This window comes from Streptomyces pimonensis, assembly GCF_041380215.1.
Taxonomy (GTDB): Bacteria; Actinomycetota; Actinomycetes; order Streptomycetales; family Streptomycetaceae; genus Streptomyces; species Streptomyces pimonensis.
Window position 1 is genome coordinate 1 of record NZ_JAHWZY010000014.1, and the last position, 57,671, is coordinate 57,671.

The following is a 57,671-nucleotide window of genomic DNA, read 5'->3' on the forward strand; positions in this document are numbered from 1 at the left end:
TTCGTGTCCGATATGCCATCGCTTGGCCATCGCTCGTGAGATTTGGCCACGAAATCTGAGCCCCTACAAGGAACGGATCAGGTCTGTGCCATGTCAACGAAGCGTGAGTAGTGGCCCTGGAAGGCGACCGTGATCGTGGCCGTCGGACCGTTTCGGTGCTTCGCCACGATCAGGTCCGCCTCGCCCGCGCGTGGGGACTCCTTCTCGTAGGCGTCCTCGCGGTGCAGCAGGATGACCATGTCGGCGTCCTGCTCGATGGACCCGGACTCACGCAGGTCGGAGACCATCGGTTTCTTGTCCGTGCGCTGCTCGGGGCCACGGTTGAGCTGGGAGAGCGCGATGACCGGGATCTCCAGCTCCTTGGCGAGCAGCTTGAGGTTACGGGACATGTCCGAGACCTCCTGCTGACGGCTCTCGGCCCGTTTGGAACCGCCAGACTGCATCAGCTGCAGGTAGTCGATGACGACCAGTTTCAGGTCGTTGCGCTGCTTCAGACGACGGCACTTGGCGCGGATCTCCATCATCGACAGGTTCGGGGAGTCGTCGATGTAGAGCGGCGCTGCCGAGACGTCCGGCATCCGGCGGGCCAGGCGGGTCCAGTCCTCGTCGGTCATCGTGCCGGAGCGCATGTGGTGCAGGGCGACCCGGGCCTCGGCGGACAGCAGACGCATCGCGATCTCGTTGCGCCCCATCTCGAGCGAGAAGATGACGCTCGGCAGGTTGTTCTTGATAGAGGCCGCCCGCGCGAAGTCCAGGGCGAGCGTCGACTTGCCCATCGCGGGGCGCGCGGCGATGACGATCATCTGCCCCGGGTGCAGGCCGTTGGTGAGCGAGTCGAAGTCGGTGAACCCGGTGGGCACCCCGGTCATCTCGCCGCTGCGCGATCCGATCGCCTCGATCTCGTCGAGCGCGCCCTCCATGATGTCGCCGAGCGGCAGGTAGTCCTCGCTGGTGCGCTGCTCGGTGACCGCGTAGATCTCCGCCTGCGCGCGGTTGACGATCTCGTCCACGTCGTCGTCGGCCGCGTATCCCATCTGCGTGATGCGCGTGCCCGCCTCGACCAGGCGGCGCAGCACGGCGCGCTCGTGCACGATCTCCGCGTAGTAGGCCGCGTTGGCCGCCGTGGGGACCGTCTGGACGAGGGTGTGCAGATACGAGGCCCCGCCGACCTTGTTGATCTCACCGCGCTTGGTCAGCTCCGCGGCGATGGTGATGGGGTCGGCCGGCTCGCCCTTGGCGTAGACGTCGAGGATGGCCGTGTAGATGGTCTCGTGGGCCGGCTTGTAGAAGTCGTGCCCCTTGAGGATCTCGACGACGTCGGCGATGGCGTCCTTGGACAGCAGCATGCCGCCCAGCACGGACTGCTCCGCCTCGAGGTCCTGCGGCGGCACCCTCTCGAACGCGGAGCCTCCGCCGTCCCATACGTCGTTGTCCCGGCCGCGGTCATGCTGCTCGCCGCGGCCCCCGTCCGCACGGCGACGGGACGCAGGCAGACGATCACTGGGTCCGCTCTCGGCCCACGGGTCGTCCAAGGGCTCGGAAATGCTCACCGAGCCACCTCCTCCCGTCCGCCGGAACGGACCTCGCCGTGCCTCTCTGTTCTACGGCACGGCACTGACAAATAAGAGGCCCAACTCCAGTTGTCGCGTGCCGGATTTGTGGTGTTTCTGAAACCGGTGGACAGAGCGAGCGCCGGACCACCGTAGGCCTGTCGGCAGCGTCAGCCAATCTGGTTATCCACAGACCATGTGGACGACCGGCCCAATGCTGTGGAGAACTCCGCGAAACCTGTGCACGAGCCGGTGGACAGCCCTGTGAACAAGCCCGCACCTTTGGCGCCAGCAAGGCTTTGACCTGCAAGTTCATCGTCCACTGGCTGTGCAGAAGAAAAAGTTGCCCAGTCGGATCAAGATTGCTTCATACGGTGTACGCAAGCCCACACCCAGAGCCACCCAGTAAGGGTCTCAAAAGCTTTGCATCTCTTACCTGTGGATGATTAGATTGGTGCACATGACACAGGCCCCCGCGCGGCCCGGAGCCGCTCGACGGCGGCATGACCGCGAGATCGTCATGCTGGCAGTCCCCGCCTTCGGCTCCCTCGTCGCCGAGCCGCTCTTCGTCATGGCGGACAGCGCCATCATCGGCCATCTGGGCACGGCACAGCTCGCCGGTCTCGGCGTCGCCTCGGCCCTCCTGATGACCGCCGTAAGCGTCTTCGTCTTCCTGGCCTACGCCACCACGGCCGCCGTCGCCCGGCGCGTCGGAGCCGGCGACCTCCCGTCAGCCATCCGTCAGGGCATGGACGGCATCTGGCTGGCGCTGTTCCTCGGCGCCACCGTCATGGCCGTCGTCCTGCCCACCGCGCCCGTCCTCGTGGACCTCTTCGGCGCCTCCGACACAGCGGCCCCCTACGCGACCACCTACCTACGGATCTCCATACTCGGCATACCGGCCATGCTGGTCGTGCTCGCCGCGACCGGTGTCCTCCGCGGGCTGCAGAACACCAGGACACCGCTCTACGTCGCCATCGCCGGCTTCGTCGCCAACGGTGTACTCAACGCCGTGCTGGTCTACGGTGCCGACCTCGACATCGCGGGCTCCGCCTGGGGCACCGTCATCGCACAATGCGGCATGGCCGCGGTCTATCTCGTCGTGGTGCTGCGCGGGGCGCGCAGGCACGGGGCGTCACTGCACCCGGACGCCGCCGGCATCAGGGCCTCCGCCCAGGCGGGCGTCCCCCTGCTGGTCCGAACCCTCTCGCTCCGGGCGATCCTGATGATCGCGACAGCCGTCGCCGCCCGTCTCGGCGACTCCGACATCGCGGCCCACCAGATCATCCTTTCCCTGTGGAGCCTGCTCGCCTTCGCACTGGATGCCATCGCCATCGCCGGTCAAGCCATCATCGGGCGCTATCTGGGTGCCGGCGACGACCGGGGTGCTCGTGAGGCATGCCGCCGCATGGTCGAGTGGGGCATCGCGGTCGGTGCCGTCCTCGGCGTCCTGGTGATCCTCGCCCGGCCGGTGTTCCTCCCCCTGTTCACCAGTGACTCCACGGTCACGGACGCCGCCCTGCCTGCCCTGGTGCTGGTGGCGCTGTCCCAGCCGATCTGCGGCATCGTCTTCGTCCTGGACGGGGTCCTGATGGGCGCGGGCGACGGACCGTACCTGGCCTGGGCGATGCTGCTGACTCTCGCGGTGTTCGCTCCCGCCGCCTTGCTGGTTCCCGCAGTCGGGGGCGGGCTCACCGCACTGTGGGCCACGATGACCCTCATGATGATCGTGCGGATGCTGACCCTGTGGCTCCGTACCCGCTCCGGACGCTGGATCATCACAGGTGCCGCACGCTGACCGTTTCACGTGAAACACAGCGATGGGGGCCGCGCCCCGAAGGGTGCGGCCCCCATGCTCACTGCTTCAGCGAGCGCGGCACTCAGCCGGCGACGACCTCGATGTCGACCTTGGCGGCCACCTCGGGGTGCAGACGCACGGACGTCTCGTGAGCGCCCAGCGTCTTGATCGGCGAGCCCAGCTCGATGCGGCGCTTGTCGACCTCGGGACCACCGGCGGCCTTGATCGCCGAAGCGATGTCGGCCGGGGTGACGGAACCGAAGAGACGACCGGCGTCGCCGGAGCGGACGGCCAGACGGACCTTGACGCCCTCGAGCTGGGCCTTCACCTGGTTGGCCTGCTCGATGGTCTGGATCTCGTGGATCTTGCGAGCACGACGGATCTGCTCGACGTCCTTCTCGCCACCCTTGGTCCAGCGGATCGCGAGCTTCCGCGGAACCAGGTAGTTGCGAGCGTAACCGTCCTTGACGTCGACGACGTCGCCCGCGGCACCGAGGCCGGAGACCTCGTGGGTGAGGATGATCTTCATGATTTGGTCACCCTTCCCTTATCGCGCGGTGGAGGTGTAGGGCAGCAGCGCCATCTCACGGCTGTTCTTGACGGCCGTGGCGACGTCACGCTGGTGCTGCGTGCAGTTGCCGGTCACGCGGCGGGCACGGATCTTGCCGCGGTCGGAAATGAACTTCCGCAGCATGTTCGTGTCCTTGTAGTCCACGTACGTGACCTTGTCCTTGCAGAATGCGCAGACCTTCTTCTTAGGCTTGCGCACAGGCGGCTTCGCCATGGTGTTTCTCCTGTGTGATCAAGAAGTGTGGGTACGGCCCGCCTAGAAGGGGGGCTCGTCCGAGTAGCCACCGCCGCCGCTGCCGCCGCTGCCGCCGGAGCCACCGCCCCAGCCGCCGCCACCTTGCTGGCCACCGGCGGGAGCGCCGGTCGCCCACGGGTCGTCGGCAGGAGCGCCGCCGCCCTGCTGGCCGCCGCCGGAGCCACCGCCCCAGCCGCCGCCACCCTGGCCGCCCTGGCCACCGCCGCCGTAACCGCCCTGGCCACCGCGGCCGGTGGTCTTGGTGACCTTGGCCGTGGCGTTGCGCAGGCTGGCGCCGACTTCCTCGACGTCCAGTTCGTAGACCGTGCGCTTGACGCCCTCACGGTCCTCGTAGGACCGCTGCTTCAACCGGCCCTGCACGATGACGCGCATGCCTCGCTGGAGCGACTCGGCGACGTTCTCCGCCGCCTGACGCCAGACCGAGCAGGTCAGGAAAAGGCTCTCGCCGTCCTTCCACTCGTTCGTCTGACGGTCGAAGGTGCGGGGAGTCGACGCGACGCGGAACTTCGCGACGGCCGCACCGGACGGGGTGAAGCGCAGCTCGGGGTCGTCGACAAGATTGCCGACGACCGTGATGACGGTCTCGCCTGCCATGGGGAACCTCTCGGCGGGTTTGCTGCTGGCTGCTTGTGCTGCTACTCGAATCCCGGGAACAGCTGAGCGGAAGGGCTCAGTGGGTCTCGGGACGGAGGACCTTGGTCCGGAGGACCGACTCGTTCAGGTTCATCTGGCGGTCGAGCTCCTTGACGACCGCAGGCTCGGCCTGCAGGTCGATGACCGAGTAGATGCCCTCGGGCTTCTTCTTGATCTCGTACGAGAGACGACGACGGCCCCAGGTGTCGACCTTCTCGACCTTTCCGCCGCCGTCACGGACGACGGAGAGGAAGTTCTCGATCAGCGGGGAGACAGCGCGCTCCTCGGTGTCGGGGTCGAGGATGACCATCACCTCGTAGTGACGCATGTGGAACCCACCTCCTTTGGACTCAGCGGCCACGGTCGTTCCGTGGCAGGAGGGTCGTGATGCGTTGCCGCACCGATGCCTGTCAGTAAAACAGCCGCCACTGACAATCGAAGCCGGGCGGCGATCTCCCAGGCCGACCGGGAGGGACCGTGGCCCTTCCTCGACTCGCCTGGCTCTGTCCGGGCAGACACCGGTGCGGACGGTACAGAGTACCCGCACAGCGGCTTCCGGTTGAAATCCGGCCGTGAGGACAGTCACTCTGTACACATCGGGTGTGTACGGCGCTACGATCCGACGCCCTTCGCAGGAGGTGCCCCATGGCACAGGCATTGCGACCCAACACCGCCGGAGGCCTTTTCGCCACGGACGGCAAACCCCACCCGCTCCAGGACGCCCTGCTGGCGGTGACCCTGGTACTGGGCATCACGTCCTTTGTCACGGCGATGTTCCACCATCTGTACCTGCTCAGTTCCTGGACCGGCCTGGTGGGAGTCCTCACCGGCGCGTACGGCCAGTGGATCTCGGTGACGACCCGCGAGCGCTTCGGCCTCGTCCTGGGCCTCGGCGCCTCGGCGGTCGGGTTCTTCCTGGGTATGGCGCACGGGGGTCTCTTCGGCGGGCTCTTCGACTGACGTCGAGCACCCCCTTTCTCGAACATCGTCGAACGCCCCGGCCGGCGACGGGCCGGGGCGAAGGCCCGGTGCGCCCAACCGGGGCCCCGAGGCGCAGTAGGCTTCGCGCGAGAGCCGGAGCCCCTGAACCCATGGGGACACACCAGCCCGAGGAGCGCCCCGAATGAGCCTGACCCTGAGGACCATCAGTCGAGAGCAGCATCTGGCCTACATCCAGAGCCTGCCGTCGGCGAGTCACATGCAGGTCCCGGCCTGGGCTGACGTCAAGGCGGAATGGCGCTCGGAGAACCTCGGCTGGTTCGACGACCGGACCGGCGAGATGGTCGGCGCCGGGCTCGTCCTCTACCGGCAGCTGCCCAAGATCAAACGCTACCTCGCCTACCTGCCCGAGGGCCCGGTCATCAACTGGTTCGCACCGAATCTCCAGGAGTGGATCGAGCCGATGCTCGCCCACCTGAAGCAGCAGGGCGCGTTCTCGGTGAAGATGGGCCCGCCGGTGATCATCCGACGCTGGGAGGCCTCGACCATCAAGAGGGGCATCCAGGACCAGGACGTGAAGCGTCTGCGCGACTTGGAGGCCGATTTCATCGAGCCCCGCGCCTTCGAGGTCGCCGACAAGCTGCGTCGCATGGGCTGGCAGCAGGGCGAGGACGGCGGCGCCGGCTTCGGCGACGTCCAGCCCCGCTACGTCTACCAGGTGCCGCTGGCCAACCGCGCCCTGGAAGACGTCCACAGAAACTTCAACCAGCTGTGGCGCCGCAACATCAAGAAGGCGGAGAAGGCCGGCGTCGAGGTCGTCCAGGGCGGTTACAACGATCTGCCCGAGTGGCAGCGGCTGTACGAGATCACGGCTGTGCGCGACCACTTCCGGCCCCGCCCGCTGTCGTACTTCCAGCGCATGTGGACGGCCCTCAACACCGAGGACCCCAACCGCATGCGGCTGTACTTCGCCCGGCACAACGGCGTGAACCTGTCCGCGGCGACGATGCTGATCGTCGGCGGGCACGTCTGGTACTCCTACGGCGCCTCCGACAACATCGGCCGCGAGGTCCGGCCCTCGAACGCGATGCAGTGGCGGATGCTGCGCGACGCCTACGCGCTCGGCGCGACCGTCTACGACCTGCGCGGCATCTCCGACTCGCTGGACGAGACCGACCACCTCTTCGGTCTGATCCAGTTCAAGGTGGGCACCGGCGGCCAGGCCGCAGAGTACCTCGGCGAGTGGGACTTCCCGCTGAACAAGCTGCTCCACAAGGCGCTCGACATCTACATGTCGCGCCGCTGAACCCCGTTTCGCCGCTCCGGCGGCTCCCGTCGTTCCCCTCCCTCCGACACACCGCAGCCACGAGAAAGGTTCCAGGTCCGGCCATGGCGCTCACGCTCTACGTCGACACCGCGCGCTGGCGGGCGCATCACAAGCACGTACAGGAGCAGTTCCCCGGACTGGTCCCGGTCTGCAAGGGCAACGGCTACGGCTTCGGCCACGACCGGCTGGCCGAGGAGGCCACCCGGCTGGGCTCTGACGTCCTCGCGGTCGGCACGACGTACGAGGCCGCCCGGATCAAGGACTGGTTCGGCGGTGACCTGCTGGTGCTGACGCCGTACCGGCGTGGCGAGGAGCCGGTGCCGCTGCCCGACCGGGTCATCCGCTCGGTGTCCTCCGTCGACGGAGTCTACGGACTGGTGGGCGCCCGGGTGGTCATCGAGGTGATGTCCTCGATGAAGCGGCACGGCGTCAGCGAGCAGGACCTGCCTCAGCTGCACTCGGCGATAGAGAACGTCCGGCTGGAGGGCTTCGCCATTCACCTGCCGCTGGACCGCACGGACGGCTCGGACGCCGTCGAGGAGGTCATCGGCTGGATGGACCGTCTGCGGGCGGCCCGCCTCCCGCTGCACACGATGTTCGTGAGCCACCTCAAGGCCGACGAGCTCGCCCGGCTGCAGCAGCAGTTCCCGCAGACCCGCTTCCGCGCCCGGATCGGCACCCGGCTCTGGCTGGGGGACCACGAGGCCACCGAGTACCGGGGCGCGGTCCTGGACGTCACGCGCGTCGCCAAGGGGGACCGGTTCGGCTACCGGCAGCAGAAGGCCGCCTCCGACGGCTATCTGGTGGTCGTGGCGGGTGGCACGTCGCACGGAGTGGGTCTGGAGGCTCCCAAGGCCCTGCACGGCGTCATGCCGCGCGCCAAGGGCGTCGCCCGCGCCGGCCTCGCCACGGTCAACCGGAACCTTTCACCGTTCGTCTGGGGCGGTAAGCAGCGCTGGTTCGCCGAGCCGCCGCACATGCAGGTGTCGATCCTGTTCGTGCCCGCGGACGCGCCGGAACCGAAGGTGGGCGAGGAACTGGTGGCTCATCTCCGGCACACCACCACGCAGTTCGACCGGCTCCTCGACCGCTGACGGTGAGAAGGCCGTACACGGTTCTCCCGTGTACGGCCGTTTCGGTGCCCTGAGCAGACGCCGCCCTCCGAATTGTTCGCTCAGAGCGAACCCCCGGCGGCTTCCTTCCTGCCCCATTCGACCGGGGGTCCCTCGAAGTGGACCGCGTGTCGCACGGGGTGAGCCGCGGGACCGAGCACGAACACGTCCTCCGCCTCGTCCAGCACCCCGCCCGAGGGGTCGTCGTCACCGGACCGGCGCACCGGGTCCCGCTCGGGCATCAGGATGTCGCGCAGGATCATGGCACACAGGTAGAGCGTCCCCAGCAGATGCACCCCGATCGCCCAGTGGTAGCCGTCGGCGGGCAGTCCCTTGTGAGCGTCCCCGCTCGTCGTATAGGCGAGGTACATCCAGATGCCCAGGAAGTACGCCACCTCGCAGGCCTGCCAGACGAGGAAGTCCCGCCACTTCGGCCGGGCGAGGGCCGCCAGCGGCACCAGCCACAGGACGTACTGCGGCGAGTAGACCTTGTTGGTGAGGATGAACGCCGCGACGACCAGGAAGGCGAGCTGGGCGAAACGCGGTCGGCGGGGAGCCGTGAGCGTGAGCGCCGCGACACCCGCGCAGCACAGCAGCATCAACACCATGGCGAGCGTGTTGACCGTGTCGGTGCTCAGCGGGTCGTCCGAGTTCTGCGCCAGGATCAGCCAGAAGGACCCGAAGTCGACGCCCCTCTCCTGGCTGAACGTGTAGAACTTCGACCAGCCGTCGAAGGCGAAGAGCATCACGGGCCCGTTCACGACGAGCCAGGCGCCGGCCGCACCGCCGAGAGCCGTACCGTACTCCCGCCATCGTCCCGCGCGCCAGCACAGCACCAGCAGTGGTCCGAGCAGCAGCACGGGATAGAGCTTGGCGGCCGTGGCGAGCCCGAGGAGGACGCCGAAGGCGAGGGAACGCCCCCGCGACCACATCAGCATCGCGGCAGCCGTCAGAGCGACCGCCAGCAGGTCCCAGTTGATGGTCGCGGTCAACGCGAAGGCCGGTGCCAGCGCGACCAGCAGACCGTCCCAGGGTCGCCGCGCGTGCGTGCGGGTCACACAGACGACGATGACGGCCGCGCAGACCATGAGCATCCCGGCGTTGACCATCCAGTACCACTGTTCCTGGTCCTGGATGCTGCCGCTGCCGGGGGTGAGCCAGGCGGCGACCTCCATGAACAGGCCGGTCAGCACCGGGTACTCGAGGTACTCCATGTCCCCGGGGAGCCTGTCGAAGTACGGCACCAGCCCGTCGGCGAAGCCGCGCCCCTGGTAGAGGTGCGGGATGTCCGAGTAGCACGCATGCGTGTACTGGGAGCCGGCGCCGAAGAACCAGGCACCGTTGTAGCAGGGCGCCTTCTGCACCAGGCCGAGGGCGAAGATGCCGATCGCCACGAGCGCGATCACCCGCACCGGGGACCACCAGGAGGTCCCGGTCAGAGCGCGCCGCCCGAGCGGGCCGCCGATCAGCTCGCTGCCGGCTGCGGCGACCCGGTCCTCCTCGGTCGGCCGCACCGGCTCCGGCTCGTGGACGCTCGCTTGCATCGATTCTCCACTGGGCATGCCGCACATCCTGCCGTACACGACGGGGGATACGCCGCGGGCCGCCGCACCCGAAGGTGCGGCGGCCCGCGTTTCACGTGAAACACCCAAGCCGGGCGACAAGCCGACCAAAGGGTCAGTTTCCGAAGAGACCGCCGTCTTCGTTACCGGTGCCTCTGCTGTTTCCGGTGTCGCTGCTTGCCGTGGGATCCGGCGAGCTGGTCGCCCCTCCGTCCATACCGCCGTTGTCCGTGCCGGCGTTGTCCGTGCCGCCCGTTTCCTCCTCACCGTCGCCTTCACAGTTGAGGCCCAACGGTCCGCACGTGGGGGTGCTGGTCGGCGCCGACGGCGTGACCTCGGTCTGCGTGGACGGCGGAGGCGCCGACGGCGTCTCCTTCTCCTCTTCTTCCTCGGTCTCCGTGGCGGTCGGAGTGGGAGACGGCGCTCCGATCCCGTCCGCGATCTCACCGATCTCCTCGGCCTTGGGGAATCCGGGGTCGTCCTCGCCCTCCAACGCGGCCTTCATGTACTCGGTCCAGATCTGCGTGGGGACGTCACCACCGTGGATGGACTTCTCACCCGCCGTGCCGTTCATGGAGAGCAGTTTGTGGTCCTTGGGATCCTCGCGGAACATCGCGACCGAAGTCGCGAGCTGCTGGGTGTAGCCGACCCACCACGCGGACTTGTTCTCGTCGGTCGTACCCGTCTTGCCGGCTGCCGTACGCCCCAGCCCCTGCGCCTTGTAACCGGTACCGTTCGCGATCACGTTCTCGAGGACCTTGGTGACGTTGTGCGCCACGTTCTCCGGCATCGCCCGCTTGACGCGCGGCTTCTCGAAGTCGGGCAGCTCCGACCCCTTGTGCTTGACGGCGGTCACCGAATACGGGTCGGCCTGCTTGCCGGATGCCGCGAAGGTCGCGTAGGCGTCGGCCATGCGGATCGCGCTGGGGGTCGACGTACCGAGGGCGAACGACGCGTTGCGGGTGGCGAAACTGTCCTTCAGGATGCCGGACTTCTCGGCGACGTCCGCCACCGTCTCCATCCCCACGTCCATGCCGAGCTGTACGAAGGGAGTGTTGACTGACTGCTCCATCGCCTTGTGCAGGGTGATGTAACCCCATTTGTAGTCGGTTTCGTTCTTCTGGTAGAAAGGCGTGTTGTCCTTCTTGAGGACGAGGGAACCGTCGTTGTTCCTGATCTGCAGGCGGTCGTTGCCGTTGTACTTGCTGAGCGGCGAGATGCCTTCGCCGTTCGTCTTGTACGTACCGTGCTGCATCGCGGCGGCCAGCACGAACGGCTTCCATGTCGAACCGACGGGGACACCCGAGGTGTCCGCGTTGTTGTTGAAGTGGCCGTTCTCGAAGCCGGCACCGCCGTAGAGCGCGACGATCGCGCCGTCGTTGGGTTTCACCGACGCCGCGCCGAACTGGACGTGCTGGTCCTTCTCGTTCTTCTCCGGGTCGAGCTGCTCCTCCTCGACCTTCCTCACGGCCTTGGCCAGCGCATCGACCTTGTCCTTCTCGAAAGTCGTGTAGATCTGGTAGCCGCCCTGGTCGAACTGCGCCTCCGTGATGTCGGAGTTCTTCAGGACGTAGCGCTTCGCCGTGTCGACGAGGTAGCTGACCTGGCCGGTCATCCCCTTGACCGCCTTGCGGCCCTGGGGCTCGGGGTACTTCTTGATCGCCTCTTGGTACTTGGCGTCCGAGAGGTGCTCGTCCGCGTGCATCTGCTCGAGGATCCACCTCCAGCGCTTCTCGGAGCGCTCACGGTTGGCCTCGGCGGTGGCGGAGGAGTCGAGGTTCACGTTGCCCGCGGGATCGTAGTACGTCGGGCCCTTGAGCAGGGCGGCCAGGAAGGCGCACTCGCTGGGCGTGAGCTTGACCGCGTCCTTGCCGTAGTAGGTCTGGGCGGCGGCCTGGATGCCGTAGGCGCCACGGCCGTAGTACGAGGTGTTCAAGTAGCCCTGGAGGATCTCTTCCTTGGTGAGTTTGGTGCCCACCTTGATCGAGATGAACATCTCCTTGAACTTCCGGGAGATCGTCTGTTCCTGGCTCAGGTAGGTGTTCTTCACGAACTGCTGGGTGATCGTCGAGCCACCCTGGGTGTCACCGCCCGTCGCCATGTTGCCGAGCGCCCGGGCGATCCCCATGGGGTCGATGCCCGAGTCGTCGTAGAAGCTCTTGTTCTCGGCCGAGATCACCGCCCACTGCATGGCCTCGGGGATCCGGTCGAACGTGACGTTCTGCCGGTTCTGGCCGCTGCCGGTGGCGACCATCTGGGTTCCGTCCGCCCAGTAGTAGACGTTGTTCTCGGACCGCGCCGCGGCGTTCTCCTCGCTGGGCACGTTCACCATGGCGTACCCGAGCCCCGCCACGGCGACCATGCTGCCGAAGAACGCGAGGCACAGCCCGGACACGAACTTCCACGACGGCGTCCAGCGGCGCCAGCCGTCCTTGTCGTGGCGCGGATAGTCGATGATCCGCTTCTTTCCGGGCGGGGTCGCGCGCCCGCCGCCCCGGCCGGGGCCTGTGGCGCCGGCGCGGCGGCCCCCGCCTCTCTGTGCCGCGCGCCGCGCCTCGGCGCGGCTGCCGTACGTGCGTTCCCCACCCCCCGAGCCGCGTGAGCCCGACCCATAGGAATCGGACGGAGACCCGGTGGCGCCTCGCGGTGCCGCGCGGCGGCCGGAGGACGAGCCGGACTGGCCGCGTCGGGCCGCGGCACGTCCGCCTCCCTGCGGCTGCGGCGGTTTGCGACGGTGCTCGCTCATCGAACGACTACTCCTCGGGCAGGCGCACCCTTGCGCGCCTGGAAACGGCGGCTGGTTTCCGGTCCCCCCGAAGCACGGGTGCGGCGCTTCGCGCATTCACCCGTACCGCACCGGGGACCAAGACGTCCCCGGGCGTCACTCGGTTCCCGGTGGTCTGCATGGCGCACAGACTACGCACCGCCGAAACCCGCCGAGCACAGAAGTTCACCTCAAATCAGGCAACTTGCTTCTGATCAAGCATTGATGTGACCCCGTTCACTTTTCTCCCCCTTGTCGCATCCGGGAGGCCGTTCTATCGTCGTGATGTATCGAGTCGATACATCAGCTCGGCATAAGGGCGGCGATGAGCCGCACACGAGTCCGTCACGGCACGACCGCGGCAGAGGGGAGGCGACGATGAGCCGGCGCTCCGGGATCCTCGAGTTCGCCGTGCTCGGCCTGCTCCGCGAGTCCCCGATGCACGGCTACGAGCTGCGCAAACGACTCAACACGTCACTGGGTGTGTTCCGTGCGTTCAGCTACGGGACGCTTTACCCCTGCCTCAAGACGCTGCTCGCAAACGGCTGGTTGATCGAGGAACCGGGAAACACCAGCGAGGACGCCCTCGCCGCTCCGCTCACGGGACGACGCGCCAAGATCGTCTACCGGTTGACGGCGGAGGGTAAGGAGCACTTCGAGCAGTTGCTCTCCCAGACGGGCCCGGACGCGTACGAGGACGAGACCTTCGCCGCGCGGTTCGCCTTCTTCGGGCAGACGTCGCGCGACGTGCGCATGCGCGTGCTCGAGGGCCGCCGCAGCCGGCTGGAGGAGCGCCTCGAGAAGATGCGCGCCTCCCTGGCCCGGACCCGGGAGCGCCTCGACGACTACACGCTTGAGCTCCAGCGCCACGGGATGGAGTCCGTGGAGCGCGAAGTGCGCTGGCTGAACGAGCTCATCGAGAGCGAGCGGGCCGGGCGGGACCTGAAGGGATCCGCCACCGGAGGACCCGCTCAGCAGGACACCACATCTGGAGCGACGGGCGGCCTGCCCCGGGCCGGGGACGACCCCCGACCGGATACGCCCGACGACACCGCCACGTGAGACCCGCCCAAGGGCCTCACTCGTACACACAGGGAGCAACCGGAATGGGTTCGGTTCGCGTAGCCATCGTCGGCGTGGGCAACTGCGCCGCATCGCTGGTGCAGGGCGTCGAGTACTACAAGGACGCCGACCCGGCGTCCAAGGTCCCGGGCCTGATGCACGTCCAGTTCGGCGACTACCACGTCCGTGACATCGAGTTTGTCGCCGCCTTCGACGTGGACGCCAAGAAGGTCGGCCTGGACCTCGCGGACGCCATCGGCGCCTCCGAGAACAACACCATCAAGATCTGCGACGTGCCGAACAGCGGCGTCCAGGTCCAGCGCGGCCACACCCTCGACGGTCTCGGAAAGTACTACCGGGAGACCATCGAGGAGTCCGCCGAGGAGCCGGTCGACGTCGTCCAGGTCCTCAAGGACAAGCAGGTCGACGTCCTCGTCTGCTACCTGCCCGTCGGTTCCGAGGACGCGGCGAAGTTCTACGCCCAGTGCGCCATCGACGCCAAGGTCGCCTTCGTCAACGCCCTCCCGGTCTTCATCGCCGGCACCAAGGAGTGGGCGGACAAGTTCACCGAGGCGGGCGTCCCGATCGTCGGCGACGACATCAAGTCCCAGGTCGGCGCCACCATCACGCACCGCGTCATGGCGAAGCTGTTCGAGGACCGCGGCGTCGTCCTGGACCGCACGATGCAGCTGAACGTCGGCGGCAACATGGACTTCAAGAACATGCTCGAGCGTGACCGCCTCGAGTCCAAGAAGATCTCCAAGACGCAGGCCGTCACCTCGCAGATCCCCGACCGGGAACTCGGCGAGAGGAACGTCCACATCGGCCCGTCCGACTACGTCGCCTGGCTGGACGACCGCAAGTGGGCCTACGTCCGCCTGGAGGGCCGCGCGTTCGGTGACGTCCCGCTGAACCTGGAGTACAAGCTCGAGGTCTGGGACTCCCCGAACTCCGCCGGTGTCATCATCGACGCCCTGCGCGCCGCGAAGATCGCCAAGGACCGGGGCATCGGCGGCCCGATCCTCTCGGCGTCCTCTTACTTCATGAAGTCCCCGCCGGTGCAGTACTTCGACGACGAGGCCCGCGAGAACGTCGAGAAGTTCATCCAGGGCGAGGTCGAGCGCTGAGACCCTCCCCGTATGTGAGGCTGTGACCCATGGCCGTCGTCCGTGACCTGCGCGTTCTGCTGCGCCTCCAGGGATTCAGACGTCTGCTCACCGTCCGGCTGCTCTCCCAGGGCGCCGACGGCGTCTTCCAGGTCGCGCTCGCCGCCTACGTGGTCTTCTCCCCCGAGAAGCAGACCTCGGCCACGGCGATCGCCTCCGCGATGGCGGTTCTCCTCCTCCCGTACTCCGTGGTCGGCCCCTTCGCGGGAGTTCTCCTGGACCGCTGGAGCCGCCGCCAGGTCTTCCTGTACGGCAACCTGCTGCGCGCCCTGATGGCCTCGGTGACCGCCCTCCTGATCCTCGGCCAGGTGCCCGACCGGCTCCTCTTCGTCGCCGCCCTGTGCGTCACGGGCGTCAACCGCTTCGTTCTCGCCGGACTGTCCGCCGCGCTGCCCCGCGTGGTGGACAGCGAGCGGCTGGTCGTCGCCAACTCCCTGTCCCCGACCGCCGGAACGCTCGCCGCGACCGCGGGCGGTGGTCTCGCCTTCCTCGTCCGTCTGGTCATCGCCGACTCGGACGCGGCCGTGGTGCTCGTGAGCGCCGCGCTGTATCTGTGCGCGGCCATGGCCTCACTGCGCATGGCGAGGGAACTGCTCGGTCCCGAACGTGCGTTGGCACACCCCCGGCTGGCCACGGCACTCACCGGGACGGCGCGCGATCTGCTGGCAGGCGTACGGCACCTCGCCGCTCCCCGGCGCAGGAAGGCCGCCTGGGCGCTCACGGCGATGTCGCTCATGCGGTTCTGCTACGGCGCGATGCTCGTCATGCTGCTGATGCTCTGCCGGTACGCCCTGACGTCGACCACCGACGAGGGGCTCGCCCTGCTGGGGCTGGCGTTGGGCGTGTCCGGGGCCGGCTTCTTCGCCGCGGCCCTCCTCACGCCCTGGGCCGCGGGGCGACTCGGCCCCGGCCCCTGGATCACGGTGTGCGCTGCGGCGGCTGCCGTGCTGGAGCCACTACTCGGCCTGCCCTTCGCCTCCGGCCCTCTGCTGGCCGGGGCGTTCGTCCTGGGTCTGACCACCCAGGGCGCGAAGATCGCCACGGACACCCTCGTCCAGGCCTGTGTCGACGACGACTTCCGTGGCCGGATCTTCTCCGTGTACGACGTCCTGTTCAACGTGGCCTTCGTCGGCGCCGCGGGAGTGGCCGCCCTGATGCTCCCGCCGGACGGCCGATCGGCCCCGCTGGTGGTGGCGATCGCCGTCGTCTACGGAGCGGTAGCTGTGTCCATGGCCCGCTGTGAGCGCCGGTAAGTGTCACATCACTGCCACAGAGCCTCATGGGCTACGGAGGTGCCAGTGCGGGCCGATAGTTTGTGTGCGTCTCCTCAGCACGTCTTTCGCGTCGCACATCCATGCTCCAGGGGGACTCTCAAGCAACCACTCCGCCGCCCCAGGGCAACCCGTTCGCACAGGGCCGGCGGCAGCCCTACGGCCAGCCTCAGGGCCAGGCTCCCTTCCCGCAGCAGGCGGGCCGACCGGGTTCCCCCCGCCGGGTACTCCGGTCCCCCCGCAACAGGGTCGCAAGCTCGGCTTCAAGGCGATCAAGAGCATCGTCATCGTCCTGATCGTCGCCGGCGTGGCCATCGGCGGCTGGATCGCCAGCAGGGACGACGCCGACACCACTGCGGTCGGTGACTGCACGCACCGCGGCAGCACGAACGCCGGCGACCCGGACTTCGAGGTCGTCGACTGCGGTGACGCGAAGGCGCGGCACACGGTGCTCGCCGAGATCGAGGGCGGCTTCTCCGGCCTCACGACTCAGAGCAAGTGCGACGCGGCAGCCAAGGGCTTCGAGTGCGCGTACACGGAAACCAACGGCAGCCAGAGCTTCCTCCTCTGCCTGAGGGACAAGTGGGCCAGACGGCGAGGGGCGGCGTTTCACGTGAAACGCCGCCCCTCGCCGTATCCAGGGTTGGATGTTTCACGTGAAACATCGAACCATTCCCCGCTCTCAGCCCTGCTGCCCTGCCCACCATTCCTTGAGCGCCGCCACCGCCGCGTCGTGCTCCATCGGACCGTGCTCCAGTCGGAGCTCCAACAAGTGCTTGTACGCCTGGCCGACGGCCGGGCCCGGCTTGACGCCGAGGATCTCCATGATCTGGTTGCCGTCGAGGTCCGGGCGGATGGCGTCCAGTTCCTCCTGCTCCTGGAGCTGGGCGATCCGCTCCTCCAGGCCGTCGTACGCACGCGAGAGCGCCGAGGCCTTGCGCTTGTTGCGGGTGGTGCAGTCCGAACGGGTCAGCTTGTGGAGCCGCCCGAGAAGCGGGCCGGCATCACGGACGTAGCGACGCACGGCGGAGTCCGTCCACTCTCCCGTGCCGTAACCGTGGAAGCGCAGATGGAGCTCGACAAGACGCGAGACGTCCCTCACCAGCTCGTTGGAGTACTTGAGCGCCGTCATACGCTTCTTGGTCATCTTCGCTCCGACCACTTCGTGGTGGTGGAACGAGACGCGCCCGTCCTTCTCGAAGCGCCGCGTGCGCGGCTTGCCGATGTCGTGCAGCAGGGCTGCCAGGCGAAGGGTCAGATCGGGGCCGTCCTCCTCCAGGTCCATCGCCTGCTCCAGGACGATCAGTGTGTGGTCGTAGACGTCCTTGTGCCGGTGGTGCTCGTCCCGCTCCAGGCGCAGGGCCGGCAGCTCGGGCAGCACGCACTCGGCGATCCCGGTGTCCACGAGCAGGGACAGTCCCTTGCGCGGGTGCGTGGAGAGGATCAGTTTGTTCAACTCGTCCCGCACGCGCTCGGCGGAGACGATCTCGATGCGCCCGGCCATCTCCTTCATCGCCATGACGACCTCGGGTGCCACCTCGAAGTCGAGCTGAGCGGCGAAACGGGCGGCCCGCATCATCCGCAGCGGATCGTCCGAGAAGGACTCCTCGGGCGTGCCCGGGGTGCGCAGCACCCGCGCGGCCAGATCGGCGCGGCCGCCGTGCGGATCGATGAACCGCTTCTCCGGCAGCGCGACGGCCATCGCGTTCACCGTGAAGTCACGACGGACCAGATCCTCCTCGATCGAGTCGCCGTACGACACCTCCGGCTTGCGCGAGGTGCGGTCGTACGCTTCCGAGCGATAGGTGGTCACCTCGATCTGGAAGCTTCGGTCGGCGTCTCCGACGCGGGCTTCCTTCTGTGCACCGACCGTGCCGAAGGCGATCCCGACGTCCCAGACGGCGTCCGCCCAGGGACGCATGATCTTCAGTACGTCCTGCGGGCGGGCGTCGGTCGTGAAGTCCAGATCGTTGCCGAGTCGGCCGAGCAGTGCGTCCCGCACCGAGCCGCCCACCAGGGCGAGTGAGAACCCGGCCTCCTGGAAGCGGCGGGCGAGGTCGTCGGCGACAGGGGCGACCCGCAGCAGTTCACTCACTGCGCGGTCCTGCGCCTGGCTCAGGGCACTGGTTTCTTCGTTGGCGTTCGGCACAACAGAAGAGGGTACGTGGCCCGAACGGCCCGAGGCGCCCTCATCGAGCGCGCGGACACCCCCGCCGATACATGGACAAGGCCCGCGCCCCTGATCTTGCAGGACCGGTCCGCGGCACTTCCTCCCAGTGCACCTCGTTACCATGCGTGGACGCACATTCCGACAACCACTGACGAAGACGAGGGACGGGCGAGCGCGTGGCCGAGGCGGCAGACTTCCCAGGGACGAGTCCCTCACCTGCCCGCCGCTGGCTGCGGCGCACCGGATCCCTGCTCGCCGGAGTGCCCCTGCTGACGGGGCTCGTCCAGCTGCCCACCGCACCCCCCGCGGACGCCGTCGGCGCGGACGCGTCGCAGGCCGTCTCCGGCAAGGGCTCGGTCTCCGTCTCGGTCGACACCCTCACCCCCGGCGCCCCCACCGAGGGCGACACCGTCACCGTGTCCGGGACAGTGACCAACAAGGGCAAGCAGACCGTCACCGACGCCCGTGTGGGGCTTCGTGTCGGGCCGCTGCTGAACACTCGCTCGAGCATCGACAGCGTCGCGAGGAACAGCACCGACGTACGGAGCGCCATCGGCGCGGAGGTCGGCGACAAGTACGCCGAGAAGTTCGACAAGCTCACTCCCGGTGTCTCGCAGCCCTTCGCCCTCTCCGTGCCGGTGAACAAGCTGGACCTCGGGAAGGACGGCGTCTACCAGCTGACCGTGGCGCTCTCCGGGGAGACCTCCGCGCAGCCGTGGCAGCAGACCCTCGGCGTCCAGCGCACGTTCCTGCCGTGGCTGCCGGACGACGCCGGCACGAAGACGAAGACGACGTTCATGTGGCCGCTGGTCTCCACCTCCCACATGACGGCGGAGACGGGTTCGGACGAGCAGCAGACCCCGGTCCTCCAGGACGACGACCTCGCCGAGGACATCTCCCCGGGCGGCCGACTGGACCGGATGGTGGCGCTGGGCAAGGACCTCGACGTCACCTGGGTGATCGATCCGGACCTGCTGGCGTCCGTCGAGGCGATGACCGGCCGGTACGAGGTCCCCGGCGAGGGTGACGCCACCCTCGCCGGCGGCCACCAGGCGGTCGCCAAGCGATGGCTCACCGAGGTACAGAAGGCCGTGACGGACAAAGAGGTCGTCGTGCTGCCGTTCGGCGACCCCGACCTGGCCTCCCTCGCGCACAACGGCACGTCCGTCACCGGCTCGCTGAGCCACCTCAAGGAAGCCAGCGACGTCGCCTCCGGCACCGTGGAGTCGATCCTCCACGTCGAACCCACCACGGACTTCGCCTGGCCCGTCGACGGCGCCGTCGACCCCTCCATCGTCAAGGTCGCCACATCCGCCGGAGCCGACAAGGTGATCGTCCGCAGCGACAGCTTCGAGGAGACCGGCGACCTGTCGTACACGCCCTCCGCGCCCCGGCCCATCGGCGGCGGCACCACGGCCGTCGTCTCGGACGCACGGCTGTCCACGGCGTTCCAGGGCGACATGCTCAGGGCTTCCGCCTCCACGCTCGCCGTGCAGCGGTTCCTGGCCCAGAGTCTGACGCTCGGGCTGCAGACGGGGAAGCAGCGCAGCGTCGTCGTCGCACCGCAGCGCATGCCGTCCGCCAGCCAGGCCCAGACGATGGCCGAGGCGCTCACGATCCTCCAGGACGGGACCTGGTCCGAGTCGCAGGACCTCACGACGGCCGCCAAGGCCGAACCGGACCCCGCCGCCACCACCAAGGTCCCCTCGGCCTCCGCGTACCCCTCCTCGTTGCGCGAGCGCGAGCTGCCGCGTGCCACGTTCGAGCAGATCGGAAGGACGCAGGCCAAGCTCGACAAGTTCAAGGTGATCCTCTCCGACCAGTCCCGGGTGGTGACCCCGTTCGGACGCGCCCTGAACCGGGCGATGTCCGTGTCGTGGAGGGGCCGGCAGTCCGAGGCGGCGATCTACCGGAGCGGCATCGAGTCGTACCTCGACACGCTCATCGGCCGGATCAGGCTGATCGACAAGTCGGAGACGAAACTCTCCGGCCGCAGCGCCACCATCCCCGTGACGGTCCAGAACAACCTGGTTCAGGGCGTCGAGCACCTGGTGCTGCGGCTCACCTCGACCAACCCGACCCGTCTCGAGATCGGTGGGGACTCCTACGAGGAGCAGCCCGTCGCGGTCTCCGGCGGCCACAGCCAGTCGGTGAAGTTCACCACGTCCGCCAACGCCAACGGACGGGCGACGGTGGTCGCCCAGCTGTACACGCAGGACGGCCAGAAGTACGGCGAACCCGTCACGTTCGATGTGAAGGTCACCGAGATCACCGCCACGGTGATGCTGGTCATCGGCGGTGGCGTGCTGTTGCTGGTCCTCGCCGGATTCCGGATGTACACCCAGCGCAAGCGGACCGCGGCCCGCGAGACGGACGGTCGGGATCACGAGGCGGACGAGGACACCGACGACCCGCAGAACCCGGAAGCCGCCGGAGGGCGTCCCACCCAGGAGGCCGGGACGGACGCGGGGGCGGACGACCCGGAGCAGCCGAGTGACCCGACACCGGACACCGCACCGGAGAACGCCGGCCCGTCCGGCACGGGTGAGAGAGTGGACCGTTGAGGATGTCGTGGCCGGTGGGCCCGGGACGATGAGGTGGGGTAACCATGAACGCGCCGTACGACGGTGACCGCGGCCATGCCGCGGGCAACTCGGGCCATCCCGAGTCGGACCCCCCGCAGGGGCCGCCGCCCGGGCACGGCCAGGCGCCGCAGCCCCACGCCGACCCGTACCTCCAGGACGCCTACGACCAGGACCCCTACCGGGCACAGGACCTCGCCGCCCAGGACCCGGTCGCCGAGGCGCTCTACGACCGCGCCGCGCACCCGCCGCCCCCTCCCGGCGCCTTCCCTCCTCAGCAGCCGCTGTACGGGCAGCCGCCCCAGTCCCCGTACGCCCCCGACCCACGGGTGTGGGCCCAGACCCCCGCGCCCGAGCCGGACGGACCGACGCAGTACCTGCCGTACGGCGACGACCCGCGCACCACGCAGTTCGTGGGCGTGGACGACCTGGTCGGCCAGGCCGGCGATCAGCGCCATGAACCGGACGCCTTCGCCCATCTGTTTCATGATCAGCAGCAGAGCGGCGTCTTCCCCGACCAGCAGCACGGCGGCGGCTACCCCCAGCAGCACGGCGGCGGGCACCCGGGCCACCCCCCGGTGAGCGGTCCACAGCCCTACGCGCCGGTGCCGGGGCCGGCCACCTCGACGCCCGGCCACTACGCGGGAGCCACTCCGCCCGTCACAGAGGCTCCCGCACCTGAACCGGTTCCCGCCCCCGCCCCGAAGAAGGGCGGTAGGGCCGGGGGACTGCTGAAGTCGAGCGCCGTGATGGCGGCGGGCACGATGGTGTCCCGCCTCACCGGGTTCGTCCGGTCCGCGATGATCGTCTCCGCGCTGGGCCTCGCTCTGCTGGGCGAGTCGTTCCAGATCGCCTACCAGCTGCCGACCATGATCTACATCCTGACCGTCGGCGGCGGCCTCAACTCCGTCTTCGTACCGCAGCTCGTGCGAGCGATGAAGGACGACGAGGACGGGGGCGAGGCGTACGCGAACCGCCTGCTGACGCTCGTCATGGTGGCCCTGGCTGCGCTCACCGCCCTCGCGTGGCTGGCCGCTCCCCTCCTGGTACGTGCCCTGTCGGTCCCGGTCGCCGACGACCCCGCGGCCAACGACGTCGCCGTCGCCTTCACCCGCTTCTTCCTGCCCTCCATCTTCTTCATGGGCATTCACGTGGTGATGGGTCAGATCCTCAACGCACGCGGCCGGTTCGGCGCGATGATGTGGACCCCGGTCCTGAACAACATCGTCATCATCGTCACCCTCGGCACCTTCATCTGGGTCTACGGAACCGCCGCGGACTCGCAGATGAAGGTCACGAACATCCCGCCGGAGGGCCTGCGGCTGCTGGGCGTCGGCGTCCTGCTCGGACTCGTCGTCCAGGCCCTGGCCATGATTCCGTACCTGCGCGAGACCGGATTCCGTATCCGCCCGCGCTTCGACTGGAAGGGCCACGGACTGGGCAAGGCGGCCATGCTCGCCAAGTGGACCATCCTGTTCGTCCTCGCCAACCAGGCAGGCGCACTGGTGGTCACCCAGTTGGCCACCGCGTCGGTCAAGGACACGGGCATCGCCGGCACGGGCTTCAGCGCCTACTCCAACGCCCAGCTGATCTGGGGCCTGCCCCAGGCCATCATCACCGTCTCCCTGATGGCCGCCCTCCTGCCCCGTATCTCACGCTCGGCGGCCGAGGACGACGCCGGTGCCGTCCGGGACGACATCTCCCAGGGCCTGCGCACCACGGCCGTCGCGATCGTGCCGGTCGCCTTCGGCTTCGTCTCGCTCGGCATCCCGATGTGCACGCTGATGTTCGGTTCCTCGGGCACCGGAGCGGCCACCAACATGGGCTACATGCTGATGGCCTTCGGCCTCGGCCTGATCCCCTACTCCGTGCAGTACGTCGTCCTGCGCGCCTTCTACGCGTACGAGGACACCCGAACCCCCTTCTACAACACGGTTATCGTGGCCGCGGGCAACGCGATCGCCTCGGGCATCTGCTACGTCGTACTCCCGGCCCGCTGGGCCGTGGTCGGCATGGCCGCCTCCTACGGCCTGGCCTACGTGATCGGTGTCGGCGTCGCCTGGAGCCGACTGCGCAAGCGGCTGGGCGGGGACCTGGACGGTGCCCGGGTGCTGCGGACCTACGCGCGGCTGTGCATCGCCTCCGTCCCCGCCGCGCTGCTCAGCGGCGCGGCCTGCTACGGGGTCGTGCAGACGCTCGGCCAGGACGTCCTGGGCTCGTTCGCGGCACTGCTGGCCGGTGGGGCCGTACTGTTCGGAGTCTTTTTCGTGGCCGCCCGCCGGATGCGGATCGAGGAAGTCAACTCGCTGGTCGGTATGGTGCGCGGACGCCTTGGACGCTGAGCCAGGGGGTTTCGAGTCGAGGGCGTATGAGCGCGTTCTGGCGTGTGTAGGTGTGTGTCCGGACTGCGGCGTGCACGGTTTCCGGGGGAGGGAACGGGAGTTCCCGGATCGAATGCATGACCTTTTTGTGCGTGCGGTCGTTGAGAGCGGGTGACAGACGTGTCCGGGCCGTGTGGAAGAGGGACGAGGGTGGACGTGCCGCGTGAGTTGTCGTCGTCGTTCGCCCTCCTTGCCCCACCCGGTGTCGCGACCCGCACCCGGCTCAAGGGGTTGAGCGCTGGGGACGAGGAAGTATTGCGGCTGGTCGGCGCGCATCTCGGGTCACTGGCCTCCAGCGACCTGAAGCGGCGCTGTGGCGATGGGCTGGAGCACTCTGCGGACACGTGGGCACAGCGCAAGCGCGTTCTGGCCGAGCAGTCCTCGTCACGGCGGGCGGGCAGTATCACCGAGGCGACGCATGACCAGTGGACACTGTCGCGGCGTGTACAGCTCGCCCACATCCAAGGACTGGAAGCCGGTGTGCGCACGATTGCACACCGGCTGTCGCTGCTGGTCGGCGAGAAGGTGACGAAGCGGGCCCCGGGTGGCTACCGCACCCAGCGGGAGTGGTTCGCCAAGACCCGCCGATTGCACCTGTTGGAGGGCCGGCTGGCCGCTGAGCGGACCGACCGCGAAGCCGGGCGTGTGCGCGTGGTGCAAGGTGGGAAGCGGCTGGCCCGCAACCGTCAGCACCTCGAACAAGCACAGCTCACCGAGGACGTATGGCGGCAGCGGTGGGAAGCCGCGCGCTGGTTCCTCCGGGCCGGCGGCGAGAGCGGGAAGCGGTTCGGGAACGAGACAATCCGTGGCACCCCGGACGGGGAGGTGAGCATCAAACTCCTGGTCCCATTCGCCCACCTGGCCGACAGCGGGCGAGACCGGTACGTCCTGACCGGTACTGTCGCCTTCCGCCACCGGGACGAGAAATGGGCCGACCGGGTGTCGGCGGACCGCGCCGTCGCCTGCCGCATCCGCCTGGACACCGGCCGGGGCCGCTGGTACCTCACTGCGTCCTGGACGATCCCGCCGGCCCGGACCGTACCGCTGGCCCAGGCCCGCACCGGCGGCCTGGTCGGCGTCGGTGCCGACACCGACCACCTCGCGGCATGGTGCCTGGACGAGTACGGCAACCCCGTCGGCGAGCCCCGCCGGTTCTCCCACGATCTGTCCGGAAGCGCCGCCCACCGGGACGCCCAGGTCCGCCACGCCCTGATCCGCCTCCTGCATTGGGCCGTCCGGCACCGACTCGCGATCGCCATCGAGAACCTGGACTTCCAGACGGAGACGACCCGGGAGAGACACGTCAGGCGCAAGCGGTTCCACAGGCTCATCTCCGGTATGCCCGTCTCCAGGCTGCGGGCACGACTGGCGAGCATGGCCGCTGAGCTGGGGATCACCGTCGTCGCGGTCGACCCCGCCTACACCCCCAGGTGGTGCGCCCAGCGCTGGCAAAAGCCCCTCACCGCAGAGGCCCGCAAGACTTCTCGCCACGACGCCGCAGCCGTGGCGATCGGACGACTCGCCCTCGGGCACCGCATCCGTCGACGGACGGCACCGCCCCCTGCCCACCAGAGCGATGGACAGGGGCATCGGACCGCCCAGGCCAGTTACGGCGGCCGAGGACGCGAGGGAACCCACCCCCGGATTCCCGGACCACGGACACGATCCGCGTCACCGGCCCCACGGGCGAAAGCGGGTGACCAGCATGCCCGACACTGTTCGGGGCACGCGACTGAGCACGGGTCCTGGTGCCAGGACTTACTCCCGCTCAGTCTTTAGGAACGGTAGGCGCACAACCATCATCGGCCACTGTGTGTCGTGCATAGCGGCGGACTGTGGGCACAATTGGTCTCGGCGTCGAACGGCGCGCGACGGACGCCGGCCGACGCGCATGGGATGGGGAGGCAGGGAACGACGGTGGCCGAACGGAGCACAGCTGCCGTCGACGTGGCAGACGACAGTGGCGAGCAGCCGCTGACCGCGCAGGCGGACCAGTCCACGGCCGACGGGGTGGCCCAGAACCGGGAGCGGGACACGGACAACGACGAGGCACAGCAGAGCACCGGGCCCGGAGGTTCCGCGATGGTCTCGCCGCCCGAACTGCACAGTGGTCACAAGCTCGCCAGGCGTTACCGCCTCGAGGAGTGCGTCACCCGTCTGGACGGGTTCAGCAGTTGGCGTGCCGTGGACGAGAAGCTCCGCCGCGCCGTCGGTGTGCACATCCTGCCCGCGGATCACGCGCGCGCCCGGTCGGTCCTGGCCGCGGCCCGTTCCTCCGCCCTGCTGGGCGACCCGCGCTTCGTCCAGGTCCTGGACGCCGTGGAGGAGAACGACGTCGTCTACGTCGTGCACGAGTGGCTGCCCGACGCCACCGAACTGACGGCGCTTCTGGCGTCCGGCCCACTGGAGGCGTACGACTCCTACCAGATGGTCAGCCAGGTCTCCGCCGCCATGGCCGCGGCCCACCGCGAGGGCCTCGCCCATCTGCGTCTGAACCCCAATGCCGTCCTGCGCACCTCGACCGGCCAGTGGCGCATCCGCGGCCTCGCGGTGAACGCGGCGCTGCGCGGCGTCGGCTCCGACACCCCCCAGCGCACCGACACCGAGTCCATCGGCGCCCTGCTCTATGCGGCGCTCACCCAGCGCTGGCCGTACGAGAGCGACGCCTACGGCATGTCGGGGCTGCCGAAGGACATCGGGCTGATCCCGCCCGACCAGGTGCGCGCCGGCGTTCACCGCGGGCTGTCCGAACTGGCCATGCGCGCGCTGGCCAACGACGGCGCCACCGCCTCGCGCCACGAGTCGGCGTGCACCACCCCCGAGGAACTGGTGAAGGCGATCGGCGAGATGCCCCGCATCCGCCCGCCGGAGCCCACGTTCGCCACCCCGCCCGACTACCAGCGCACGACGTACCAGCAGGGCACCTACGGCCGTCCGACGCCGCACCCGGGCGTCACCCAGCCCGTGCCGGCCCCGCCTCCCCCGCTGCAGAGCCGCACGGGCAAGACACTGAAGTGGGCCGTCTCGGCCCTGCTGATCACCGCACTGGGCCTGGGCAGCTGGCAGCTCGCGGACGCGCTCCTGGGCCAGGACAAACAGTCCGACGACACCAACCAGACACAGACGACGGACGGCGGCGACAAGAGCGACGACAAGCCCAAGCCGGCCAAGCCACTCGGCATCGAGGGCGCCCAGGAGTACGTGGCCGAGGGCGAAGCACAGCATCCGGGTGATGTGGGCCTGACGTACGACGACAGCACAACGACGGGATGGCGGACCAACAGCTACACGGACGGTCCGAAGATAGTGATCAAGCCCGGAGTCGGCATCGTCTACGACCTCGGCTCCGACCAGGAGGTGTCGGCCGCGACGCTCTCCCTGCGGTACGGCGGCGATCACACCACCGTCAAGCTGTACGCCACCGACTCCCTGAGTTCGTCCACACCGCTGAGTTCCATGAAGGAACTGGGCGAGACGACGACGAACAGCACGTCCGCGAAGGTGACGATCGACAAGCCGGTGAAGAGTCGCTACGTGCTGGTGTGGCTGACCGCGATGCCGTACTCCGGCCAGGATTCCGTCAACTACAGCCAGCCCGGCTACAAGCAGGCCATCACCGATATCGAAATCCTCGGCTGACAGCTCACCGCGTCCCAGGGGAAGGGGTCCGATGGCAGACGACAGCGTCTACGGCGACGTCAGCGATCAGGACCTCCTCGCCCGCCATGTGGAGGGCGACCTCGACGCCTTCGGTGAACTCGTACGCCGGCACCGTGACCGGCTGTGGGCCGTGGCCCTGCGGACACTCGGCGACCGCGAGGAGGCCGCTGACGCCGTCCAGGACGCCCTCGTCTCCGCCTACCGGGCCGCCCATACCTTCCGCGGCCAGTCGGCCGTCACGACGTGGCTGCACCGGATCACGGTGAACGCCTGCCTGGACCGTGCCCGCAAGGCATCCTCTCGCAAGACCTCTCCGGTCGACGACACGAAGCGCCTGGAGCAGTTGCTCGAACCCCACGAGTCCGCCTCCGCTCCCGCCGAGCGCAACGACCTGCACCGCCAGCTCATCGAGGCCATGGGTACCCTCCCGTCCGATCAGCGGGCCGCACTCGTCCTCGTGGACATGCAGGGCTATCCGGTCGCCGAAGCCGCCCGCATCCTCGATGTGCCCACCGGCACGGTGAAGAGCCGCTGCGCGCGGGGCAGAGCCAGACTCCTGCCCCTGCTCACCCACCTACGGCCGGACGGCCCTGGTGAGGGCAGGAAACAGAGCGAGGGACGGAACCGTACGCAGGGGACACCCGTCCCACCCGCAGCGGGGTCGCGGCAAGCGGATCCGCCGGACCCAGGATCGAACGACCCGGCTGCAGTGAAGGGCGGAGGTGGGCGAGCGTGACGTCGATGACAGACATGGCGGAGCACCCGGACGTCACGGAGATCTCCGACCTGGCCGAAGGACTCCTCCCGTCCGCCCGGAGCGCCGACGTGCGCCGGCATCTGGACACGTGCGCGCTCTGCGCGGACGTCCATGCCTCTCTCAAGGGGATCCGCGACCTGCTCGGCACGGCGCCGGGCCCGCCCCGCATGCCCGCCGAGGTGGCGGGCCGCATCGACGCCGCACTGGCCGCAGAGGCCCTGCTGCACGCAACGACACCGAAGCCTGAGGCTGAGGCTGCCGAGGAACCCGCCGGTACTTCTCCCGCGTCCCCCGACGACGAGCCCGCGCATGTTTCACGTGAAACGCCGAGGCCCCAGGACCGGCCCGCCGGGCGCCCCCGTTCCGCCACGACCGGACCGGGACGCAAGGACCGTCCACGCGGTGGGCGCCGCCGGGTCCCCGTCCTGGGAACCATGTTCACCGTCGTTGTTCTAGGGCTGGGGACGGTGGTGCTGTCCTCCATGAACGACGGCACCGGCCAGGACGAAGGTCCCGAGACGGCCGCCTCGGACACCTTCTTCGAGGGGAAGCTGGAGAAACAGGTCACCGATCTTCTCACGCAGAGCCAAGGGAAGAAGGAAGGCTCCAGCACCGCGCACACCTTCGGGTCGCAGTCGGAGCCCGACGCCGTCAGTCCCAGGGCCTTCAAGGATCCTGCGGTGCCGAAATGCGTCAGCGACGGCATCGGCCGCAATGACACCGCACTCGTCACCGAGAAGGGCACGTACAAGGGGAGGGACGCGATGCTCGTCGTGCTTCCCGACGTCTCGGACGGCACCCGGGTGACCGCGTACCTCGTCGAGGCTACCTGTGTGGACAGTCCGTCCACGGCTGTCACGGCGAAGGTTCTGCTGAAGCGCTCCTACACGCGCCCCTGACAACCGGCGCTTCGCCGCCCTCCTGCGTGGTATCCCGTACGGTGTACGGCTTCTCCGTGCCGGCAGCGGGTCGTGCCCGTGCGCCCGGACGCCACGGGAATGCGCGCCCCTTAGGATCCGTTGGGTGGGGTGAGAGTTCCGAAAGAAGCTTCCCCCGGTCGACCGATGCAGACCAGAGACGAGGAATCAAGCCGTGAGCGACGTCCGTAACGTGATCATCATCGGCTCGGGGCCCGCCGGCTACACGGCGGCGCTCTACACCGCCCGCGCGTCGCTGAAGCCCCTGGTGTTCGAGGGCGCCGTCACCGCCGGCGGCGCGCTGATGAACACCACCGAGGTCGAGAACTTCCCCGGCTTCCAGGACGGCATCATGGGCCCCGAGCTCATGGACAACATGCGAGCTCAGGCTGAGCGCTTCGGCGCCGAGCTCGTCCCGGACGATGCGGTCGCCGTCGACCTGACCAGTGAGATCAAGACCGTCACGGACACCGCCGGCACGGTCCACAGGGCGAAGGCCGTCATCGTCACCACCGGGTCGCAGCACCGCAAGCTCGGCCTGCCCAACGAGGACGCCCTGTCCGGCCGCGGTGTCTCGTGGTGCGCCACGTGTGACGGGTTCTTCTTCAAGGACCACGACATCGCCGTGATCGGTGGTGGCGACACCGCGATGGAAGAGGCCACCTTCCTCTCCCGCTTCGCCAAGTCCGTGACGATCGTCCACCGCCGTGACACCCTGCGCGCCTCCAAGGCGATGCAGGAGCGCGCTTTCGCCGACCCGAAGATCTCGTTCGTCTGGGACAGCGAGGTCGCCGAGGTCCAGGGCGACCAGAAGCTCTCGGGCCTGAAACTGCGCAACGTCAAGACCGGTGAGCTCTCCGACCTGGCGGTGACCGGTCTGTTCATCGCGATCGGCCACGACCCGCGCACCGAGCTCTTCAAGGGCCAGCTGGAGCTGGACGAGGAGGGCTACCTGAAGGTCGAGGCACCCTCGACGCGCACGAACCTCCCCGGTGTCTTCGGCGCCGGCGACGTGGTCGACCACACCTACCGTCAGGCGATCACCGCGGCCGGTACGGGCTGTGCCGCCGCCCTCGACGCCGAGCGCTTCCTCGCCGCTCTCGCGGACGAGGACAAGGCCGAGCCCGAGAAGACCGCTGTCTGACCCCCATCCGCCTCACGCACCGACCAGTTAAGGAGCCCGCTGTGGCCGGCACCCTGAAGCATGTGACCGACGACTCCTTCGAGCAGGACGTCCTCAAGAGCGACAAGCCCGTCCTGGTGGACTTCTGGGCCGCCTGGTGCGGTCCGTGCCGTCAGATCGCCCCCTCCCTCGAGGCGATCGCCGCCGAGTACGGCGACAAGATCGAGATCGTCAAGCTCAACATCGACGAGAACCCGGCCACGGCCGCCAAGTACGGCGTCATGTCCATCCCGACCTTGAACGTCTACCAGGGTGGTGAGGTCGCCAAGACCATCGTCGGCGCCAAGCCGAAGGCCGCGATCGTCCGCGATCTCGAGGACTTCATCGCCGAATAAGAGCTGACCGCCTCCCCGGCGGCACGTGTTTCACGTGAAACACGAATGGGCCGACCCAGATGGGTCGGCCCATTCGTATGAGGAACATCAGAGGGGCCGCAGCGCCGGCTCCTTCTGTACCGCCCCGAGCAGCCGGTCCAGCGCCATCTCGACGTCTTCCTTCCAGGAGAGCGTCGTCCTCAGCTCCAGCCTCAGTCGAGGGTAGGTGGGGTGCTGGCGGACCGTCTTGAAGCCCACGGCCAGCAGATGATCGGCGGGCAGGACACAGGCCGGCTCCTTCCAGCGGGCGTCGCCGAACGCCTCGATCGCTTTGAAGCCCCGACGCAGCAGATCCTTGGCCACTGTCTGCACCATCACCCGTCCCAGTCCTTGCCCCTGGTACTCCGGCATGATGAACGCGGTCATCAGCTGCACCGCATCGGGCGATACGGGGCTAGTGGGAAACGCTGCGGAGCGTGGCACATAGGCGGGTGGAGCGTAGAGGACGAAACCCGCGGGGACGTCATCGACGTAGACGATCCTTCCGCAGGATCCCCAGTCCAGCAGGACGGCCGAGATCCACGCCTCCTTCTCGACCGCGGGGGTTCCCGCCTTTACCGCTGCCTCGCCGCTGACGGGGTCGAGTTCCCAGAAGACGCACGAGCGACAGCGCTGGGGAAGATCCGGAAGGTTGTCCAGCGTGAGCGGTACGAGCCGACGGCCCATGAAGGCTGTTCCTCGCTTCCTTCGCCCGCTGCCTCGCGGGCGGCTGTCAGAGCACTCCGTTCCCTGAGCAGGCTGCCGATGAAACCGCTGACGGCGCCCACCCCCAGTCCTACGCTCATCAGTCCGGTGCGGCTTGTCATTCGCATGGCCCCTGCTTTGCTCTCAGAGGTACTGCCGGGTGAATGCGCCCTGTCCGAACGCATCGTATCCATGAAGCGATTCCATTGACACCGCCAAAAAGCAAAGGGCGGACCGTGTCCCGGTGTACACCGGGACACGGTCCGCCCCTGGTCGCCCAGTCGGACGCACGGCCGACTGGGCCGAAGGGTCAGGACTCGGTCTCCATGGAGTCGTCATCCACCAGACTTCTCTGGAGAACGGGGCCCTCTCCCGGGGCGAGGGTGCCGAGGATACGTTCGAGGTCCTCCATGGAGGCGAACTCGACGGTGATCTTGCCCTTCTTCTGTCCCAGGTCGACCTTCACCCGCGTCTCGAAGCGATCCGAAAGACGCATCGCCAGATCCGTCAGTGCCGGCGAGACAAGAGCTCCGGCGCGCGGCCCCTTGGACCGCTGGGCCTTCTGAGGACCTGAACCCATCAGGGTCACGATCTCCTCGACCGCCCGCACCGAGAGCCCTTCGGCCACGATCCGGTGGGCCAGCCGGTCCTGCTCCTCGGCGTCCTCAACGGACAGCAGCGCACGTGCGTGTCCGGCGGACAGCACACCGGCGGCCAGCCGTCGCTGAACGGCCGGCGGCAGCTTCAGCAGACGCAGCGTATTGGACACCTGCGGGCGGGACCGGCCGATGCGGTCAGCCAGCTGATCCTGCGTGCAGTTGAAGTCCTTCAGCAGCTGGTCGTAGGCGGCGGCCTCTTCCAACGGGTTCAGCTGGGCGCGGTGCAGGTTCTCCAACAGCGCGTCCAAGAGGAGCTTCTCGTCCTCCGTAGCACGCACGACCGCCGGAATCGCCTGGAGTCCCGCCTCGCGGCAGGCCCGCCACCGCCGCTCCCCCATGATGAGCTCGTAGCGCGCGGAATCCACCTGTCGTACGACGACCGGCTGGAGGAGACCGACCTCCTTGATGGAGGTGACCAGCTCGGACAGCGCATCCTCGTCGAAGACCTCACGCGGCTGCCGGGGGTTCGGCGTAATGGCATCAAGAGGGATCTCGGCGAAATGCGCACCCATGGGCGACACGGACGAGACCGCAGCGCCCTCCTCCGTTTCACGTGGAACATTCGACAGCATGGCCACCTTCGCGGCAGCCACTCCTCGCTCGCTCGGCAATATCGGCATCGCCGAAGGGGACGAGGAAGCAGCGCCGCCCACCGCGACCGGCGCCATCGTCTTCTCCGTCGGGGCGGTAGGGATCAGTGCGCCGATACCACGACCCAGCCCTCTCCGTCGCTCGCTCACTGAACGCCCTCCACCATGCTCGGATCGTTCTGCCGTACGCCGGGGTGGGCCTGCGACGCGTCATAGCTGACGCCGACACCCCTCAGCGCAATCTCTCGTGCCGCCTCGAAATAGGAGAGGGCACCACTTGATCCAGGATCGTAAGTCAGCACCGTCTGCCCATAGCTCGGCGCCTCCGAGATACGGACGGAGCGGGGAATGCTCGTCCGCAGCACCTCGTCGCCGAAGTGGGTGCGCACCTCGTCCGCCACCTGCGACGCGAGCCGCGTCCGGCCGTCGTACATGGTGAGCAGAATCGTCGATACGTGCAGGGTGGGGTTGAGGTGCCCCCGTACCAGGTCGACATTGCGCAGCAGCTGTCCCAGCCCCTCCAGCGCGTAGTACTCGCACTGGATCGGAATCAGAACCTCCTGACCGGCCACCATCGCGTTGACCGTCAGCAGGCCGAGTGAGGGCGGGCAGTCGATGAGGATGTAGTCCAGCGGCTGCTCATACGCCTGGATCGCACGCTGCAGCCGGCTTTCCCGAGCCACCAGCGACACCAGCTCGATCTCCGCACCAGCGAGATCGATCGTGGCAGGCGCACAGAAGAGCCCCTCGACATCGGAAACAGGCTGGACGACCTCCGCGAGCGGCTTGCTCTCCACCAGGACGTCATAGATGGAGGGGACCTCCGCATGGTGGTCGATGCCCAGGGCCGTGGACGCGTTGCCCTGGGGGTCGAGGTCGATTACCAGGACACGGCTGCCGTGCAGAGCGAGCGACGCGGCAAGGTTGACGGTGGTGGTCGTCTTGCCGACACCACCCTTCTGGTTGGCGACCACGATGACACGGGTCTGCTCGGGCCGTGGCAGGCCCTCACCGGCTCGCCCCAGAGCCTCCACCGCCAGTTGGGCAGCACGACCGATGGGAGTGTCGTCCATCGGGGGCGGCGTTTCACGTGAAACATCCGCTCCCGTCGAATCGGTACGGGGACCGGGGACCGGATCGGTCATCGGTCCCGCGATGTTGGCGTCGGACCGCAAGGATTCACTCTCCTCGACTTCAGGCTCGCTATGAACAGAGACTCCCATGCCTTGGGGGCCGTGAACCAGTGAGCCCTGACGTTCTGTGGAGAAAACCACCTCTGTGGACAACTCCACCCCTCCTGAGAAGGCGGGTGTCTCGTCGGGAACCGGAACCTCCCCGAGCGAACCGAGGGGCTTTCGGCCACGGGGTTCGGCCGCAGCGCGCCCTCGCCTGATGATGTCGTGCAGCAGTGAGCGACGTTTCACGTGAAACACGATGCATAGCGGCCGAGGCGGCACTGCCGCGACACTCCGGCAGCATGGATGTGACAGCTTGTGTGGAGTACGTCCGGCCCTCAGCGTCGGCGCCGGATTCTTCCCGCACGAGCAGCCTTCGCACGCTTCGCCGCGAACCGCACACCGCCCGGGCTCTCCCCGACCTCGACCCGCACCACTGTGGACATCGGATTCACGACGCCCTCGCCCACCTGCACGATGGATGTCTCCACGGCACCGAGTTTGCTCAGCGCCGTCGCCGCACTCTTCAGCTCCTCCTCGGCGGCGTCGCCCTTGAGTGCCAGCATCTCGCCGTAGGGCCGCAGCAGAGGAATGCCCCACGTGGCCAGGCGGTCCAGCGGAGCCACGGCGCGTGCGGTCACCACATGCACCGGAGGCAGCTTCCCCATGACCTCCTCGGCCCGACCGCGCACGACCGTCACGTGGTCCAGTCCGAGCAGCTCGACGACCTCGGTCAGAAAGTTGGTGCGCCGGAGCAGCGGCTCCAACAGGGTGATCTTGAGGTCCTCCCGGACCAGCGCCAGGGGGATGCCCGGCAGGCCCGCGCCCGAGCCCACATCACACACCATCACGCCCTCGGGCACGACCTCCGAGAGCACCGCGCAGTTCAACAGGTGTCGCTCCCACAGTCGGGGGACCTCGCGCGGCCCGATCAAGCCGCGTTGCACGCCCGCCTCGGCGAGCAGCTCCGCGTACCGGACCGCGTCCTCGAAGCGATCGCCGAACACCTCACGTGCCTGCTCGGGCGCGGGGGGAAGCTCCGCTGCCTCCGTCACGGGGGACCGTCCTTCCGTACCGTGCCGACACCGGATGCCGACACCAGAACCACAGAACTATCAGGCTGACAAAGTTCGGCCCCGTCTGCGCAACAGACGGGGCCGGTGGAACGTAGAACCGATCAGGCGGGAAGCACGACGACGAAGCGCTGCGGCTCCTCGCCCTCGGACTCGCTGCGCAGGCCGGCCGCCTTGACCGCGTCGTGCACGACCTTGCGCTCGAACGGAGTCATCGGATCCAGCTTCACGGCCTCGCCACTGCTCCTGGCCTCGGCCGCCGCCTTGGCCCCCAGCTCGAACAGCTCGGTCCGCTTCTGGGCCCGGTAACCGGCGATGTCGAGCATGAGACGGCTGCGGTCCCCGGTCTCCCGGTGCACGGCCAGACGCGTGAGCTCCTGGAGCGCCTCCAGCACCTCACCATCACGACCCACCAGCTTCTGCAGGTCGCGGCTGCCCGTGTCGCTGATGATCGAAACGGAGGCGCGGTCGGCCTCGACGTCCATGTCGATGTCGCCGTCGAGGTCGGCGATGTCGAGCAGACCCTCCAGATAGTCCGCCGCGATCTCACCCTCCTGCTCCAGGCGGGTCAGGGTGTCTGCGCCCTCGGCAGCGGCGGAGGTGGTGCCTTCCGTCACGGGATGGACTCCTTCTTACTTCTTGGACGGGGACTTGGGCCGCTGCGGTCCCTTGCGCTGCCCGGACTGGGCCCTGCTGCGGGTACTGCCGGCGGGCTTGGCTTTGTCCTTCTTGGCAGGACCGGCGGGCTTGGCGTCCTCGGGTTCCTCGGGCTTGGTCAGTGAAATGGGCTCACCGGCCGCCTTGGCCGTACCGGACTGGCGCTGGGACTTGGTCTGCCGCTTGGGCTGCTGCCGCTTGGCGGCGGCCCCAGCGGCCGCGTCCTCGGCCTGCGCGGCGGCCGTGCTCTCGCCCTTGACCACCGTGCCGTCGGCCTGGGCCGCGAGGCCCGCCTTGTTCAGACCGTTGACGAACTTGCGCTCGTACTCGTTGCGGTCCCGGCCCTTGGCCACGATGGCCTTGACGATGGCGCGCTCACCACGGCCGCGGGTCCTGCCGTGCTTGGAGACGCTCTTGAGGAGGCGCTCCAGGTAAGCGGCCTGGGCCTTGGAACCCGGCGTGGGGTTGTTGTGGATGAAGTACATCTGCTGGCCCATGGTCCACACGTTGGTGGTCAGCCAGTAGACGAGGACACCGACCGGGAAGTTGATGCCGAAGACGGCGAAGATGACGGGGAAGACGTACATCAGCATCTTCTGCTGCTGCATGAACGGCGTCTTCACCGTGGTGTCGACGTTCTTCGTCATCAACTGGCGCTGCGTGTAGAACTGCGACAGCGACATCAGAATGATCATGATGGCCGTGACGATGCGGACATCGGTCAGCGAGGAGTTGAGCGCCTCGACCTTCTCCGAGCTGTCCGTGAACTTCGCCGCGAGCGGGGCGCCGAAGATGTGGGCCCTCTGCGCGCTCTCCAGCAGACGCTCGTTGATCACGCCGATGGTGTCGTTCGACGCGATGCTGTTGAGCACGTGGTAAAGGGCGAAGAAGAACGGCGACTGCGCCAGGATCGGAAGGCACGAGGAGAGCGGGTTGGTGCCCGTCTCCTTGTACAGCTTCATCATCTCTTCGGACTGGCGCTGCCGGTCGTTCTTGTAACGCTCCTGGATCTTCTTCATCTCCGGCTGGAGCGTCTGCATCGCGCGCGTCGCCTTGATCTGCTTCACGAAGAGCGGGATCAGGCAGATACGGATCAGAATCACCAGGGACACGATCGACAGGCCCCAGGCCCACCCGGTGTCGGGGCCGAAAATGGCCCCGTACACCTTGTGGAACTGGACGATGACCCAGGAGACAGGTGTCGTGATGAAGCTGAAGAGGCTGGCAATCGTGTCCACTAATCATGCTCCTTGGGCATGGGACGAGGTCTCTGCGGCCGGGCTCGAAGGACTCGTCCTACCTGTGGGGGAGGCTCGTCCCTCGGTGGCCGGTTCGGCGGCGGAGGTCCCGCCCCTGCGTGCACGCCAGGCGTCACGCAACATTTCGTGCCACCGCGGACGCTTGCGCGGAGGGACATGGTCCACACCACCCAGCGACCACGGATTGCACCGGAGAATGCGCCAGGCCGTGAGCGCTGTGCCCTTGATGGCGCCGTGCCGGTCGATGGCCGTGTAGCCGTAGTGGGAACACGACGGGTAGTACTTGCACACCGGCCCCAGCAGCGGACTGATCGTCCACTGGTAGACCTTGATCAGAGCCAGCAGCGGGTACTTCATCGCGCGCCCCCTCCCAGCAGCCGCCGCAGGGCGGCATCCAGGTCTCGGGCCAGTTGTGCGTGGTCGGCGTCGCCCGCACCGGGCAGCGCTCGTACGACTACCAGGCTACCGGGGGGCAGCCCACCGACTCGCTCGCGCATCAGATGGCGAAGCCTGCGCTTCACCTTGTTGCGCACCACCGCACCACCCACGGCCTTGCTCACGACGAAACCCGCACGCGACGGGGGAGCGCTCTCCCCAGGCGCATGCGGGTTCGTGGGACCGCTACGAAGATGGACGACGAGATGCCGACTTCCGGCCCGGCGCCCTCGTCGTACCGCGGTCGCGAAGTCCTCGCGCCGCCTCAGCCGGTTCTCGGTGGGCAGCACGACGGCATGACCTGACCGGGATCAGGCGGACAGACGGGCGCGACCCTTGCTGCGGCGGGACGCGAGAATCGCGCGGCCGGCACGGGTGCGCATACGCAGCCGGAAGCCGTGGGTCTTGGCGCGACGACGGTTGTTCGGCTGGAAGGTGCGCTTGCTCACTCGGGGGCTCCAGAAAGACTCGGTGTTTGCGGGGTGCCGTCCTGGCTGTCACCGTGCGCCCACGAGTAGCTCGCGTTACGCCCGAGTGCACCGCTGACCGATCACCTTGCGTGATCTGTGCCCATCGGAGGCAGGCGGCAGCAGCCATCGACAACTCGACCTGGTCACGGTACGCGCGGCTGCGCCATTCGGTCAAACCGGCGACGGCTGGGAGACACTTGTCCACAGCCTGGGGACAACAACTTGAACCGTACCGGCCGCGCTGACTACCGTGGCTGGACTCCCATTCGTTCCCTTGACGATTCCTTCCCTCGACCCCCCACCACCCGATTTACATCCCGACCCGTCCTTCGCATCACACGATCGGAGGACCTGTGAGAGAGCGTGCCCTGTGGCTGACGTACCTGCCGATCTTGCCGCAGTGTGGCCACGCGTACTGGAGCAACTCCTCGGGGAAGGCCGCGGACAAGGAGTCGAGGTCAAGGACGAGCACTGGATCCGGCGCTGCCAGCCGCTGGCACTCGTCGCCGACACCGCGCTGCTCGCCGTACCCAACGAGTTCGCCAAGGGCGTGCTCGAGGGCCGCCTCGCCCCTGTCGTCGGCGAGAGCCTGAGCCGCGAGTGCGGACGCCCGATCCGCATCGCGATCACCGTCGACGACACCGTCGGCGAGCCCCCGTCCCCACCGGCGCCCCGGCCGCGCTACGAGGAACCCGAGCTCCCGGCCGTCCGCCAGGACCGCCCCGACCACCTCGACCGGTCCGGCCGGCAGGAGCGGCAGGAGCGGCAGGAGCGCGAACCGTACGAGGGATACGACGGCTACGAGGGATACGGCCGCCGCCGCACCGACCAGCAGCAGGGCCCCTCCGGTGACCATCTGCCCACCGCCCGCCCCGTCTACCCGTCGGAGTACCAGCGTCCGGAGCCCGGCGCCTGGCCGCGGCAGACGCAGGAGGAATACGGCTGGCAGCAGCAGCGCCTCGGCTTCCCGGAGCGGGACCCGTACGCCACTCCCCCGCAGGAGGCGTACGGCCCGCAGGACGGTTACGGCGGCGGCTCGCCCGTACAGGACTACCGCCCCCAGCCCGCGGACCGGCCGTCCTACGAGCAGCAGCGCCCCGACTACGAGGCGTCACGCGGCGACTACGAACAGCGCGACGCCGTACGCCGTGAACCGCCCGCCTCCCCCTCCGGGCACGTCCACCGCGGCGGTCCCGTGGGCCCCAACCTGCCCACCACCGGCGCACCCGGCCCGCTGGCCGCACAGCCCGCACCGGCGACCGGCCCCGGCGAGCCGACCGCGCGGCTGAACCCGAAGTACCTCTTCGACACGTTCGTCATCGGCGCGTCCAACCGCTTCGCGCACGCGGCGGCGGTCGCCGTCGCCGAGGCGCCGGCGAAGGCCTACAACCCGCTTTTCATCTACGGGGAGTCCGGGCTCGGCAAGACCCACCTGCTGCACGCGATCGGACACTACGCGAGGAGCCTGTACCCCGGCACGCGCGTGCGGTACGTGAGCTCGGAGGAGTTCACCAACGAGTTCATCAACTCCATCCGCGACGGCAAGGGCGACAGCTTCCGCAAGCGCTACCGCGAGATGGACATCCTGCTCGTCGACGACATCCAGTTCCTGGCGGACAAGGAGTCGACGCAGGAGGAGTTCTTCCACACCTTCAACACGCTTCACAACGCCAACAAGCAGATCGTCCTCTCCAGCGACCGGCCGCCCAAGCAGCTGGTCACGTTGGAGGACCGGCTGCGGAACCGTTTCGAGTGGGGTCTGATCACCGACGTCCAGCCGCCGGAGCTGGAGACGCGCATCGCGATCCTGCGCAAGAAGGCCGTCCAGGAGCAGCTCAACGCCCCGCCGGAGGTGCTGGAGTTCATCGCCTCCCGGATCTCGCGGAACATTCGTGAGCTGGAGGGCGCGCTGATCCGGGTGACGGCGTTCGCCTCGCTCAACCGGCAGCCGGTGGACCTGGGCCTGACGGAGATCGTCCTCAAGGACCTGATGCCCGGCGGCGACGACTCGACGCCGGAGATCACGTCGACGGCCATCATGAGCGCCACGGCCGACTACTTCGGCCTCACGGTCGAGGACCTGTGCGGCAGCTCCCGGGGCCGGCAGCTGGTGACGGCCCGCCAGATCGCCATGTACCTGTGCCGTGAGCTGACAGACCTGTCGCTGCCGAAGATCGGCGCGCTGTTCGGCGGCCGCGACCACACCACGGTGATGCACGCCGACCGGAAGATCCGCAATCTGATGGCCGAGCGGCGTTCCATCTACAACCAGGTCACCGAGCTCACCAACCGCATCAAGGCCGGCTGAACGGCCCGCGGAGCGGACGGCATCGTCGTCGAGGGCGCCCCCGGAGCGGTCCGAGGGCGCCCTTCCCCATGTCCCGGACGTCTCGCCTCCGCGTCGGGCAGCCCGCCGTTGTTCGATTCCGATGCCGGGTTACGGCCTTCGTCCACAGATTCAGTGACTTTTTCCCGTCCACATCCTGGGGACCGAGAAGTTGTCCCGATCTTGTCCACAGGGCAGCCTGCCGAGGGACCATCGGGCCAGGTCAACAGGTTGTGGATACGTGGACAAGCAGTCTCCACAGGCTGTGGACAACTCAGAGACCCGCAGCCTGCGCATCGAGTTGTCCACGGGCGACCCACAGGTCGAGGGGGGTTGTCCCCAGTGATCACCCAGTTCTCCACATGCCTGTCCACTGTTCGGCAACATGACGCGCCTCTTCACCGAGGCGAGTGAAAGGCGTCACACCAGGCTGCCGCAGAGGCCTGTGGGAAAGACCCGCAAACCTGGGGACGGCGCTGGGGAGAACTCGCCCCTCCCTGTGTACGGGATGTGCAGAACTTTCCGTTCTCCACAGAGACGCCCAGTTGTCCACGGCCTCTGCCCACAGGGTCCGTGGACAAAATTCTCACGTTGACCTGCGGAAACAAGGTTATCCACGGTATCCACAGGCCCTACTACTACTCCCGACTAGAGAGAGCGAGGAATCCGTTTCGAAGGAGGCCCTGTGCACAACTTGCTGTCTCGGCCCCGACCGCCACTCGTCACGACTTGACCCCAGGGGGCGCCTACTGTCAGTGCGGTGCGTCAGACTGGTCCCCGGTGTCCTTCCCGGTCCAGGGGCCGACGACACCGAGTCAGACGACGAAGCCAGGCAGGGCGAGAAGCGCCGGCAACAGCAGGAGGCGGCAACAGTGAAGATCCGGGTGGAACGCGACGTACTCGCGGAGGCAGTGGCCTGGGCGGCGCGCAGCCTCCCGGCCCGTCCGCCGGCCCCTGTCCTCGCCGGCCTGCTCCTGAAGGCCGAGGACGGCCAGCTGAGCCTGTCCAGCTTCGACTACGAGGTCTCCGCGCGGGTGTCGGTGGAGGCGGAGGTCGAGGAGGAGGGCACGGTCCTGGTCTCGGGCCGTCTGCTGGCCGACATCTCCCGCGCTCTCCCCAACCGGCCGGTGGAGATTTCCACAGACGGTGTACGGGCGACGGTGGTGTGCGGGTCCTCGCGGTTCACGCTCCACACACTGCCTGTGGAGGAGTACCCGGCCCTGCCGCAGATGCCGAACGCGACGGGTACGGTCCCCGGCGAGGTCTTCGCCTCCGCCGTGCAGCAGGTCGCCATCGCGGCCGGCCGTGACGACACGTTGCCGGTCCTCACCGGTGTGCGCATCGAGATCGAGGGCGACACCGTCACGCTGGCCTCCACCGACCGCTACCGCTTCGCGGTCCGCGAGTTCCTGTGGAAGCCGGAGAACCCGGAGGTCTCCGCGGTCGCCCTGGTGCCCGCCAAGACGCTCCAGGACACCGCCAAGGCGCTGACCAGCGGTGACCAGGTGATCCTGGCGCTGTCCGGTTCGGGCGCGGGCGAGGGCCTGATCGGCTTCGAGGGCGCCGGCCGCCGGACCACCACGCGTCTGCTGGAGGGCGACCTCCCGAAGTACCGCACGCTGTTCCCGACCGAGTTCAACAGCGTCGCCGTGATCGAGACCGCCCCCTTCGTGGAGGCCGTCAAGCGCGTGGCCCTGGTCGCCGAGCGCAACACCCCGGTGCGGCTGAGCTTCGAGCAGGGCGTGCTCATCCTGGAGGCCGGTTCCAGCGACGACGCACAGGCTGTGGAAAGGGTCGACGCCCAGCTGGAGGGCGACGACATCTCGATCGCCTTCAACCCGACGTTCCTGCTGGACGGCCTGAGCGCCATCGACTCCCCGGTGGCCCAGCTGTCCTTCACCACGTCCACCAAGCCTGCGCTGCTCAGTGGCCGTCCGGCGGTGGACGCGGAGGCGGACGAGGCCTACAAGTACCTGATCATGCCGGTGCGGCTCAGCGGCTGAGGTGCGCCCGCCGCAGCGACTGCCGAGGGGCGGGGGCGGGCCCCCGGGACCGCAGTATGCCGGTGCGGCTCAGCGGCTGACCGCCGTTCCGGGGAAGCCGCGGGTGAGGGCTACGGATGAGCGCGTATGCCCACAGATGTGCGCGACCGTCCGGGTTTAGGCTCGGACGCCGGCACGTACGTGCCGACACGCCACGTCGCATACCTAAGGATCACAACTGATGGAGCTCGGTCTCGTCGGCCTCGGCAAGATGGGCGGCAACATGCGCGAGCGGATTCGCCGCGCGGGTCACACCGTCTTCGGATACGACCGCAACCCGGACCTCGCCGACGTCCACAGCCTGCGGGAGCTTGTGGGCAAGCTCAGCGGCCCCCGTGTGGTGTGGGTGATGGTTCCGGCGGGCGAACCGACCCAGTCCACGATCGACGAGCTGGCCGAGCTGCTCGAGCCGGGTGACGTCGTCGTGGACGGCGGCAATTCCCGCTGGACGGACGACGAGAAGCACGCCGGGGAGTTGGCGGCCAAGGGCATCGGCTTCGTCGACTGCGGCGTCTCGGGCGGCGTCTGGGGTCTGGAGAACGGCTACGCGCTGATGTACGGCGGCGACAAGGAGGACGTCGCCAAGGTGCAGCCGGTGTTCGACGCCCTCAAGCCGGAGGGCGACTTCGGGTCGGTGCACGCGGGCAAGGTCGGCGCGGGCCACTTCGCGAAGATGGTCCACAACGGCATCGAGTACGCCATGATGCAGGCCTACGCCGAGGGCTGGGAGCTGCTGGAGAAGGTCGACTCGGTGACCGACGTCCGTGAGGTGTTCCGCTCCTGGCAGGAGGGCACCGTCATCCGCTCCTGGCTGCTCGACCTGGCGGTGAACGCCCTGGACGAGGACGAGCACCTGGACGGGCTCCGAGGTTTCGCGCAGGACTCCGGTGAGGGACGCTGGACCGTGGAGGCCGCCATCGACAACGCGGTCCCGCTGCCGGCGATCACCGCCTCGCTGTTCGCGCGGTTCGCCTCGCGTCAGGAGGACTCGCCGCAGATGAAGATGATCGCTGCGCTGCGCAACCAGTTCGGCGGCCACGCGGTCGAGAAGAAGTAGTCCACAGGGCACGTCCCGTATCCACAGGACCGCGCGGCGGTCCGCGACGCCGGGGAGGTCGGCGGAACGAGCATGCACGTCACGCATCTGTCGCTGGCCGACTTCCGGTCCTACCCCCGGGTCGAGGTCCCGCTCGATCCGGGGGTGACGGCCTTCGTCGGGCCCAATGGACAGGGCAAGACGAACCTGGTCGAGGCGGTCGGTTACCTCGCCACCCTCGGCAGCCACCGGGTCTCCTCCGACGCCCCGCTGGTCCGGATGGGTGCCGACCGTGCGATCGTCCGGGCCCAGGTGCGTCAGGGCGAGCGGCAGCAACTGGTCGAGCTGGAGCTGAATCCGGGCCGTGCCAACCGCGCCCGCATCAACAGGTCCTCGCAGGTCAGGCCCCGGGACGTGCTGGGGATCGTCCGTACGGTGCTGTTCGCGCCCGAGGACCTGGTTCTGGTCAAGGGGGATCCCGGTGAACGGCGCCGGTTCCTGGACGAGCTGATCACCGCGCGCTCCCCGCGCATGGCCGGTGTCCGCGCCGACTACGACCGGGTGCTCAAGCAGCGCAACACCCTGTTGAAGTCGGCCGCGCTGGCGCGCCGGCACGGCGGCCGCACCCTGGACCTGTCCACGCTCGACGTGTGGGACCAGCACCTCGCGCGTGCGGGTGCCGAGCTTCTGGTGCAGCGGCTGGATCTGATCGGCGCGCTCCAGCCGCTGGCCGACAAGGCGTACGAGCAGCTCGCGCCCGGCGGTGGACCGGTCGCGCTGGAGTACAAGCCGTCCGCGCCCGGCGAGGCCCATACGCGCGAGGATCTGTTCGAGCAGTTGACGGCGGCCCTCGCGCAGGCGCGCAAGTCCGAGATCGAGCGGGGCGTCACCCTGGTCGGTCCGCACCGTGACGATCTGTTGCTCAAGCTGGGTCAGTTGCCGGCCAAGGGCTATGCCTCCCACGGTGAGTCCTGGTCGTACGCGCTGGCGTTGCGTCTGGCCTCCTACGACCTGCTGCGGACGGAGGGCAGCGAGCCGGTGCTGGTGCTCGACGACGTCTTCGCCGAGCTGGACGCGCGGCGGCGCGAGCGTCTGGCCGAGCTGGTGGCGCCCGGTGAACAGGTCCTGGTGACCGCGGCGGTCGACGACGACGTCCCTCATGTGCTGGCGGGTGTGCGGTTCGCCGTGACGGGCGGGACGGTGGAGCGCGTATGAGCGGGCCGGACACGCCCCCGGGCGGTGGCGGGAAGGCCCCCGAGCCGTCCGGTGTCGACTTGGCGCGTGTGGCGTTGCGTGCGGCCAAGGAGGCGGCGCGCGCGCGTGGGGACGCGGTGCAGCAGCGGAAGCAGGCGCGGCGCGGCGGTCTGCGCTCCGGGGCGCGCGCCGACCGGCGGGACCCGGTGGCGCTCGGTCCGGCGATCAACCGGCTGCTCACGGAGCGCGGCTGGGAGGCCCCGGCCGCGGTGGGCGGGGTGATGGGGCGCTGGCCGGAGATCGTCGGCGAGGACGTGGCCAAGCACTGTGAGCCGGAGCGGTACGACGAGGACGAGCGGGTGCTGGTCGTACGTTGTGACTCCACGGCGTGGGCGACGAATCTGCGGCTGCTCGCGCCGACCCTGGTGGCGCGTCTGAACGAGGATCTCGGGCACGGCACCGTGCGGCTGATCAAGGTCGTCGGCCCCGGCGGTCCCGCCCGTCGTTTCGGGCCTCTGCGTGCTCCCGGAAGCACGGGTCCCGGGGACACGTACGGGTGATCCGGCGCCCGTTCCGGGCCCCTCGATCCCACGTGACGGACATCACAGAATGACTGTCGGCGGCGCTCTCCCGCCTCCGGTGCCCGTTCCGTCGGGGCGTCGCACGTGGTTGCGAGTCACCCCCCGACTCCTAAGTAGCCAAGGGTTGACGGCCCGAAGCGCTGAGTGCCCTCGTGGGGCTCTTGGAGCCCCCATCCGCATATCGGGAGTCGGACGAGACCGGTTGAGGGCGGCACATGCGGACCCAGGTGCCCGCAAACCCCCATCGATGTCAGTGCTACCGGTAGAATGGAAGACAATCCCGCCCCGAACGTGGGGACCGCCCGGGAAAAGCTGAGCAACGCTGATCAAGGCTTACCAACGCAACATGCCGCAGCCGCTCCGGCAACCTGCCGACGAGCCCGGCTCGTGCTGTGCCAGAAAGGGCGCTTCGTGGCCGATTCCGGCAACCCCAACGAGAACATCCCGTCCACCGACACCGGCGTCGGTGACGCGGCGAGCACCTTGAGCGGCGAGGCCGCCGCGTCGTACGACGCGAGCGCCATCACCGTCCTCGAGGGCCTGGACGCGGTCCGTAAGCGACCCGGTATGTACATCGGGTCGACCGGCGAGCGGGGACTGCACCACCTGGTGCAGGAGGTCGTCGACAACTCGGTCGACGAGGCGCTGGCCGGCCACGCGGACACCATCGACGTCACGATCCTGGCGGACGGCGGCGTCCGCGTCGTCGACAACGGCCGCGGCATCCCGGTGGGCATCGTCCCCTCCGAGGGCAAGCCCGCCCTCGAGGTCGTACTGACCGTACTGCACGCGGGCGGCAAGTTCGGTGGCGGCGGTTACGCGGTCTCCGGCGGTCTGCACGGCGTGGGTGTCTCCGTGGTCAACGCGCTGTCGACGCGGGTGGCCGTCGAGGTCAAGACCGACGGCCACCGCTGGACGCAGGACTACAAGCTGGGTGTTCCCACCGCGCCCCTCGCCAAGCACGAGGCCACCGAGGAGACCGGCACGTCGGTCACCTTCTGGGCCGACGGCGACATCTTCGAGACCACCGACTACTCCTTCGAGACGCTCTCCCGGCGCTTCCAGGAGATGGCGTTCCTCAACAAGGGCCTGCGCATCAACCTCACCGACGAGCGCGAGTCGGCGAAGGCCACCGCCGGTGCGGACGAGGCGGGCGAGGACGAGAAGCACGAGGTCAAGGCCGTCTCGTACCACTACGAGGGCGGCATCGTCGACTTCGTGAAGTACCTCAACTCCCGCAAGGGAGACGTGGTGCACCCCACCGTGATCGACCTCGAGGCCGAGGACAAGGACAGGCACCTGTCCCTCGAGATCGCGATGCAGTGGAACAGCGGCTACACCGAGGGCGTGTACTCCTTCGCCAACATCATCCACACCCACGAGGGCGGTACGCACGAAGAGGGTTTCCGCGCGGCGCTCACCTCGCTCATCAACAAGTACGCGCGCGACAAGAAGCTGCTGCGCGAGAAGGACGACAACCTCACGGGCGACGACATCCGCGAGGGTCTGACCGCGATCATCTCGGTCAAGCTGAGCGAGCCGCAGTTCGAGGGCCAGACCAAGACCAAGCTGGGCAACACCGAGGTGAAGACCTTCGTCCAGAAGGTCGTCTACGAGCACCTCAACGACTGGCTGGACCGCAACCCCAACGAGGCCGCGGACATCATCCGCAAGGGCATCGCGGCGGCCACCGCGCGGGTGGCGGCCCGCAAGGCGCGCGACCTGACCCGCCGCAAGGGCCTGCTGGAGTCGGCGTCGCTGCCGGGCAAGCTGTCCGACTGCCAGTCGAACGACCCCACCAAGTGCGAGATCTTCATCGTCGAGGGAGACTCCGCCGGCGGTTCGGCCAAGTCCGGCCGCAACCCGCAGTACCAGGCGATCCTCCCGATCCGCGGAAAGATCCTCAACGTCGAGAAGGCGCGCATCGACCGGATCCTGCAGAACCAGGAGATCCAGGCGATGATCTCCGCGTTCGGCACGGGTGTGCACGAGGACTTCGACATCGAGAAGCTCCGCTATCACAAGATCATTCTGATGGCGGACGCCGACGTCGACGGCCAGCACATCAACACCCTGCTGCTGACGTTCCTGTTCCGCTTCATGCGGCCGTTGGTCGAGGCCGGGCACGTCTACCTGTCCCGCCCGCCGCTCTACAAGATCAAGTGGGGCCGGGACGACTTCGAGTACGCGTACTCCGACCGCGAGCGCGACGCGCTGATCGAGATGGGCCGCAACGCGGGCAAGCGCATCCGCGAGGACTCCGTCCAGCGCTTCAAGGGTCTCGGTGAGATGAACGCCGAGGAGCTGCGCGTCACCACGATGGACCAGGAGCACCGGGTCCTCGGCCAGGTCACCCTGGACGACGCCGCCCAGGCCGACGACCTGTTCTCGGTCCTCATGGGCGAGGACGTCGAAGCCCGCCGCGCGTTCATCCAGCGCAACGCCAAGGACGTCCGCTTCCTCGACATCTGAGTCGGTCTCAGCTGACCGCACCAGGAAGGATCTTCACCAGCAATGACCGACGAGAACACTCCTGTGACGACGCCCGAGGGCGACGCCCTGGCGATGCGTGTCGAGCCCGTCGGGCTCGAGACGGAGATGCAGCGCTCCTACCTCGACTACGCGATGTCCGTCATCGTCTCGCGTGCGCTGCCGGACGTCCGTGACGGTCTCAAGCCCGTGCACCGCCGCGTGCTGTACGCCATGTACGACGGCGGTTACCGTCCCGAGCGCGGCTTCTACAAGTGCGCCCGTGTCGTCGGCGACGTCATGGGCAACTACCACCCGCACGGCGACACCTCCATCTACGACGCCCTGGTGCGCCTCGCCCAGCCCTGGTCGATGCGGATGCCGCTCGTCGACTCCAACGGCAACTTCGGCTCGCCGGGCAACGACCCGGCGGCGGCCATGCGGTACACCGAGTCGAAGATGGCGCCGCTGGCCATGGAGATGGTCCGCGACATCGACGAGGAGACCGTCGACTTCACGGACAACTACGACGGCCGCTCCCAGGAGCCGACCGTCCTGCCGGCCCGCTTCCCGAACCTGCTGATCAACGGCTCGGCCGGTATCGCGGTCGGCATGGCGACCAACATCCCGCCGCACAACCTGCGCGAGGTCGCGGCCGGCGCCCAGTGGTACCTGGAGAACTTCGAGTCCTCGCACGAGGAGCTGCTGGACGCGCTCATCGAGCGCATCAAGGGCCCCGACTTCCCGACCGGTGCCCTCGTGGTCGGCCGCAAGGGCATCGAGGAGGCGTACCGCACGGGCCGCGGCTCGATCACCATGCGCGCGGTGGTCGAGGTGGAGGAGATCCAGAACCGTCAGTGCCTGGTGGTCACGGAGCTGCCCTACCAGACCAACCCCGACAACCTCGCGCAGAAGATCGCCGACCTGGTGAAGGACGGAAAGATCGGCGGCATCGCCGACGTCCGCGACGAGACGAGCTCCCGTACCGGCCAGCGCCTGGTCATCGTGCTGAAGCGGGACGCGGTCGCCAAGGTCGTCCTGAACAACCTCTACAAGCACACCGACCTGCAGACCAACTTCGGCGCCAACATGCTGGCGCTGGTCGACGGGGTGCCGCGCACGCTCTCCCTGGACGCGTTCATCCGGCACTGGGTGAATCACCAGATCGAGGTCATCGTCCGCCGTACGCGCTTCCGGCTGCGCAAGGCCGAGGAGCGGGCGCACATCCTGCGCGGCCTGCTGAAGGCCCTGGACGCCATCGACGAGGTCATCGCGCTGATCCGGCGCAGTGACACCGTGGAGATCGCACGCGGGGGCCTGATGGACCTCCTGGAGATCGACGACATCCAGGCCAACGCCATCCTCGAGATGCAGCTGCGCCGACTGGCCGCCCTGGAGCGCCAGAAGATCGTCCAGGAGCACGACGAACTCCAGACGAAGATCAACGAGTACAACGAGATCCTCGCCTCCCCGGTCCGCCAGCGCGGCATCGTCAGCCAGGAGCTGGCCGCGATCGTCGAGAAGTACGGCGACGACCGCAAGACGAAGCTGATCCCCTACGAGGGCGACATGTCCATCGAGGACCTGATCGCCGAGGAGGACATCGTCGTCACGGTCACCCGCGGCGGCTACATCAAGCGCACCAAGACCGACGACTACCGGGCCCAGAGGCGCGGCGGCAAGGGGGTGCGCGGCGCGAAGCTCAAGGAAGACGACATCGTCAACCACTTCTTCGTGTCCACCACCCACCACTGGCTGCTGTTCTTCACCAACAAGGGCCGGGTCTACCGGGTGAAGGCCTATGAGCTGCCCGACGCCGGCCGGGACGCGCGCGGGCAGCACGTGGCGAATCTGCTGGCCTTCCAGCCGGACGAGACGATCGCCCAGATCCGTGCGATCCGCGACTACGAGGCGGTGCCCTACCTGGTCCTGGCCACCAAGGCGGGCCTGGTGAAGAAGACACCGCTGAAGGACTACGACTCCCCGCGTTCGGGCGGTGTGATCGCGATCAACCTGCGGGAGCAGGAGGACGGTTCCGACGACGAACTGATCGGTGCCGAACTCGTCTCGGCCGAGGACGATCTGCTGCTGATCAGTAAGAAGGCGCAGTCGATCAGGTTCACGGCGACCGATGACACGCTCCGCCCCATGGGCCGTGCGACCTCGGGCGTCAAGGGCATGAGTTTCCGCGAAGGGGACGAGCTGCTCTCGATGAATGTTGTTCGACCCGGTACGTTCGTGTTCACTGCCACAGACGGCGGGTACGCGAAGCGGACCGCCGTCGACGAGTACCGCGTCCAGGGTCGCGGCGGCCTCGGCATCAAGGCTGCCAAGATCGTCGAGGATCGCGGTACCCTCGTCGGCGCGCTGGTGGTCGAGGAGACCGACGAGATTCTCGCCATCACGCTGTCGGGCGGTGTGATTCGTACGCGAGTCAACGAGATCAGGGAAACCGGCCGTGACACCATGGGCGTCCAACTGATCAATCTGGGCAAGCGCGATGCCGTGGTCGGCATCGCCCGTAACGCCGAAGCTGGACGCGAGGCGGAGGAAGTCGACGGCGACGTGGCCGTGGACGACACCACCGACGGGGACGCGACCGCCGGCACGGACGAGGGTGAGGCGCCTTCGTCCGAGTAGCACGAGGAGTGAGTCAGCGTGAGCGGAGCCATGGGCGCCGGACCGGCCGGTACCAGCAGGGGGACGGACGGCGGCGGCCGTGGCTCCGCCGCGCGGGCGGCTGATCCGCACACGACCAATCTCAAAGCGATCAAGGTGCCCGCCAAGGGCGCCTCCTCGTCCAACAGGCAGGGATCCCAGGGGGGAACCGTGACGGACACCCGGGGCCCGCAGCAGGCCGCGTCCGACCAGGGCGCTGCCGCTCAGACGGCCTCACCGCTGCCGGGGGACCGGCAGTCCCAGCAGCAGGAGGCTCCGTACCACCCGCCGCAGGCCTACCCGGGGCAGACCGGTACGGAGGCCGGGCAGGCCGACGCGGTACGACGTCCCCGTACGGGGGCGCGCACCACCCCGCGCGTGCGCAAGGCGCGTCTGCGGGTGTCGAAGGCCGACCCGTGGTCGGTGATGAAGGTCAGCTTCCTGCTCTCCATCGCGCTCGGCATCTGCACCATCGTCGCGTCCGCGGTGCTGTGGATGGTCATGGACGCCATGGGCGTGTTCTCGACGGTCGGCGGCACGATCGCCGAGGCGACCGGCTCCAGCGAGTCGAACGGCTTCGACCTCCAGTCGTTCCTGTCGCTGCCCAACGTCCTGATGTTCACGACGATCATCGCGGTCATCGACGTCGTCCTGGCGACGGCGCTGGCGACGCTCGGTGCGTTCATCTACAACCTCTCCGCGGGTTTCGTGGGCGGTGTCGAGCTGACGCTGGCCGAGGACGAGTGAGCCGCTCACAGCGGTTTCCCGGCCCGTCCGGCAGCCGCCGGACAACCGATTTTGGGACTGCCCCGGTCGTGCGCTAATCTTCAGGAGTCAGCGCGCGGGACACACACCGCAGAGCGCGGCGGGGCTATAGCTCAGTTGGTTAGAGCGCATCCCTGATAAGGATGAGGCCACAGGTTCAAATCCTGTTAGCCCCACCGGCACGAAGACCCCCGGTCCACATGGACCGGGGGTCTTCGACATCCATGGCTGACATCCAGCCGAGTAGCGGATCTTCCAGCAGCTCCGCGAGCATGGCCACCGCTTCCCGTGCGTCCTCCCCGACGACGTGTGTGTAGACGTCCGTCGTCATGCTGATCCGGCTGTGACGAAGGACCGCTTGCGCCACCTTGGGATGCACCTTGGGGAAGGCGAGCAAGGTGCCGCGGGTACGCCGGGTGGGCCGCACGGTGACGCGACGGACGTCGGCGCGCTTCACCAGGCGGTCGAAGGGGCGGGAGAAGCCGACCGGGTCGGCCGTCCCGCCGTGCTCGGCGGAGAAGACGAGGGCCTGGTTCCGGTGGGCGCCTGCGGTCTTCGGTTCCGGCTCTTGCAGGCCCCGGCGTTCTTCCGGAGCGCGTGCGCAGAACTCCGGCAGGGGCAAGACGGCCTGCGAGCACTCGGCCCTCAGATCCCTCAGGACCAGGCCCACGCCCGTCATCCGCTGCGTCTGCTTGGCCGGAGTGATCTGCCGAGCCGCGAAGCCGGTGCCCTGCCGGCGGAGCCCCAGCACCTCACTTCGACGCAGGACGAGGACCGGGACGAGGACCAGGACGCAGGCCGCGTGGGCTCGGCTCCTCGTCGTGAAGCGATTCGGGGAGCAGGCGACGGGTGGGCGCCTGACGAAGGCCGCGATGTCGTTCGGCCGGATGCATGACCGGCGACTGGCCCTCGACGCCATGGCCAAAGACGCTGACGCTGTCCGCCTCTACGAGCGCCTTGGCCGGTTCAGGATCGGCGAGACCCTGTACCACTACGGTGCAGGGAAGGCAGCTCACGCCTTTTGCTGTGGCGCGCCCGGCGGCTGAGCGGACAGCGCTGTTACGGGTCTCTCCGCCTCATCAAGCCCGGCTGCGCTCCGCCTGGCCGGGCGCGTTCCCGGCTCCGCTTCGGGCGCCGCTCCTGCCTTCGGCCCGCTCCGCCCGCACTGCGCCGACGCGCGCCCACACATGGATGGGGCCGGAGGTCATGAGGCGAGCGCCGCACAGAGCGGCCCGCGGTCGAGGACGATGCTTCCGGTGGAAGACCGGCCGCGATACCGGGATGGAAGGGGCGCCGTCGCCGACCGCGGGCCCGTAGGGCGTGCGCGGGGAGCTCCCATCCCGTCCACCGTCGAGCCGGGCAGAGCCGAGCGGACGCGGCCCAGGGCGTCCAGGTCGTTCGTACAGTGGCGCGCTCCACCTGGACGCCAGGAACCACGCCCGCTCCACGGTGTGTGGGCCGACGGAGGACGGGGCGGGAGCTGGGGAGGGTGGTGCTGGAGGTGGTCGGGCAGTGGCAGGTGGTCAGGTGATCTACGAAGGAAGGCGAGTCCCCCAGTGGGGACCGCCTTTGCGAGGATGCTGAAATGAGCATCGAGAGCCCGGCGCCCTCCGACCACTGCCACGTGGCACTCCGCGTCGGCTTTGCCAGTTCCGGGCAGCCAGTGTTCGAGACGCTTCCTGCCAGGGCTATCGGTTCCGGCACCTATGAACTGACGGGCAGCCCTGGCATGGTCGAGGGGTGCGCGGCCGGGGACTTGCTGAGGATCGACGCCGATGGTGTGTTCCGGATTGAGCGGCGAGGTCCGAACCTCTGCATCCAAGTATTCGGCGAGCCGCCCTTCGATGCTGAGTCGCTGGAATCCTTGTCCAGCGACTTCGCCCCCCTGGGCGGCCTGGTGGAGGCTCCTGCCGGTCGGCGGTTCATCGTGGTGACGGTGCCAGCAGCTGCCGGATTCCCTGTGGTCGAGTCCGTGATGGAAACGTGGGCAGCAGGCGTGAGCGTGCTGATCGAGTGGGGCTTCAGCAACGTGTTCGGACCGGACGGAGAGCCGCTGAACTGGTGGCAAGCGCCTGAGGCGTGACCGGCGGGGTGTGTCTTTCAAGGCCGCATGTAGTGGATGACAACAGCCGCTGACACCAACAGGCGCGTACGGCGCCGGTCGGCGCCGAACGCGAGCAGACGACCAGCCGAGGTCCAGCGCGAGTTAAGCGGCGTTTCCGACACCCCGTGATCGACCTGATAAGGACGGGGCCACAGGTTCACATCCTGTTAGCCCCGACACCGGAGGGCCCCGGCCGATATCGGCCGGGGCCCTCCGGTGTCGGCTCGGGCCGTGGTGCTGTACGCAAGTTCGCCAGGACTCGGGGAAGCGGCGACGGCACGAGGAGGAACGGGAGCGGACCCCGTGATCAGCGCTGGAGGGGGATGCGGCCGGCGACGGGTTCCGCGCGGGTGGACGCCGTGCCGTCGGAGCAGTCCGTGGAGTCGGCCTCCTCCGTCGTGTCCGAGAGCGGGCGGTGCCGGCAACTGGGAGACTTGCCGTGGGCCTCGGCGTGGATGCGCTGTTTCATCGTGGGGGGCAGGGCCCTGGCCAGTGACCAGGACCAGAGGGACGTCGCCGGTGCCGACACGTTCGAGGCGCTGCCGCTGTTGCGCGTCCCGTCGGTCTGCGGTACGGCCGCGGAGGCGGTCGTGGTGATGAGTCCGAGCGCCGTGCACAGCGCGAGGAAGGCGGTGACGATGGCGTTCCACAGCTTCATGACCTTGTTCCGGGCCATGGCCCCTCACTTTCGGGTTGGGCGATTTGCGTACTTTCCTCATGATGTGTATGAGGCTCGCGAAGTGGTGGACCGACGCCCGTGGCGCGCGGATGTTCAGATGAACACCACACGGATGGGTGTATAAGCGGCGAAAAGATGCCAAGAGTGCGGAGAAGCCGCAAAGGTGGCCTTCCTTCTCGGCGTGGTCACGCTCTGGTCGGGCTGTCGTGCTCCGCTTCTACTGGGCGGTGGCGCAGGGCAGTTGGAGGGGACGACGCAGGTCACCGGTCGGTATCGACCGGTGTGTATAGTCGGGCGGCAGAGGTCCCCTACGTCAAGGAAAGACGAGGTCGCGCGGTGAAGAAGCTTCTCCTGGTCGCACTGGCCGCCATCGGCGGGCTCCTCGTGTACCGCCAGATCCAGGCGGATCGCGCCGAGCAGGATCTGTGGACGGAGGCGACTGACTCCGTGCCCACGGGTTCGTGAGTACCGACATACGACGCTGAACAGACCCCGGCCGCCTGCGCGGTCGGGGTTTTGTGCGGGCGGGGACTTGTCGGCGTGCCTCGTCCGCGGGGCAGGATGGACGCGGTGCGACGTCAGGGCGACGACGAGGGGTGACGCGTGAGGGGACGGTGGGGCAGGGGCCGGGCCGGGCTCAGCGGGCCCTCGGCCGGCGGACGCGCGGGCGCGGTGACGCTCGCTTCCGTGATGGTGCTGGCACTGACCGGTGCGCTACCGGTGCGGACGGCCGTCGCGAACGAGGCCGCCGGTGACGCCGGGGCCTATGCCTTCGCCGAGGACGCGCGGAGCATCGACGGCGCCGTGAACACCGTGGACGCCGTGGAGCGACTGGAGCCCGGCCGTACCTACCGAAGCATGCTCCCGGCGAGCGGCACGGTCTACTACCGTCTGGAGCTCGACGGCGCCACGAGCACCTACGCCTCCGCCACGGCCGTACCCCCGGCCGGCCGCACCGCCTCCGTCATCGACGGGGTCAAGGTGGCCGTGCAGGACGGCGAGGGCCGCTCCTGCGACGTGGACACGGCGAGCTTCGGCTCCGCCGGCAGCCCGCATCCGGTCGCCGCGTGGGCCATGCGGGAGATCTCCCCCAGGAGGTCCCTCTGCCAGGAGGCCGGTACGTACTACCTGAGCGTCGAACGCGTCGACCCGGACGGGGAGGGCACCTCCCCCGGCCCCTGGGAGATGGAGCTCACCACGGTGTCGGAGCCCCCTCCCGCGAAGGTCGGTGCGACGAGTGCGCCGAAGGAGTGGAACTCCGTCCCGCCCCAGCCCCTCACGGGGAAGCCCGAGCGGCGCTCCGGGGGCGCGGGCTTCACCCGGGCCGCCCCCGTCGGCCAGGGAGTCTGGCGGGACGGCATCCGCCCCGGCCAGACGCTTTTCTACAAGGTCCCCGTGGACTGGGGCCAACAGCTCTACGCCACCGCCGAACTGGGCAGTTCGAGCACGGGCGGGGGCCGCTACACCGCCGCCGCGCTGGACCTGGACCTCTACAACCCCGTACGCGGGCACGTCGTGGACGTGGGCGTCGGGTACGACGGCGTCCAGAAGGCGGAGAGCCTCGCGTCCCTCCCGCCGGTCGCGTACGTGAACCGGCACGCCGCCGCCCGCCAGATCGGGGCGATGCGGTTCGCCGGCTCCTACTACCTCGTCGCGCATCTCTCGGCCGCGGTGGCGGACGACTTCGGCGACGGGCCCGTTCCGCTGACGCTGCGGGTGCGGCTGGGCGGCGCGGCACAGGACGGCCCCGGATACGCGGGGGAGTCCGTGCCGCCGGACGTCTTCACGGTCACGGAGGAGGACCGGGGGGCGGCGGCCGAGGGCGAGGACGCGGGCGACGACGCCGCCCTCCGGGCGCTTGCGGTGGGCGGCATCGGTACCGGTACCGCGCTGCTGGCGGGGCTCGGCGTGTGGGCGCTGGCGGCTCGGCGACGGACCGTTCCGTGAGTCGTGGGCGCCGCCGGCGGCGGTCAGATGCGCGTGAGGGCCCAGAACCCCACGGCGTAGCAGGCCAGAGCCAGGAGCAGCAGGGGGACGACCACCTGTGCCGGGGGGCCGGGGCGGCGGCTGCGTCGGCGGTGGGACCGGCGGGCTGCGGACCCGCGCTGGGACGGAGCCTGGCTTGGAGGCGGATCCTGCGGGTCCCGGGCGGTGTACTCCGCGGTGGAGACGTCGGGACACGTGGCCGTCCGTGACAGGGCGGAGCGCAGCCGATGAGTGGGATCGTGGGAGACGGCTGAAGGGATGGGGGCGGCCGGCCGGTGCTGTACCGCCGTCCGGGGTGCCTGCCCGGGCGGCGGCGGAGGGGGCACCACGGGGGAGGAGGGGATGAGGGTGGCCCTGGGCGGCGGCAGGGGGAAGCTTCCGGTGTCCGACATACCGGGGGGCTGCAGGGAGGCGCCGGCCGCGCTGCCCGGACGCGGATCGGTGGGCACGGCGCCTCCGCCTCTGCCCGGTTCCGCTCCGAGTGCCCTCGAGCCGGTTCCGGCGCCTGTGCCGGAGCCCGCTGCGGCGGCCGGCCGGACGGAGCCGGGACCGCCCGTGCCGCCGGAGGCGTCCGCACCGACCGTGTCCCGGCCGGGCCCGGGCCCGCCACCGGGCAGAGCGTCCCGCTCCGCCTCCGGGGCCGTACGCTCCGCGCCCGAAGCCCGCTTCAGCGGGCCGTCCGGAGCGAACCCCGGTGGCAGGGGACCCAGCTGGTCGAAGATCTCGATCGGTTCGTCGTCGGGGCCGGGCGCCGGAAGGATCTCCGCGGCAGCCGCGAGCGCCTTCCGCGCCCCCGTGGCCGTGCGGAACCGCGCCTGCGGATCCGGCTGGAGCAGCGAGGCCACCACCTGCCACAGAGGCTCGGGAACGCCTCGGGGCGCGCCGGGTGTCCCGTGGTCGGCGAAGTACTGGATGAGGGCCTTGGCGTCCGGTTTGGCGCCCTCCAGCAGGTACAGCGCCACCAGGCCCACGGCGAACAGGTCGGCGGGGAAGTCCGGGTCGGAACCCATCCACTGCTCCGGCGCGATATAACCCGGCGTGCCCACCACCAGGTTGGTCTCGGTCAGCCGGGGCTCGCCCAGCCGCATCGCGATGCCGAAGTCCGACAGCCGCAGCCGCGGCCTGCCCGTGCCGGTGGCCTCCAGGAGCACGTTGGCGGGCTTGATGTCGCGGTGCACGACATCCTCCGCGTGCACCGCGGCCAGTCCCGCCAGTAGCTGGTCGAGCAGGGTGCAGACGAAGGCCGGCGGCAGCGGGCCGTAGTCGCCGACCAGGTGGACCAGCGAACCGCCGGCCACCAGGTCCATGGTGAACAGGACCTTGTCGTCGTCGGCGGCCCAGCTGGTGGGTGCCAGGACGTGGGGGTGGTCGATCCGCAACGCCTGCTCGCGCACGAAACGGAGCAGGGAGTGGGCGTCGCTCTGCAGCAGGACCTTGGCGGCCACATAACGGCGGCGGCGGTGGTCCCAGGCGCGCCAGACGGCGCCGACACCCCCGCGCCCGATCGGATCGACCAGTTCGTACCGGCCGGCGAAGACCTCACCCATCGCTGTGCGTCGCCCCTCCCCTGCGGTGTCCCCGTTCTCCGCGCGGCCCCGGCAGCCGCCCCCTCCGGCAGCCGGACGGGGGTCAGTTCTGGTGGGACTGGTAGTGCGTGACCGCGTCGGAGGTGCGGCCCGCGCCGTAGACCCGGAGGAACTCTGCCAGTTCGGGGTGTGTGGGGGCGAGGGTGTCGGCGGCCTGGATGATGTCGCCGGCGGCGGCGACCGAGCGCAGCAGGGACTGGATCTCACGGACCACCCGCTTGACCGTGGGCGCCCCCGAACTGCTCGTCGTCTGTGTGGTGTTGCTGAGCACCGAGCCCCCCTGCGACTTCTTGATCTCGTCCATGCGCTCGGTGGCCTCGGCCGCGCTCACACTGCCGTCCGCGACCTGCCCCGCCAGGTCCTGCAACAGCTGCACCCGTTGCACCACGGCGGGATTCCCGATCTTCGCCCGCTGGCCGCTCATCAACTGCGACAGCATCGGTGCGGACAGTCCCAGAACCCCCGCGAGACGAGCCTGGTTGAGGCCCAGATCGTCTATGAGCCTACGGAAGAGCGCCCCCAGCGGCTCCCCGTACCAGTTCCGCTGCAGTTCCCGCGCTCTTGCGGTGGCTTCCTGCTGTGCGGCGTCCATTGCGTCTCCCCATCGCTTCCCCGAGAACCGTGGTTCGCTGTAGCGAACCACGTCCGAGCATCTTACGGAGAGTGGTTGGTCACGGGGACCCCCAATCTTTTTGCGGAATCCCCGGGTGGACCCGGTACTCTGGTCCCAGGCGCCCACCAGGATGCGGTCATCGCAGGTGGACGCTTTCCTCCGGGGCCTTAGCTCAGTTGGTAGAGCGCTGTCTTTGCATGGCAGATGTCAGGGGTTCGACTCCCCTAGGCTCCACAACCGGGCCTCTCCCACCTGCGGAAAGCGGTGGGAGGGATCCTTTGTTTCACGTGGAACGGCGCGGTGGGGCAGGAGACACCCAGGTCTCCCGCCCCACCGCGCCGTTGGCGTTTCCGCGTGTCAGGCCTGGTCGTCGCGCCGGGCGGCCTCCTCCTCGGCCTCCTTGGCCTCGACCTCCGGGTCGAGCGTGGCCCCGCTGCCGTCCACCGACATCAGCTTCGTCGACCCCGACGACACATCGGTCGCGGCCGGCGGCTCCACCAGCCAGTCCGGGTTGGCCTGCTTGTCCCACCACTTCCAGGCGGCCACGGCGCCGCCCGCCACGGCACCCAGCACCAGGACCGTCCTCGCGGCACGGC

49 protein-coding genes, 2 tRNA genes and 1 pseudogene (1 of these 52 running past the window's edge) are annotated in these 57,671 nt (G+C 68.7%); 30 read left to right on the top strand and 22 right to left on the bottom strand.

Annotated features, from left to right (window positions below; genetic code table 11):
* Positions 1–77: 77 nt before the first annotated feature.
* Positions 78–1,550 carry a replicative DNA helicase gene (gene dnaB / locus KYY02_RS15840; RefSeq protein WP_371238596.1) on the bottom strand — a complete coding sequence of 491 codons (1,473 nt, stop codon included), beginning with the start codon at positions 1,548–1,550 and terminating at the stop codon, positions 78–80.
* Between the two features lie 460 nt (positions 1,551–2,010).
* On the opposite strand from dnaB, the gene KYY02_RS15845 reads away from it, so the two are divergent.
* Positions 2,011–3,348 carry an MATE family efflux transporter gene (locus KYY02_RS15845; protein ID WP_371238597.1) on the top strand — a complete coding sequence of 446 codons (1,338 nt, stop codon included), beginning with the start codon at positions 2,011–2,013 and terminating at the stop codon, positions 3,346–3,348.
* A gap of 82 nt (positions 3,349–3,430) precedes the next feature.
* Here KYY02_RS15845 and rplI read toward each other — a convergent pair whose 3' ends face one another.
* The 4 genes from rplI to rpsF all read right to left on the bottom strand — a co-directional run bounded on the left by rplI (position 3,431) and on the right by rpsF (position 5,135).
* Positions 3,431–3,877, bottom strand: a complete 447-nt coding sequence (rplI, locus tag KYY02_RS15850) for a 50S ribosomal protein L9 (protein WP_030820148.1) — start codon at positions 3,875–3,877, stop codon at positions 3,431–3,433.
* A gap of 18 nt (positions 3,878–3,895) precedes the next feature.
* The gene (gene rpsR, locus KYY02_RS15855) at positions 3,896–4,132 is read right to left on the bottom strand and encodes a 30S ribosomal protein S18 (RefSeq protein WP_003949403.1); all 237 of its coding nucleotides are present in this window, start codon (positions 4,130–4,132) and stop codon (positions 3,896–3,898) included.
* A 42-nt stretch (positions 4,133–4,174) separates the two neighbouring features.
* The gene (locus KYY02_RS15860; protein WP_371238598.1) at positions 4,175–4,768 is read right to left on the bottom strand and encodes a single-stranded DNA-binding protein; all 594 of its coding nucleotides are present in this window, start codon (positions 4,766–4,768) and stop codon (positions 4,175–4,177) included.
* Between the two features lie 76 nt (positions 4,769–4,844).
* Positions 4,845–5,135 carry a 30S ribosomal protein S6 gene (gene rpsF / locus KYY02_RS15865; RefSeq protein ID WP_004929252.1) on the bottom strand — a complete coding sequence of 97 codons (291 nt, stop codon included), beginning with the start codon at positions 5,133–5,135 and terminating at the stop codon, positions 4,845–4,847.
* Between the two features lie 317 nt (positions 5,136–5,452).
* Between rpsF and KYY02_RS15870 the strand changes: the two genes are divergently transcribed.
* The 3 genes from KYY02_RS15870 to KYY02_RS15880 all read left to right on the top strand — a co-directional run bounded on the left by KYY02_RS15870 (position 5,453) and on the right by KYY02_RS15880 (position 8,167).
* Complete coding sequence (locus KYY02_RS15870) at positions 5,453–5,767, top strand: hypothetical protein (protein ID WP_371238600.1); 315 nt, start codon at positions 5,453–5,455, stop codon at positions 5,765–5,767.
* Positions 5,768–5,930: 163 nt separating this feature from the next.
* Entirely contained in the window at positions 5,931–7,052 is a 1,122-nt protein-coding gene (locus KYY02_RS15875) for a lipid II:glycine glycyltransferase FemX (RefSeq protein WP_371238601.1), read from the top strand.
* Positions 7,053–7,135: 83 nt separating this feature from the next.
* Positions 7,136–8,167: an alanine racemase gene (locus KYY02_RS15880; RefSeq protein WP_371238602.1), complete on the top strand. Its 1,032-nt coding sequence runs from the start codon at positions 7,136–7,138 to the stop codon at positions 8,165–8,167.
* A gap of 80 nt (positions 8,168–8,247) precedes the next feature.
* Here KYY02_RS15880 and KYY02_RS15885 read toward each other — a convergent pair whose 3' ends face one another.
* Positions 8,248–9,756, bottom strand: coding sequence for a glycosyltransferase family 87 protein (locus KYY02_RS15885; protein ID WP_371238744.1), 1,509 nt, complete (start codon positions 9,754–9,756; stop codon positions 8,248–8,250).
* Positions 9,757–9,862: 106 nt separating this feature from the next.
* Entirely contained in the window at positions 9,863–12,493 is a 2,631-nt protein-coding gene (locus tag KYY02_RS15890; protein WP_371238603.1) for a transglycosylase domain-containing protein, read from the bottom strand.
* Between the two features lie 396 nt (positions 12,494–12,889).
* Here KYY02_RS15890 and KYY02_RS15895 point away from each other — a divergent pair, with 396 nt between their 5' ends.
* From KYY02_RS15895 to KYY02_RS15910, 4 genes and pseudogenes are all read left to right on the top strand, one after another.
* Positions 12,890–13,573: a PadR family transcriptional regulator gene (locus tag KYY02_RS15895; RefSeq protein WP_371238604.1), complete on the top strand. Its 684-nt coding sequence runs from the start codon at positions 12,890–12,892 to the stop codon at positions 13,571–13,573.
* Positions 13,574–13,617: 44 nt separating this feature from the next.
* A complete protein-coding gene (locus KYY02_RS15900; protein ID WP_371238605.1) occupies positions 13,618–14,700 on the top strand; it encodes an inositol-3-phosphate synthase in 1,083 nt (360 codons plus the stop codon).
* 29 nt (positions 14,701–14,729) lie between these two features.
* Complete coding sequence (locus KYY02_RS15905) at positions 14,730–15,992, top strand: MFS transporter (RefSeq protein ID WP_371238606.1); 1,263 nt, start codon at positions 14,730–14,732, stop codon at positions 15,990–15,992.
* A 101-nt stretch (positions 15,993–16,093) separates the two neighbouring features.
* Positions 16,094–16,593, top strand: a pseudogene (locus tag KYY02_RS15910) (LppU/SCO3897 family protein); the annotation flags it as partial.
* A gap of 99 nt (positions 16,594–16,692) precedes the next feature.
* Here the strand turns inward: KYY02_RS15910 and KYY02_RS15915 are convergent.
* Positions 16,693–18,159: a CCA tRNA nucleotidyltransferase gene (locus KYY02_RS15915; protein ID WP_371238607.1), complete on the bottom strand. Its 1,467-nt coding sequence runs from the start codon at positions 18,157–18,159 to the stop codon at positions 16,693–16,695.
* A gap of 197 nt (positions 18,160–18,356) precedes the next feature.
* On the opposite strand from KYY02_RS15915, the gene KYY02_RS15920 reads away from it, so the two are divergent.
* From KYY02_RS15920 to trxA, 8 genes are all read left to right on the top strand, one after another.
* Complete coding sequence (locus KYY02_RS15920) at positions 18,357–20,744, top strand: DUF6049 family protein (protein WP_371238608.1); 2,388 nt, start codon at positions 18,357–18,359, stop codon at positions 20,742–20,744.
* A gap of 44 nt (positions 20,745–20,788) precedes the next feature.
* Entirely contained in the window at positions 20,789–23,104 is a 2,316-nt protein-coding gene (gene murJ / locus KYY02_RS15925) for a murein biosynthesis integral membrane protein MurJ (protein WP_371238609.1), read from the top strand.
* Positions 23,105–23,623: 519 nt separating this feature from the next.
* Positions 23,624–24,922 (top strand): IS200/IS605 family accessory protein TnpB-related protein, encoded by a 1,299-nt coding sequence (locus KYY02_RS15930; protein ID WP_371238610.1) that lies wholly within the window; start codon positions 23,624–23,626, stop codon positions 24,920–24,922.
* A 138-nt stretch (positions 24,923–25,060) separates the two neighbouring features.
* The gene (locus tag KYY02_RS15935) at positions 25,061–26,782 is read left to right on the top strand and encodes a serine/threonine protein kinase (RefSeq protein WP_371238611.1); all 1,722 of its coding nucleotides are present in this window, start codon (positions 25,061–25,063) and stop codon (positions 26,780–26,782) included.
* A 31-nt stretch (positions 26,783–26,813) separates the two neighbouring features.
* Positions 26,814–27,539, top strand: a complete 726-nt coding sequence (gene sigM / locus KYY02_RS15940; protein ID WP_371238612.1) for an RNA polymerase sigma factor SigM — start codon at positions 26,814–26,816, stop codon at positions 27,537–27,539.
* Positions 27,536–28,459, top strand: a complete 924-nt coding sequence (locus KYY02_RS15945; protein ID WP_371238613.1) for an anti-sigma factor family protein — start codon at positions 27,536–27,538, stop codon at positions 28,457–28,459. The genes sigM and KYY02_RS15945 overlap by 4 nt, the downstream gene beginning before the upstream one ends.
* 193 nt (positions 28,460–28,652) lie before the next feature.
* On the top strand, positions 28,653–29,621 hold the full coding sequence (gene trxB, locus KYY02_RS15950; protein WP_371238614.1) for a thioredoxin-disulfide reductase: 969 nt from the start codon (positions 28,653–28,655) through the stop codon (positions 29,619–29,621).
* Between the two features lie 41 nt (positions 29,622–29,662).
* The gene (trxA, locus tag KYY02_RS15955) at positions 29,663–29,995 is read left to right on the top strand and encodes a thioredoxin (RefSeq protein ID WP_030820114.1); all 333 of its coding nucleotides are present in this window, start codon (positions 29,663–29,665) and stop codon (positions 29,993–29,995) included.
* Positions 29,996–30,082: 87 nt separating this feature from the next.
* On the opposite strand, the gene KYY02_RS15960 is transcribed toward trxA, so the two are convergent.
* The 9 genes from KYY02_RS15960 to rpmH all read right to left on the bottom strand — a co-directional run bounded on the left by KYY02_RS15960 (position 30,083) and on the right by rpmH (position 37,015).
* Entirely contained in the window at positions 30,083–30,700 is a 618-nt protein-coding gene (locus KYY02_RS15960; protein ID WP_371238615.1) for a GNAT family N-acetyltransferase, read from the bottom strand.
* A gap of 328 nt (positions 30,701–31,028) precedes the next feature.
* Complete coding sequence (locus KYY02_RS15965) at positions 31,029–32,117, bottom strand: ParB/RepB/Spo0J family partition protein (RefSeq protein ID WP_371238616.1); 1,089 nt, start codon at positions 32,115–32,117, stop codon at positions 31,029–31,031.
* Positions 32,114–33,190 (bottom strand): ParA family protein, encoded by a 1,077-nt coding sequence (locus KYY02_RS15970; RefSeq protein WP_371238745.1) that lies wholly within the window; start codon positions 33,188–33,190, stop codon positions 32,114–32,116. Before KYY02_RS15970 ends, KYY02_RS15965 begins: the two co-directional genes overlap by 4 nt.
* A gap of 290 nt (positions 33,191–33,480) precedes the next feature.
* Positions 33,481–34,197 carry a 16S rRNA (guanine(527)-N(7))-methyltransferase RsmG gene (gene rsmG / locus KYY02_RS15975; RefSeq protein ID WP_371238617.1) on the bottom strand — a complete coding sequence of 239 codons (717 nt, stop codon included), beginning with the start codon at positions 34,195–34,197 and terminating at the stop codon, positions 33,481–33,483.
* 122 nt (positions 34,198–34,319) lie between these two features.
* Positions 34,320–34,832 carry a Jag family protein gene (locus KYY02_RS15980; protein WP_371238618.1) on the bottom strand — a complete coding sequence of 171 codons (513 nt, stop codon included), beginning with the start codon at positions 34,830–34,832 and terminating at the stop codon, positions 34,320–34,322.
* Positions 34,833–34,847: 15 nt separating this feature from the next.
* Positions 34,848–36,110: a membrane protein insertase YidC gene (gene yidC, locus KYY02_RS15985; RefSeq protein ID WP_371238619.1), complete on the bottom strand. Its 1,263-nt coding sequence runs from the start codon at positions 36,108–36,110 to the stop codon at positions 34,848–34,850.
* 3 nt (positions 36,111–36,113) lie between these two features.
* Complete coding sequence (gene yidD, locus KYY02_RS15990) at positions 36,114–36,488, bottom strand: membrane protein insertion efficiency factor YidD (RefSeq protein WP_371238620.1); 375 nt, start codon at positions 36,486–36,488, stop codon at positions 36,114–36,116.
* Positions 36,485–36,856: a ribonuclease P protein component gene (rnpA, locus tag KYY02_RS15995; RefSeq protein WP_371238621.1), complete on the bottom strand. Its 372-nt coding sequence runs from the start codon at positions 36,854–36,856 to the stop codon at positions 36,485–36,487. Before rnpA ends, yidD begins: the two co-directional genes overlap by 4 nt.
* A gap of 21 nt (positions 36,857–36,877) precedes the next feature.
* Positions 36,878–37,015: a 50S ribosomal protein L34 gene (gene rpmH, locus KYY02_RS16000; RefSeq protein ID WP_003956500.1), complete on the bottom strand. Its 138-nt coding sequence runs from the start codon at positions 37,013–37,015 to the stop codon at positions 36,878–36,880.
* 391 nt (positions 37,016–37,406) lie between these two features.
* Here rpmH and dnaA point away from each other — a divergent pair, with 391 nt between their 5' ends.
* The 9 genes from dnaA to KYY02_RS16045 all read left to right on the top strand — a co-directional run bounded on the left by dnaA (position 37,407) and on the right by KYY02_RS16045 (position 50,283).
* Positions 37,407–39,344, top strand: coding sequence for a chromosomal replication initiator protein DnaA (gene dnaA, locus KYY02_RS16005; protein WP_371238623.1), 1,938 nt, complete (start codon positions 37,407–37,409; stop codon positions 39,342–39,344).
* Between the two features lie 890 nt (positions 39,345–40,234).
* The gene (gene dnaN / locus KYY02_RS16010) at positions 40,235–41,365 is read left to right on the top strand and encodes a DNA polymerase III subunit beta (protein ID WP_030820091.1); all 1,131 of its coding nucleotides are present in this window, start codon (positions 40,235–40,237) and stop codon (positions 41,363–41,365) included.
* A 220-nt stretch (positions 41,366–41,585) separates the two neighbouring features.
* A complete protein-coding gene (gnd, locus tag KYY02_RS16015; protein ID WP_371238624.1) occupies positions 41,586–42,461 on the top strand; it encodes a phosphogluconate dehydrogenase (NAD(+)-dependent, decarboxylating) in 876 nt (291 codons plus the stop codon).
* A gap of 72 nt (positions 42,462–42,533) precedes the next feature.
* Complete coding sequence (gene recF, locus KYY02_RS16020) at positions 42,534–43,655, top strand: DNA replication/repair protein RecF (RefSeq protein WP_371238625.1); 1,122 nt, start codon at positions 42,534–42,536, stop codon at positions 43,653–43,655.
* Positions 43,652–44,194 carry a DciA family protein gene (locus KYY02_RS16025; RefSeq protein WP_371238627.1) on the top strand — a complete coding sequence of 181 codons (543 nt, stop codon included), beginning with the start codon at positions 43,652–43,654 and terminating at the stop codon, positions 44,192–44,194. Before recF ends, KYY02_RS16025 begins: the two co-directional genes overlap by 4 nt.
* Positions 44,195–44,626: 432 nt before the next feature.
* Positions 44,627–46,687, top strand: coding sequence for a DNA topoisomerase (ATP-hydrolyzing) subunit B (gyrB, locus tag KYY02_RS16030; protein ID WP_371238628.1), 2,061 nt, complete (start codon positions 44,627–44,629; stop codon positions 46,685–46,687).
* 42 nt (positions 46,688–46,729) lie between these two features.
* Positions 46,730–49,324 carry a DNA gyrase subunit A gene (gene gyrA / locus KYY02_RS16035; protein WP_371238629.1) on the top strand — a complete coding sequence of 865 codons (2,595 nt, stop codon included), beginning with the start codon at positions 46,730–46,732 and terminating at the stop codon, positions 49,322–49,324.
* A gap of 18 nt (positions 49,325–49,342) precedes the next feature.
* On the top strand, positions 49,343–50,089 hold the full coding sequence (locus tag KYY02_RS16040) for a DUF3566 domain-containing protein (protein ID WP_371238630.1): 747 nt from the start codon (positions 49,343–49,345) through the stop codon (positions 50,087–50,089).
* 120 nt (positions 50,090–50,209) lie between these two features.
* Positions 50,210–50,283, top strand: a tRNA-Ile gene (locus KYY02_RS16045).
* Here KYY02_RS16045 and KYY02_RS16050 read toward each other — a convergent pair.
* Positions 50,265–50,858 carry a site-specific integrase gene (locus KYY02_RS16050; RefSeq protein ID WP_371238631.1) on the bottom strand — a complete coding sequence of 198 codons (594 nt, stop codon included), beginning with the start codon at positions 50,856–50,858 and terminating at the stop codon, positions 50,265–50,267. The genes KYY02_RS16045 and KYY02_RS16050 overlap by 19 nt on opposite strands.
* A 70-nt stretch (positions 50,859–50,928) precedes the next feature.
* Between KYY02_RS16050 and KYY02_RS16055 the strand changes: the two genes are divergently transcribed.
* Both KYY02_RS16055 and KYY02_RS16060 read left to right on the top strand, forming a co-directional pair.
* Positions 50,929–51,153, top strand: a complete 225-nt coding sequence (locus KYY02_RS16055; protein WP_371238632.1) for an acetyltransferase — start codon at positions 50,929–50,931, stop codon at positions 51,151–51,153.
* A 539-nt stretch (positions 51,154–51,692) separates the two neighbouring features.
* Positions 51,693–52,190 (top strand): DUF4265 domain-containing protein, encoded by a 498-nt coding sequence (locus tag KYY02_RS16060; protein ID WP_371238633.1) that lies wholly within the window; start codon positions 51,693–51,695, stop codon positions 52,188–52,190.
* A 328-nt stretch (positions 52,191–52,518) separates the two neighbouring features.
* Here KYY02_RS16060 and KYY02_RS16065 read toward each other — a convergent pair whose 3' ends face one another.
* Positions 52,519–52,887 carry a DUF6344 domain-containing protein gene (locus KYY02_RS16065; protein ID WP_371238634.1) on the bottom strand — a complete coding sequence of 123 codons (369 nt, stop codon included), beginning with the start codon at positions 52,885–52,887 and terminating at the stop codon, positions 52,519–52,521.
* A 339-nt stretch (positions 52,888–53,226) separates the two neighbouring features.
* Here KYY02_RS16065 and KYY02_RS16070 point away from each other — a divergent pair, with 339 nt between their 5' ends.
* Both KYY02_RS16070 and KYY02_RS16075 read left to right on the top strand, forming a co-directional pair.
* Entirely contained in the window at positions 53,227–53,355 is a 129-nt protein-coding gene (locus tag KYY02_RS16070) for a DLW-39 family protein (RefSeq protein ID WP_003999697.1), read from the top strand.
* A 207-nt stretch (positions 53,356–53,562) separates the two neighbouring features.
* Positions 53,563–54,837 (top strand): hypothetical protein, encoded by a 1,275-nt coding sequence (locus KYY02_RS16075; protein WP_371238635.1) that lies wholly within the window; start codon positions 53,563–53,565, stop codon positions 54,835–54,837.
* A 23-nt stretch (positions 54,838–54,860) separates the two neighbouring features.
* Here the strand turns inward: KYY02_RS16075 and KYY02_RS16080 are convergent, their stop codons facing one another.
* On the bottom strand, positions 54,861–56,423 hold the full coding sequence (locus KYY02_RS16080) for a serine/threonine-protein kinase (RefSeq protein WP_371238636.1): 1,563 nt from the start codon (positions 56,421–56,423) through the stop codon (positions 54,861–54,863).
* Between the two features lie 82 nt (positions 56,424–56,505).
* Positions 56,506–57,054 (bottom strand): helix-turn-helix domain-containing protein, encoded by a 549-nt coding sequence (locus tag KYY02_RS16085; RefSeq protein WP_371238637.1) that lies wholly within the window; start codon positions 57,052–57,054, stop codon positions 56,506–56,508.
* A gap of 182 nt (positions 57,055–57,236) precedes the next feature.
* Between KYY02_RS16085 and KYY02_RS16090 the strand changes: the two genes are divergently transcribed.
* Positions 57,237–57,309, top strand: a tRNA-Ala gene (locus KYY02_RS16090).
* Positions 57,310–57,432: 123 nt separating this feature from the next.
* Here the strand turns inward: KYY02_RS16090 and KYY02_RS16095 are convergent.
* A protein-coding gene (locus KYY02_RS16095) for a DUF5324 family protein (protein ID WP_371238638.1) crosses the window boundary here: on the bottom strand, positions 57,433–57,671 show its 3' portion. The gene runs 463 nt beyond the window's last position; only the last 239 of its 702 coding nucleotides appear in the window; its start codon lies beyond the right edge, outside the window; the stop codon is at positions 57,433–57,435.

Bases quoted from the DNA above. Each gene is read 5' to 3' on its own strand.
- KYY02_RS15845 (WP_371238597.1), top strand. From the start codon at position 2,011: ATGACACAGGCCCCCGCGCGGCCCGGAGCCGCTCGACGGCGGCATGAC.
- rplI (WP_030820148.1), bottom strand. From the start codon at position 3,877: ATGAAGATCATCCTCACCCACGAGGTCTCCGGCCTCGGTGCCGCGGGC.
- rpsR (WP_003949403.1), bottom strand. From the start codon at position 4,132: ATGGCGAAGCCGCCTGTGCGCAAGCCTAAGAAGAAGGTCTGCGCATTC.
- KYY02_RS15860 (WP_371238598.1), bottom strand. From the start codon at position 4,768: ATGGCAGGCGAGACCGTCATCACGGTCGTCGGCAATCTTGTCGACGAC.
- rpsF (WP_004929252.1), bottom strand. From the start codon at position 5,135: ATGCGTCACTACGAGGTGATGGTCATCCTCGACCCCGACACCGAGGAG.
- KYY02_RS15870 (WP_371238600.1), top strand. From the start codon at position 5,453: ATGGCACAGGCATTGCGACCCAACACCGCCGGAGGCCTTTTCGCCACG.
- KYY02_RS15875 (WP_371238601.1), top strand. From the start codon at position 5,931: ATGAGCCTGACCCTGAGGACCATCAGTCGAGAGCAGCATCTGGCCTAC.
- KYY02_RS15880 (WP_371238602.1), top strand. From the start codon at position 7,136: ATGGCGCTCACGCTCTACGTCGACACCGCGCGCTGGCGGGCGCATCAC.
- KYY02_RS15885 (WP_371238744.1), bottom strand. From the start codon at position 9,756: ATGTGCGGCATGCCCAGTGGAGAATCGATGCAAGCGAGCGTCCACGAG.
- KYY02_RS15890 (WP_371238603.1), bottom strand. From the start codon at position 12,493: ATGAGCGAGCACCGTCGCAAACCGCCGCAGCCGCAGGGAGGCGGACGT.
- KYY02_RS15895 (WP_371238604.1), top strand. From the start codon at position 12,890: ATGAGCCGGCGCTCCGGGATCCTCGAGTTCGCCGTGCTCGGCCTGCTC.
- KYY02_RS15900 (WP_371238605.1), top strand. From the start codon at position 13,618: ATGGGTTCGGTTCGCGTAGCCATCGTCGGCGTGGGCAACTGCGCCGCA.
- KYY02_RS15905 (WP_371238606.1), top strand. From the start codon at position 14,730: ATGGCCGTCGTCCGTGACCTGCGCGTTCTGCTGCGCCTCCAGGGATTC.
- murJ (WP_371238609.1), top strand. From the start codon at position 20,789: ATGAACGCGCCGTACGACGGTGACCGCGGCCATGCCGCGGGCAACTCG.
- sigM (WP_371238612.1), top strand. From the start codon at position 26,814: ATGGCAGACGACAGCGTCTACGGCGACGTCAGCGATCAGGACCTCCTC.
- KYY02_RS15960 (WP_371238615.1), bottom strand. From the start codon at position 30,700: ATGGGCCGTCGGCTCGTACCGCTCACGCTGGACAACCTTCCGGATCTT.
- KYY02_RS15970 (WP_371238745.1), bottom strand. From the start codon at position 33,190: ATGGGAGTCTCTGTTCATAGCGAGCCTGAAGTCGAGGAGAGTGAATCC.
- yidD (WP_371238620.1), bottom strand. From the start codon at position 36,488: ATGAAGTACCCGCTGCTGGCTCTGATCAAGGTCTACCAGTGGACGATC.
- gnd (WP_371238624.1), top strand. From the start codon at position 41,586: ATGGAGCTCGGTCTCGTCGGCCTCGGCAAGATGGGCGGCAACATGCGC.
- recF (WP_371238625.1), top strand. From the start codon at position 42,534: ATGCACGTCACGCATCTGTCGCTGGCCGACTTCCGGTCCTACCCCCGG.
- KYY02_RS16025 (WP_371238627.1), top strand. From the start codon at position 43,652: ATGAGCGGGCCGGACACGCCCCCGGGCGGTGGCGGGAAGGCCCCCGAG.
- gyrA (WP_371238629.1), top strand. From the start codon at position 46,730: ATGACCGACGAGAACACTCCTGTGACGACGCCCGAGGGCGACGCCCTG.
- KYY02_RS16060 (WP_371238633.1), top strand. From the start codon at position 51,693: ATGAGCATCGAGAGCCCGGCGCCCTCCGACCACTGCCACGTGGCACTC.
- KYY02_RS16065 (WP_371238634.1), bottom strand. From the start codon at position 52,887: ATGGCCCGGAACAAGGTCATGAAGCTGTGGAACGCCATCGTCACCGCC.
- KYY02_RS16080 (WP_371238636.1), bottom strand. From the start codon at position 56,423: ATGGGTGAGGTCTTCGCCGGCCGGTACGAACTGGTCGATCCGATCGGG.
- KYY02_RS16085 (WP_371238637.1), bottom strand. From the start codon at position 57,054: ATGGACGCCGCACAGCAGGAAGCCACCGCAAGAGCGCGGGAACTGCAG.